This is a genomic window from Streptomyces sp. NPDC088747 (assembly GCF_044751025.1).
Taxonomy (GTDB): Bacteria; Actinomycetota; Actinomycetes; order Streptomycetales; family Streptomycetaceae; genus Streptomyces.
The window spans coordinates 112,677-154,277 of sequence record NZ_JBIVKZ010000025.1 but is presented as its reverse complement, the minus strand read 5'-3'; the positions used below and the strand labels follow the sequence as shown (position 1 = coordinate 154,277).

38 protein-coding genes and 1 pseudogene (1 of these 39 cut by a window edge) are annotated in these 41,601 nt (G+C 71.5%); 15 read left to right on the top strand and 24 right to left on the bottom strand.

Features of this window, described 5'->3' with window-relative positions:
- Positions 1-157: 157 nt before the first annotated feature.
- Positions 158-1,648: an FAD-dependent monooxygenase gene (locus ACIP79_RS39930; RefSeq protein ID WP_401232278.1), complete on the bottom strand. Its 1,491-nt coding sequence runs from the start codon at positions 1,646-1,648 to the stop codon at positions 158-160.
- 580 nt (positions 1,649-2,228) lie between these two features.
- Between ACIP79_RS39930 and ACIP79_RS39925 the strand changes: the two genes are divergently transcribed.
- The 8 genes from ACIP79_RS39925 (at position 2,229) to ACIP79_RS39890 (ending at position 8,716) form a co-directional block, all read left to right on the top strand.
- A complete protein-coding gene (locus tag ACIP79_RS39925; RefSeq protein WP_401232260.1) occupies positions 2,229-3,104 on the top strand; it encodes a class I SAM-dependent methyltransferase in 876 nt (291 codons plus the stop codon).
- A 119-nt stretch (positions 3,105-3,223) separates the two neighbouring features.
- A complete protein-coding gene (locus ACIP79_RS39920) occupies positions 3,224-3,526 on the top strand; it encodes an ArsR/SmtB family transcription factor (protein ID WP_401232258.1) in 303 nt (100 codons plus the stop codon).
- Positions 3,523-3,915: a VOC family protein gene (locus tag ACIP79_RS39915; RefSeq protein ID WP_401232256.1), complete on the top strand. Its 393-nt coding sequence runs from the start codon at positions 3,523-3,525 to the stop codon at positions 3,913-3,915. The genes ACIP79_RS39920 and ACIP79_RS39915 overlap by 4 nt, the downstream gene beginning before the upstream one ends.
- 96 nt (positions 3,916-4,011) lie before the next feature.
- Positions 4,012-4,176, top strand: coding sequence for a hypothetical protein (locus ACIP79_RS39910; protein ID WP_401232253.1), 165 nt, complete (start codon positions 4,012-4,014; stop codon positions 4,174-4,176).
- 132 nt (positions 4,177-4,308) lie between these two features.
- Positions 4,309-4,668, top strand: coding sequence for a DUF6204 family protein (locus ACIP79_RS39905; RefSeq protein WP_401232250.1), 360 nt, complete (start codon positions 4,309-4,311; stop codon positions 4,666-4,668).
- Between the two features lie 156 nt (positions 4,669-4,824).
- Positions 4,825-5,496 carry a winged helix-turn-helix domain-containing protein gene (locus tag ACIP79_RS39900; RefSeq protein WP_401232248.1) on the top strand — a complete coding sequence of 224 codons (672 nt, stop codon included), beginning with the start codon at positions 4,825-4,827 and terminating at the stop codon, positions 5,494-5,496.
- Between the two features lie 65 nt (positions 5,497-5,561).
- Positions 5,562-6,800 (top strand): sensor histidine kinase, encoded by a 1,239-nt coding sequence (locus ACIP79_RS39895; RefSeq protein WP_401232245.1) that lies wholly within the window; start codon positions 5,562-5,564, stop codon positions 6,798-6,800.
- A complete protein-coding gene (locus ACIP79_RS39890) occupies positions 6,797-8,716 on the top strand; it encodes a glycoside hydrolase family 9 protein (protein WP_401232243.1) in 1,920 nt (639 codons plus the stop codon). The genes ACIP79_RS39895 and ACIP79_RS39890 overlap by 4 nt, the downstream gene beginning before the upstream one ends.
- Positions 8,717-8,812: 96 nt before the next feature.
- Here the strand turns inward: ACIP79_RS39890 and ACIP79_RS39885 are convergent, their stop codons facing one another.
- The gene (locus tag ACIP79_RS39885) at positions 8,813-9,988 is read right to left on the bottom strand and encodes an epoxide hydrolase family protein (protein WP_401232240.1); all 1,176 of its coding nucleotides are present in this window, start codon (positions 9,986-9,988) and stop codon (positions 8,813-8,815) included.
- A gap of 696 nt (positions 9,989-10,684) precedes the next feature.
- Between ACIP79_RS39885 and ACIP79_RS39880 the strand changes: the two genes are divergently transcribed.
- On the top strand, positions 10,685-11,905 hold the full coding sequence (locus tag ACIP79_RS39880; RefSeq protein ID WP_401232237.1) for a DMT family transporter: 1,221 nt from the start codon (positions 10,685-10,687) through the stop codon (positions 11,903-11,905).
- 117 nt (positions 11,906-12,022) lie between these two features.
- Here ACIP79_RS39880 and ACIP79_RS39875 read toward each other — a convergent pair whose 3' ends face one another.
- On the bottom strand, positions 12,023-12,766 hold the full coding sequence (locus ACIP79_RS39875) for an SDR family oxidoreductase (RefSeq protein WP_401232235.1): 744 nt from the start codon (positions 12,764-12,766) through the stop codon (positions 12,023-12,025).
- A 136-nt stretch (positions 12,767-12,902) separates the two neighbouring features.
- Between ACIP79_RS39875 and ACIP79_RS39870 the strand changes: the two genes are divergently transcribed.
- Positions 12,903-13,751: a helix-turn-helix domain-containing protein gene (locus tag ACIP79_RS39870; RefSeq protein ID WP_401232232.1), complete on the top strand. Its 849-nt coding sequence runs from the start codon at positions 12,903-12,905 to the stop codon at positions 13,749-13,751.
- 48 nt (positions 13,752-13,799) lie between these two features.
- On the opposite strand, the gene ACIP79_RS39865 is transcribed toward ACIP79_RS39870, so the two are convergent.
- Positions 13,800-14,972, bottom strand: coding sequence for a 4-hydroxybenzoate 3-monooxygenase (locus tag ACIP79_RS39865; RefSeq protein ID WP_401232229.1), 1,173 nt, complete (start codon positions 14,970-14,972; stop codon positions 13,800-13,802).
- A 137-nt stretch (positions 14,973-15,109) separates the two neighbouring features.
- Positions 15,110-15,811, bottom strand: coding sequence for a helix-turn-helix domain-containing protein (locus tag ACIP79_RS39860; protein WP_401232226.1), 702 nt, complete (start codon positions 15,809-15,811; stop codon positions 15,110-15,112).
- A gap of 276 nt (positions 15,812-16,087) precedes the next feature.
- Here ACIP79_RS39860 and ACIP79_RS39855 point away from each other — a divergent pair, with 276 nt between their 5' ends.
- Positions 16,088-16,867, top strand: a complete 780-nt coding sequence (locus tag ACIP79_RS39855) for a siderophore-interacting protein (RefSeq protein ID WP_401232223.1) — start codon at positions 16,088-16,090, stop codon at positions 16,865-16,867.
- 68 nt (positions 16,868-16,935) lie between these two features.
- On the opposite strand, the gene ACIP79_RS39850 is transcribed toward ACIP79_RS39855, so the two are convergent.
- Positions 16,936-19,044 carry an MMPL family transporter gene (locus ACIP79_RS39850; RefSeq protein ID WP_401232220.1) on the bottom strand — a complete coding sequence of 703 codons (2,109 nt, stop codon included), beginning with the start codon at positions 19,042-19,044 and terminating at the stop codon, positions 16,936-16,938.
- Positions 19,045-19,130: 86 nt separating this feature from the next.
- On the opposite strand from ACIP79_RS39850, the gene ACIP79_RS39845 reads away from it, so the two are divergent.
- Entirely contained in the window at positions 19,131-19,610 is a 480-nt protein-coding gene (locus ACIP79_RS39845) for a MarR family winged helix-turn-helix transcriptional regulator (protein ID WP_401232217.1), read from the top strand.
- A gap of 90 nt (positions 19,611-19,700) precedes the next feature.
- Here ACIP79_RS39845 and ACIP79_RS39840 read toward each other — a convergent pair whose 3' ends face one another.
- The 4 genes from ACIP79_RS39840 to ACIP79_RS39825 all read right to left on the bottom strand — a co-directional run bounded on the left by ACIP79_RS39840 (position 19,701) and on the right by ACIP79_RS39825 (position 23,497).
- On the bottom strand, positions 19,701-21,749 hold the full coding sequence (locus tag ACIP79_RS39840; protein ID WP_401232214.1) for a hypothetical protein: 2,049 nt from the start codon (positions 21,747-21,749) through the stop codon (positions 19,701-19,703).
- Positions 21,750-21,850: 101 nt separating this feature from the next.
- Complete coding sequence (locus ACIP79_RS39835; RefSeq protein ID WP_401232211.1) at positions 21,851-22,027, bottom strand: alpha/beta fold hydrolase; 177 nt, start codon at positions 22,025-22,027, stop codon at positions 21,851-21,853.
- A 31-nt stretch (positions 22,028-22,058) separates the two neighbouring features.
- Positions 22,059-22,607, bottom strand: coding sequence for an anthrone oxygenase family protein (locus tag ACIP79_RS39830; RefSeq protein WP_401232210.1), 549 nt, complete (start codon positions 22,605-22,607; stop codon positions 22,059-22,061).
- 29 nt (positions 22,608-22,636) lie between these two features.
- A complete protein-coding gene (locus ACIP79_RS39825) occupies positions 22,637-23,497 on the bottom strand; it encodes an NAD(P)H-binding protein (protein WP_401232207.1) in 861 nt (286 codons plus the stop codon).
- 84 nt (positions 23,498-23,581) lie between these two features.
- Between ACIP79_RS39825 and ACIP79_RS39820 the strand changes: the two genes are divergently transcribed.
- Positions 23,582-24,067 (top strand): MarR family transcriptional regulator, encoded by a 486-nt coding sequence (locus ACIP79_RS39820; RefSeq protein WP_401232204.1) that lies wholly within the window; start codon positions 23,582-23,584, stop codon positions 24,065-24,067.
- A 327-nt stretch (positions 24,068-24,394) separates the two neighbouring features.
- Here ACIP79_RS39820 and ACIP79_RS39815 read toward each other — a convergent pair whose 3' ends face one another.
- The 13 genes and pseudogenes from ACIP79_RS39815 to ACIP79_RS39755 all read right to left on the bottom strand — a co-directional run bounded on the left by ACIP79_RS39815 (position 24,395) and on the right by ACIP79_RS39755 (position 39,742).
- Positions 24,395-25,417 carry a DNA-directed RNA polymerase subunit alpha gene (locus tag ACIP79_RS39815; protein WP_401232202.1) on the bottom strand — a complete coding sequence of 341 codons (1,023 nt, stop codon included), beginning with the start codon at positions 25,415-25,417 and terminating at the stop codon, positions 24,395-24,397.
- A 299-nt stretch (positions 25,418-25,716) separates the two neighbouring features.
- Entirely contained in the window at positions 25,717-26,712 is a 996-nt protein-coding gene (locus ACIP79_RS39810) for a sugar kinase (protein ID WP_401232199.1), read from the bottom strand.
- A gap of 370 nt (positions 26,713-27,082) precedes the next feature.
- Positions 27,083-27,961: pseudogene (locus tag ACIP79_RS39805) on the bottom strand (SMP-30/gluconolactonase/LRE family protein); the annotation flags it as partial.
- Positions 27,958-28,593 carry a bifunctional 4-hydroxy-2-oxoglutarate aldolase/2-dehydro-3-deoxy-phosphogluconate aldolase gene (locus ACIP79_RS39800; RefSeq protein WP_401232196.1) on the bottom strand — a complete coding sequence of 212 codons (636 nt, stop codon included), beginning with the start codon at positions 28,591-28,593 and terminating at the stop codon, positions 27,958-27,960. The gene ACIP79_RS39800 and the pseudogene ACIP79_RS39805, both read right to left, overlap by 4 nt.
- A 27-nt stretch (positions 28,594-28,620) precedes the next feature.
- Positions 28,621-29,418 carry a hypothetical protein gene (locus ACIP79_RS39795; protein ID WP_401232193.1) on the bottom strand — a complete coding sequence of 266 codons (798 nt, stop codon included), beginning with the start codon at positions 29,416-29,418 and terminating at the stop codon, positions 28,621-28,623.
- A complete protein-coding gene (dgoD, locus tag ACIP79_RS39790; RefSeq protein ID WP_387187655.1) occupies positions 29,412-30,557 on the bottom strand; it encodes a galactonate dehydratase in 1,146 nt (381 codons plus the stop codon). The genes ACIP79_RS39795 and dgoD overlap by 7 nt, the downstream gene beginning before the upstream one ends.
- Entirely contained in the window at positions 30,554-31,315 is a 762-nt protein-coding gene (locus ACIP79_RS39785; RefSeq protein ID WP_401232189.1) for a FadR/GntR family transcriptional regulator, read from the bottom strand. The genes dgoD and ACIP79_RS39785 overlap by 4 nt, the downstream gene beginning before the upstream one ends.
- A 49-nt stretch (positions 31,316-31,364) precedes the next feature.
- Positions 31,365-32,123 (bottom strand): SDR family NAD(P)-dependent oxidoreductase, encoded by a 759-nt coding sequence (locus tag ACIP79_RS39780; protein ID WP_401232186.1) that lies wholly within the window; start codon positions 32,121-32,123, stop codon positions 31,365-31,367.
- Positions 32,124-32,179: 56 nt separating this feature from the next.
- Positions 32,180-34,282, bottom strand: coding sequence for an alpha-galactosidase (locus ACIP79_RS39775; RefSeq protein WP_401232183.1), 2,103 nt, complete (start codon positions 34,280-34,282; stop codon positions 32,180-32,182).
- Complete coding sequence (locus ACIP79_RS39770; RefSeq protein ID WP_401232180.1) at positions 34,279-35,190, bottom strand: carbohydrate ABC transporter permease; 912 nt, start codon at positions 35,188-35,190, stop codon at positions 34,279-34,281. The genes ACIP79_RS39775 and ACIP79_RS39770 overlap by 4 nt, the downstream gene beginning before the upstream one ends.
- Positions 35,190-36,086, bottom strand: coding sequence for a carbohydrate ABC transporter permease (locus ACIP79_RS39765; RefSeq protein ID WP_401232177.1), 897 nt, complete (start codon positions 36,084-36,086; stop codon positions 35,190-35,192). Before ACIP79_RS39765 ends, ACIP79_RS39770 begins: the two co-directional genes overlap by 1 nt.
- Positions 36,087-36,088: 2 nt before the next feature.
- A complete protein-coding gene (locus ACIP79_RS39760) occupies positions 36,089-37,381 on the bottom strand; it encodes an ABC transporter substrate-binding protein (protein ID WP_401232174.1) in 1,293 nt (430 codons plus the stop codon).
- Between the two features lie 258 nt (positions 37,382-37,639).
- Complete coding sequence (locus tag ACIP79_RS39755; RefSeq protein WP_401232172.1) at positions 37,640-39,742, bottom strand: glycoside hydrolase family 27 protein; 2,103 nt, start codon at positions 39,740-39,742, stop codon at positions 37,640-37,642.
- A 245-nt stretch (positions 39,743-39,987) separates the two neighbouring features.
- On the opposite strand from ACIP79_RS39755, the gene ACIP79_RS39750 reads away from it, so the two are divergent.
- Together ACIP79_RS39750 and ACIP79_RS39745 are read left to right on the top strand one after the other, a co-directional pair.
- Entirely contained in the window at positions 39,988-40,503 is a 516-nt protein-coding gene (locus tag ACIP79_RS39750) for a GNAT family N-acetyltransferase (protein ID WP_401232169.1), read from the top strand.
- Positions 40,504-40,517: 14 nt separating this feature from the next.
- Positions 40,518-41,060, top strand: a complete 543-nt coding sequence (locus ACIP79_RS39745; protein ID WP_401232167.1) for a putative immunity protein — start codon at positions 40,518-40,520, stop codon at positions 41,058-41,060.
- Here ACIP79_RS39745 and ACIP79_RS39740 read toward each other — a convergent pair.
- Positions 41,054-41,601: the final stretch of a hypothetical protein gene (locus tag ACIP79_RS39740; protein ID WP_401232164.1), read on the bottom strand. The gene runs 961 nt beyond the window's last position; 548 of the gene's 1,509 nt are visible here — the last part of the coding sequence; the start codon falls outside the window, past its right edge; its stop codon occupies positions 41,054-41,056. The two genes, ACIP79_RS39745 and ACIP79_RS39740, sit on opposite strands and share 7 nt — an antisense overlap.

The following is a 41,601-nucleotide window of genomic DNA, read 5'->3' as shown; positions in this document are numbered from 1 at the left end:
CCCAGCATCACCACACCCCCCGTCCTCGCCACCCTCAGCAACACCCCCCAACGCGGAGCCCAACTCCACCACCAACTCGCCGCCGCACAGATCGCGGGTACGTACGCCGACACGGACGCGGCCGCGGCCGCGGACTCGACGCGGCAGGCAGCCGCTTTCAGTTGACCGCGCCCGGGAGAACACACGCGGCGTCCAGCGCCGCCACTCCCGTGCACGCTCCCTCGCCTTCGCCGAAGTACGCCCGTAGCGCGGGGGCCAGGCCGCCGCCCCCTGCCGCCCAGCCGACATAACCGTCGGGGCGCACCAACAGCGCCTCGCACAGCAGCCCTTGCACCGGCTCGGCACGCACCACCCGCAACAGCCCGGCCCACGCCCGCGCCTGCTCCTCGAAGTCATCCGCTCCCTCGCCGAACAGCAGAAGCAGCGGAAGTCCCTTGCCCAGCAGGCCGATCACATCCGTACGGCCTTCGGAGGTGTCCAACGCGAGGTTCTCCAGAAAGCGCCCCTCCCACGGCGAGGCGTCCGGGCCCCACGGAGGCACCACGGTGTCCTGTGCGCTGACCATCGACGCCAGCACGCCGCTCTCCGCGGACGCCCCCGCCATCAGCTCACGAAACAGAGCGCGCAGGGGATCGAGCCCGGCATCCGGCCGCATCAGGGCGAGTTGGGCCCTCGTGTGGTCGATGACTCGCTGAGCGGCCGGGCGTCGCTCCCGGTCGTACGAGTCCAGCAGCCCTTCGCCGGCCGCGCCGCACACCGTCAACGCCAGCTTCCAGCCCAGGTTCATGGCGTCGAGCAGGCCTGTGCTCAGCCCCTGGCCGCCGATCGGGAAGTGCACGTGCGCCGCGTCGCCCGCGAGCAGGATCCGCCCTTTGCGGTACGACTCCACGAGTCGGCAGAAGTCGCTGAACCTGCTCAGCCAGCGCGGCTCGTCCATCCCGATGTCGCGCCCGGCGATCCAGGACACCTCGTCGCGCAACTCCGCCAAGGTAGGCGGCTGATGGCGTCCCTCGTAGGCGCCCGCGCAGTTCAACGTCCGCAGTCGCACCCGGCGTTCAGCCAGCTCCTTCACCACGATCCAGCCTCGCGGCGTCCGGTGCCATCCGGCCACCAAGGCCCCCGTTTCCCGCAGTCGCACGTCACCCGCCAACGCGGAAACCGTCGCCGGATACGTCCTCGATCCAAAGGCCGCCGCCTCACGGACCAGGCTCCGCGCGCCGTCCGCGCCCACCACGAACTCCGCCAGGAGATCGACCCGCCCACCGGGCCCGTCCACCTCCACCCGCACCTTCTCCTCCGCCTCACGCACACCCACGGCCCGATGGTCACGCAAAATCGTCACGCCCAATGCGCGCGCCCTCTTTTCGAAGCCGCTCACCAGCTCCGCCTGATCACACTTCAATACAGGGCCGGGCTCCCCCGCCGGACCCGAAATGGCCAGTCCTGGAATTCCCGCGAAATGAAAACCGACCGAGACGGAACCCCTGTCCGCCCCTGTCCTGGGCGAATTCCCGCCCTCCGAATCACCCAAGTAGCCACGTCTCACCAGGCTCTGCGCGGTCCGCGCATGCACCGTGGTCGCCTTCGGCCACTCGGACACACCTCCCTCTGCCTCCACAACCACCACATCAACACCAAAACCCGCCACCTCGCACGCCACCACCAGCCCCACCGGTCCCCCACCCACCACCACTACCTGCGGACCACCCACCACGCCCACCACCCCGAATAGAAAAATCCACACCGGCTGAATTGATAGCCACACGTCCGCCCGAACGGCAAAACTATGTACCGGACGGCCGGTTCTTTACAACCCCTTCACGAAACTGCATAAGAGGCTTCCGGAACGGCGGCATTGCGAGTGCGCTCAGCCGGGCGACATCTTGATCAATTCCGGAATGCGCTAAAGATCGATACGCCGGAGAAGCCAAGGAAATCCCCTGGTCGGGGCGCTCTTCGACGCGACTGAACGCGGCAGGCCAACCTGCGGCCGGCGCCGGGAGCCCGGCTCGGCGATGAGATCGGCCGCGGTACGCGGGGCGTCTACCCGCCGGGCCGCGAAACGCGTCACCCGCATCCGCAGGGAGCCCTGCCGCCCGTCTGGCCGGAAGGGCGTGCCGTCGGCCGGATGTACGCGAATGGCTCCGAATGTACGTAAATGGCTGCTGAGCCCGAAAGCTGTCACGCTGGCCGGAAGCGGTCTTCGACGCTCAGGGAGCTGTCATGGCGTGGACGGACTGGGGCTCCACGGGATCCACGGGGGCCAGAAGGGCTACGGGGGATCCGGGGCCGGACGGCCGGTCATGACGGGCCGTCCCGGTCCCGGCGGTCACTACGGGGAGAGCCTGTTCGAGCCGGAACACCCCCAGGAAGCCGAGCGCATCGACGCGGCGGCGCTGGTCTACGACCCCTTCACCACACGACTCCTGCACGCGCTGGATCCAGGGCCGGGCAGCCGCTGTCTGGAGGTGGGGGCCGGGACCGGGACGGTGGTTCGCTGGCTGGTGGAGGAGGCGGGCGCCGGGGAGGTGGTCGCGCTGGACAGGGGCACCGGTGCGCTGGAGGCTCTCGCGGGCCCGCGGGTACGGGTGATCAGCGCCGATCTCAGGGACGAGAGCCTGGATCTCGGCAGCTTCGACCTCATCCATGCCAGGTTCGTTCTCATGCATCTGCCCGAGCGCCGGCAACTCGTCTCACGGCTCGCACGATGGCTCGGTCCCGGCGGCTGGCTGGTGCTCGGGGACGCCGTGGAGGTGCGGAATCTCCTGGACACGTCGTCGGCCTACCGGCGGACCATGGACGCCATGTGGCAGGCGCTGAAGTCGTCGATCGGCACGGACACGTCCGACGTCCCGGCCTATCCGCACCTCCTCGGAGAGGAGGGCCTCCGGAACGTCGCCGGTGAGCTGTTCTGTCCGCCGCTGGTCGCGGGCGGCCCCCTCGCCCGATTCTGGTCCGAGACCTGGAACCGGATGCGGCCCGCGCTGGAGGAAACCGGACAGGTGGACTCCGCCGTCATCGACGCCGCGGTCGCCTACCTGGCCTCGCCCCGACTCGCCGAACTCGGACCCGGCATGGTGATGGCGTGGGGGCAACGCCCCTGAGCCGTTGAATGCCGGCCGGACGGCGACCGGCGACACTCGCTGTTCGACGGCGGGCCGAGAGCCGCGACACCGCGCGCCATCACTTGATAGGCAAGTGAATAGTTGCCTATGGTGGGGGCGTGGCCGACGACCTTTACAGAGCCTTGGCCGATCCCACCCGCCGCATAATCCTCGACGAGCTCACGGAGAGGTCCGGACAGACACTCTTCGAGATCTGCTCGCGACTGAGCATGAAGCATCAGCTCGCCATCTCGCGTCAGGGCGTGTCCCAGCACCTCGCCGTACTGGAGGCCGCCGGGCTCGTCGAGACCAGGCGGGAGGGTCGCTACAAGTTCCACGACCTCAACACCGCCCCGCTTCGGCGGATAGCCGAGCGATGGCTCGCGCCCGACACATCCGGACCAGAGGAGAGCACCCCGTGAAGATCCAACTCACCAGCGTCTTCGTGGACGACCAGGCCAAGGCCCTGCACTTCTACACCGAGATCCTCGGCTTCGTGATGAAGCACGACGTCCCGCTCGGCGAGAAGGACCGCTGGCTGACCGTCGTCTCGGCCGAGGAGCCGCACGGCGTCGAACTCCTCCTGGAGCCCGCCGGCCACCCGGCCGTCAAGCCGTACCGGGACACGCTCGTCCAGGACGGCATCCCGCTCGCCCAGTTCGCCGTCGACGACGTGCGGGCGGAGTACGAGCGCCTGAGCGGCCTCGGTGTCCGCTTCACCCAGGAGCCCCTGGAGATGGGCCCCGTCACCACCGCCGTATTCGACGACACGTGCGGCAACCTGATTCAGATCGCGACAACTCCCCAGTAGGCGGTTGGCCGCGTGCGGGACCCGGCAGCCGATGTGACCGGTCCCGCGCTCCGGCAGACGCCGGTGTCAGCGGTGAACCGGAGGGTGCGCCGCCCCGTGGAATCGTTGATCGCTGCCGTGCGCGAACAGGACGGGGCCGCCCGTTTCCTGGCCCGGCCCGGTGGCTTCGACCCGCCGACCATGTCGAGGACGTCCGCCGCGACCGGTAACGACGAGGAGATCTTCCTGCCCCTCAGCGGGGCGTTCTGCCGACGGGCGTAGCGGGGTCGGAGTCATGGAGGTCGTCCCGCGGCTGCCGACGTGGTGACGAACGTCCACTCAGGACGGTCACCCCGACCCCCTCGCCTGGAAACCCGGTGGAACGGCGCCGATGCTGCTGGTTATGGTCGGCGGATGAGCACTCGTACCTTCCGTATCACCGTCCGCGGCGTCTTCGACGGACTCGACGCCGGCCAGCGGGCGGAGCTCCTGGCCGAGGCCGCGGAACACGACGTGCTCCGCGCCGCGTTCACCCTCAAGGGACACCTGAGTTACGACCTTGCCGCCAGGTCCGCCTTCACCTTCCGCTTCGCCGACTCGGGAGACGCCGAGGAGGACATCCTGGAGGCGACGGAGCGCGCCGAAGAGGCGGCCGCGTCCTGGTTGACGGGGCGCGGCTACGCCTACAAGAACCTCCGGTCCAGCGCCGAGGACCTCTCCCAGGCTCCCTTGGGCAAACGGCAGCGCCGCGCCGCCGCCCAGAAGCCCGCCTGATCCCGTTTCGGCGATCTGCCCGTGCCGGTCACCGGGCGGCGCGGAAGCTGCCGTGACTACTTCACCACGCCCGCCGCGTGGGCGACGACGACCGCGTTCGGGGGGCACACCACTGGGTGTGCCCCCTTGTCACGGCCACCGTCTAAGCTCTGGATCATGCGCGTTCTGGTCCTGGAGGACGACCCCGAGCTGGGGCCCGTCGTGGCTGTTCGGCTGCGAGGCGCGGGGTTCGCGGTGGACCTCGTGTCGACCATCGCCGAAGCGGATCTCAAGCTCGCGGTCAACGGCTACGACTGCGTCGTGGCCGACCGCTCCGTTCCGGACGGCGACTCGCTCACGCTGCTCGCCGCACACCGGCACAACGGGTCGACGCTGCCCTTCCTGCTGCTGACGGCCCTGGACGCGGTGAGCGACCGGGTGGCCGGCTTCGAGCACGGAGCGGACGACTACCTGGTGAAGCCCTTCGCCTTCGCCGAACTGGTCGTGCGGGTGCGCGCGTTGTGCCGCAGGGAGCGGCCGGCCCGGCTGCCGGTCCTGCGGGCGGGTGACCTGGAGGTCGACCTGCCGCGGCGCCGGGTGTCCAGGGCCGGGGTGCTGCTCAGCGTGTCGGCCAAGGAGTTCGCCGTGCTGGAGGTGCTCATGCTGCGGGCGGGCGAGGTGGTGACCCGCACGGAGCTCATCGAGAGCTGCTGGGACGAGGCGAGTGAGCCGATGTCCAACGTGGTGGACGTCCTGATCGGGCAACTGCGCAGGCGGCTCGGGTCGCCCGACCCGATCGGGACGGTGCGCGGTGTCGGCTACCGGCTGGGCGTCGGGGCACCGGCGTGATACGGCGGGCCGCACCGTCCTCCCCTTCCCCCGCCGTGGCCCGGCTGAGGCGCACCCGTCGGCTGATGACCCTCCTGTTCGCCTCGACGACCGCCGCCTGCCTCGTCGTACTCGCCGCCGTCGCTGTCCGAATCGACGCCGAATCCCGCAGGTCGGGCCTCGACCACGAGGTCGGCAGCCGCGCCACCGGCCTCTCACGAGCGGTCTGGTTCGACGCGGGGGTACTGCACCTGGAGCCGCTGAGCGAGGACGAACTCGCGCGCGGAGCACAGGTGTTGGCCGTCCTCCAGGCGGCGCCGGGAAAGCCGCCGTCGCTGCGGAACGTCGAACCCGCACGCTCGGCGTTGCCCGGTCAGGACCGGCTCGGCCTGCTCTGGCAAAGCGTCCTTGAGGAGCAGGAGACCGTCCAGGTCAGTGCTCCTTCCGAAACGGGCGGGCGGCTGAGGTGGGCGGCGGCTCCGGTGTGGGACGACGACCGGATCGGTGCGGCCGTGCTGGTGGGAACGGAGGTCGCGCGCGGCGAACGCGATCACGACGTCCTCGTTCGCTGGCTGGCGGTCGGCTGCACGGCTCTGGTCTGCTGCGCGGCCGCGGTCGGCCACCTGCTGTCCGGCCGCGCGATGCGGCCCGCCCTGGTGGGTCTGGAACAGCAGGAACAGTTCCTGGCCGAAGCCGCGCACGAACTGCGTACCCCGCTGGCGACGTTGCGGCTCGTGGTGGAGCGGGCTGACACCTCCGACGAGGCCCTGCGGCTGGTGGACCGGCTGAGCCGACTGGTGACCGGGCTGCTCGCCAGGGCCAGGACGGAAACCGGCGCGCAACGGGCGGAGTTGGTTCCCCTGCGCCTGGACCAGCTGGTGGAGACGACGGTCGAGGAGCTGCCGGACCAGGACAACGTCACGGTGAACTCCGAACCCGTGGTGGTGCTCGGGGATCCGGATCTGCTGGCGCAGGCGGTACGGAACCTGGTGGAGAACGCCCAGCGCCACGGCGGCCCGCCCGGGTCACCGGTGGAGGTCACCGTCGCGCCGGGGCTCGTCGCGGTCCGCGACCACGGGGCGGGGGTGCCGCTCGCGGACCGGGAACGGGTCTTCGCCCGGGGAGTCACCGGGGCTTCCGGTGCCGGGTCGGGAACGGGGGCCGGGCTCGCCATCGTCCGCTGGGTCGCCGAACTGCATCACGGCAGCGCCCGCCTCACCGACGCTCCCGGCGGGGGTTCGCTCGCCGAGCTCCGGCTGCCGAAGGACCGGGCTCGGACGTCCTCATCGTCATCTCATGAAGACCTCGGCACTGTGGGCTCATGAACTCTGCGTACAGAACGCGGCTGTTGGTGGCCGTCGCCGCGGTACTCGGCATCCTGCTCGTCGCGGTGGGCCTGCACGGGTCGCCCTTCGACAGTGGCTCGGGGCCTTCGCCGTCCGAGGTGGCCGTCCGGGTCGACCAGGTCGGCTATGTGCGCGGCGAGGCCAAACAGGCCTACGTCATGGGTACTTCGGCGGCACTCGCGGGCGCCCGCTTCAAGGTCGTCGACGCCGGGAACGACGTGGTCGAGGCGGGGAGGCTCGGAGCCGCCACCGGCCGTTGGAACGCCAAGTACCCCTCGGTGCGCACCATCGACCTCTCCGCGCTGAACACGCCGGGCGTCTACCGCATCGTCCTGACGGGGACCGCGGCCGGCCGTTCCCCGTCCTTCCGGGTCGCCGACGCACGCGAGCTGATGACCCCGCTCGTCCGGGACAACGTCCGCTTCCTCCAGGCCCAGCGGGACGGGGACGACGTACTTCCCGGTGCCCTGCGCGACGGTCCTTCCCATCTGGCCGACCAGGACGCGACCGTCTACGCCGACCCGGAGTACGACGAGGCGGGCGAGGAACTGCTCGACGAGCGGCTGACCCCGACCGGTGACCGGGTCGACGTCTCGGGCGGCTGGTTCGACGCGGGGGACTTCCTCAAGTTCACCGGAACCACCTCGTATTCGGTCGCCGAACTCCTGCTCGCACAGCGTGAGCTGCCCGACATGGCGGAACTGTCGGCCGAGGCCACGCACGGGCTGACCTGGCTGGACGGGATGTGGGACGAGGACACCGGCACTCTCTACACACAGGTCGGCATCGGCGTGGGCAACGAGGCCGTACGGACGGATCACGACGTGTGGCGGCTGCCGGAGGCCGACGACAGGCTCGACGTGTCACCCGGCGACCCGGACTACACGATCAAGCACCGGCCGGTGTTCCGCGCCGCCGACCCCGGCGAGCCGATCGGTCCCCACCTGGCGGGCCGGGTGGCGGCGGCCTTCGCCCTCGCCGCACAGCGCGCGGCCACGACGGACCCGGATGAGGCCATGGACTGGCTGGACAAGGCAGCGGCCGTCTATGGCCTGGCCGACACCGCGCCCGACCCCGACGAACCGCTCGTCACCGCGTTCCCGGCCGCCTTCTATCCCGAGGACTCCTGGCAGGACGACATGGAGTTCGGCGGCGCCGAACTCGCGCTGGCCGCGCGGCTGCTCGGGGACGACCGGGAGAGCCAGTGGGCCGACGACGCCGCCCGATGGGCTCGCGCCTATCTCCGGTCCGACGTCAAGGGCACCCTCAACGTGGCCGACGTCAGCGCGCCGGCCCACGTCGACCTGGCCACGGTCCTGGACGGCTCCCGGAGCAACGGAATCGGGGCCGCGGACCTGTACCGGGACCTGCGCCGCCAGCTGGAGGACGGGGTCGCCCGCGCCGGGCACGACCCGTTCGGAGCGGGCGCCGTCTACGACGATTTCGACGCAGTTCCGCACACTTTCGGGCTGGTGGCCACCGCCCGTCTCTACGCCAGGACCACCGGGGACGACCGCTACGCGGCCTTCGCCGGACGGCAACGGGGCTGGGCCCTCGGCGCCAACCCGTGGGGAACCAGCTTCATGATCGGTGCGGGTGAGGTCTTCCCGCACTGCCCGGAACACCAGTCGGCCAACCTCAAAGGCAGCCTCGACGGGAAGGGTGCGATCCTGCGGGGCGCCGTGGTGAACGGCCCCAACGCCGCCGCGAAGCTTGAGGAGTTGAACGGTTTCCCCACCATGAGGAAATGCACGGCCGCCCCGCCGTCGGGAGCCTGGACCGACTTCGACGGCAAGGGCGCGCGGTACGTGGACGACGTGGGCGCCTGGCAGACCGTGGAACCCGCACTGGACTTCACCACGACGGCACTGCTGGCCTTCGCCCTGACGGACTGAGCAGTCGAACGTGGGGAGCGGTCGACGCCGGGCAACGGCTGAAGCTCCTCAAGTCCCGCGACAAGAAAGGGCACATGACCATCCGGTGACGTGTCCTCAGTCCGTGGCCGCGGCCCGGTAGGGGCGGAAGAACGCGCGCAGCTCCTCCGCGTAGAGCTCGGGCTCCTCGAAGGCCGCGAAGTGGCCGCCGCGGGCGGGCTCGGTCACGCGTACCACGTTCGTCGTGCGCTCCAGCCAGGCCTTCGGCGGGCGGAGGATGTCGCCGGGGAAGAGGGAGAATCCGGAGGGCACCTCGACGCGGCGGGCGAGTTGCCCGGGCGGGATCGCCGAGTTCGCGCTGTACATGCGCATCGACGAACCGATCGTGTCCGTGAGCCAGTAGAGCGTGAGGTTCGTCAGGATCTCGTCCCTCGTGAAGCTCCGTTCGACGTCTCCGTCGCAGTCGCTCCACGCCCGGAGCTTCTCGACGATCCACGCGGCGAGTCCGGCCGGCGAGTCGGTGAGGCCGACGGCGGCCGTCTGGGGCTTCGTACGGTGGATGGCGCCGTAGGCACCCTCGCTCGCGCCCCAGGTCCCGACGTCCGAGAACCAGGCGCGTTCCTCGGGTGTGAGATCGGCCGGGTCGCCGGTGAGGACGGGCAGGCCCCCGTCCGTGCGGTGGACGGCGACGACCCGGTCGGGGTGATCGAGCGCGAGGTAACGGCTCACGTGGCTGCCGATGTCCCCGCCCGCCGCACCGAAGCGCGGGTAGCCGAGCTCGCTCATGAGCTCGGCCCAGAGTCCGGCGACGGCGATGGAGTTGAGCGGCGGGCCGGTGGGGCGGTCGGAGTATCCGAAGCCCGGCATGTCGGGCACGACCACGTCGAACGCGTCGGCGGGGTCGGCGCCGTGCGCGCCGGGGTCGGTGAGGAGCGGGACGACCTTTGAGTAGCGCCAGAACGAGTCCGGCCACCCGTGGCTGAGGACCAGGGGCAGGACGGGCCTGGTCGGCGCCACCGCCGGGGCGTGCACGAAGTGGATTCCGAGACCGCCCAGCCTGGTGCGGAAGCGGGGAAGCCGGGCCAGCGCCTTCTCCTGCGCCATCCAGTCGAACCCGTCCGCCCAGTAGGCGACGAGTTCCCGGAGGTAGGTGATGTCGGTGCCGAGCGACCACCCGGCGTCCTCGGGCGCATCCGGCCAGCGAGTGGCGCGCAACCGGGCGCGGAGGTCTTCGAGCGCCGCGGGCTCGGTCTGCGGAATGAACGGCTCCAGGCGAGGCGATGCGTCCGACATGGTCCGCATGCTAACTCGACGCGCCCGGCCACCGACGGCACCGGCGGTCCCCGCCACGCGCTCCGCGGACACGTGCCCGTCGTTCGCCGGTGTGCACGAAGGCCATCAGGTGTGCGGGCCGAGCGCCTGGCGCCGACCGCGGACGCCGGGGTCCGTGACGCGCTCGACGCCGGTGTCCGCGGCGCGCTGGAAGCCCGCCGACCGGCGGCACCAGGCCCTCCGTCGGCGATCAGAACCGCGCACCCACCGGCGTCCCCGCTCCCGCCGTTCCCGCGGTCGGCGGCGCGCGCCCGCAACCCCCGGGAACCGTCGTCAAATGCCGCGGATTCTTTCGAACCGCGGAGCCGTAACTCCCGTAGTGGGGGTGCCGCGTGGGACTCCTACCCCGTCCCGGCGCGGTGACCGTTCTCCGCTGTCCCGACCGCTCCGGCCACCCACAGGCGGCCCGGGTGACGGGTGCGCACCGGCGCCGGCCAGGTCTCACCTCCGCCTTACAAGCCCCAGCCGCTCCTCTTCCCACGGCACAGAAACTGCGTACTCAATGATCAATGCTGGACAGACCGTTGACGACTTACCCCCCACGCTCGACAGACGCGGTCTCACCTCGCTCAGGGTCACCCTCCGGAGCGAGGCATCGAGATCCGCCGCGCGGCCGTCAGCCGTGGTTCGGTCGGCCGCGGACGGCGGTGCGAACGCGTGAAGTCCAAGTTCGACCCGTTGTCCGTGACGGCGATGACCATCACCGTCGTCGCCATCTCGGCCACCGCGCCGCTCACCGCAGCCGCCACCGCCTCGCCCCTCGCCATGGCCTTCTGGCGCAACGCCCTCGGCTTCGCCGTACTCGGCCCCCTCCTTCTCCTCCTGCGCCGCCGCGAAGTCGTACGCGTCGTACGCGGTGAACGCCGCCTGCTGCGGCGGGAGCAGTGGCGGCCCCTGATCTTCGGCTTCCTGGCGGCCACCGCGCTCGCCCTGCACTTCGCGGCCTTCATGACCAGTACGCGGCTCACCTCGGTCGCCATGTCCACGGCGCTCGTCGCCACCCAGCCGGTCTGGCAGGCCCTCATCGCCGCCGGCCAGGGGGTACGGACCTCGCGCAGGACGTGGGCCGGGCTCACCCTCTCCGTGGTGGGAGCGACCGCTGCCGCCGGCCTCGACATCAGGTCGGGCGGCACCGCGCTGCTGGGTGACCTCCTCGCCCTCGCCGGTGCCGTCGCCCAGGCCGGGTACACCGCGCTGAGCGAGAAGTCGCGGGCCGACGTGAGTACGCCCCTCTACTCGACCTTCACGTCACTGGTCTGCGGCCTGGAACTCCTCGCCGTCTGCTGGCTGGCCGACATCCCGCTGACCGGCTTCGACAGATCCACCCAGCTCTCGCTGCTCGGGCTGCTCATCCTTCCCCAGATCCTGGGGCTCGGCGCTCTCAACTTCGTCCTCGGCAGAGTGTCGGCGACAACCATCAGCGTTCTTCTGCTGCTTGAGACACCGGTGGCCGCACTCGGGGCATGGTGGCTGATGAACCAGGGCATCGATCCCGCCACCGTGCCGGGGCTCCTGCTGATCATCGTCGGCGTCACCGTCGTGGTGACCAGCGGCGCCCAGGAACAACCCGCGGTCGCACCGGGCAGACACCGCATCGGCGCGCCGCCGTACCCGGCGTACGCCCCGCACAACCCTCAACCGCCGATCACGGCAACTCACCTGACGAACCATCAAGACGTTGTCCAGGATCCCCGGGTGGACTGGGCGGACCCCCCTTACGTCGAAAGCCCGACCATCAGGTTCAGTTACCACGGCGCGGGCGCCTTCGACACCGTGCACCTTCGCAGACCGCACCTGTCGGAGTTCGACACCGTACGTCTGCGCAGACCACAGCCGGAGGAGTTGGACGAACTGGCCGATCACAGTTCACCGCGCTGACTGCCCGGGAGTGCGGACCGCCGGTGAGCGGTCCGCACCCTGTCGCGGCCCCCGGTGCCGCCGCCGACGAGGACCGGCCGAGGGAAGTCCCGGCCCCGTCCAGTCCCGGCGCTCGGCTCATCCTTGGGCGGTGGGGCGGACGACGAGTTCGTTGACGTCGATGTCGGCGGGCTGGGCGACGGCGTAATGGACCGCCTCGGCGATCGCGGCGGCGGGGATCGCGATGTCCATCTGGCCCGTGACCGCGTCCCTGGTGTCCTGGTCGCCGATGGTCTCGGTGAGCTCGCTCCGGGTGAGGCCGGGGCTGATCACGGTGACCCGTAGCTCCCGGCTCTCCTGGCGCAGGCCCTCCGACAGGGCACGGACGGCGTGCTTGGTGGCGCTGTAGACGGCGGCGGTCGGGTCGACCCGCAGTCCGGACACGGAGGCGATGTTCACGATGTGTCCCGCGCCCTGGGCCCGCATGATCGGCAGGACCGCGGCGATGCCGTGCAGTACGCCGCGCAGGTTGACGTCGATCATGCGGTCCCACTCGTCGGTGCGCAGCGCGTCCAGGCGTGACAGGGGCATCACGCCGGCGTTGTTGACCAGCACGTCGACACGGCCGTACCGCTCGTGGGCGGCAGTGACGAAGGACCGGACGCCGATCGGGTCGGTCACGTCCAGGACGTGCGGCAGGGCGCTGCCGCCGTCGGCCTCGATCTCCTTGGCGAGGGCCGCCAGACGCTCGGTGCGGCGGGCTCCGAGGACCACCGGATGGCCCGCGGCGGCCAGCCGCCGGGCGGTGGCCTCGCCGATGCCGCTGCTGGCCCCGGTGATCAGCACGACCTTCGGGACGGCGGTGGTGGGCGGGTACGTCATGCTGTTTCCTTCGTGAGTCGACGGCCTCGGGTGCGGGCCGTCCGGTCCCGTCAGCTTGGGCCCGGAGGCGCGGGAGCGGCAGGAAGGGACTTCCTGGGTGCCGCACACCCAGGAAGCGGCGGCGTACGATCCACATATGAGCGGCAACGAACTGGGTGAGTTCCTACTGGCGCGTCGCTCCCGTCTCAGCCCGCAGGAAGTGGGGTTTCCCCGTTCGGCCGACCGTCGTGTCAGCGGGCTGCGGCGCGAGGAGGTCGCCGTCCTCGCCGGGGTCAGCGCCGACTACTACGCCCGCCTGGAACAGGGCCGCGAACGGCACCCGTCCTGCCAGGTCGTCGACGCCCTCGCGCGGGCGCTGCGCCTGGACTCCGACGCCTGCTGGCACGCCTACCGGCTCGCCGGACTCGTACCGAAGCCCGAGGGACCGGATCCTGACGGGGAGCGGGTGGCGCCCGAGCTGCGACGGCTGATGGACGGTTTCCCGGCGGCCGTCGCCTACGTGGTCGACCGCCGGCTGGACGTTCTCGCGTCGAACGCGCCCGCCGCCGCGCTCCTCTCCCCGCTGGCGGACCCGCGCCGCATGGTCCGCTCCCTCTTCCTCGACCCCGCGGCGCGCACGCTGTTCGTGGACTGGGACACCGTGGCGCGTGACACCGTCGCCGCCCTGCGCCTCGCGTACGGCCATGGGCGCGACGATCTCCGGATCTCCGCCCTGGTTGACGAACTCCGCGCCGGGAGCGAGGAGTTCGCGGAGCTGTGGGCTCGCCAGGACGTCAACCGGTTGGGCAGCAGGCTCAAGACCTTCGACCACCCCGCGGTGGGCCGGCTGACCCTCTCGTACCAGGCGTTCGAGGTGCAGGACGCGTCAGGGCAGTGCCTGCTCGTCGGCACCGCGGAGCCCGGCAGCACGGACGCCGACCGCCTGGCCATCCTGTGCGCCGCCCGGCCGGTCGACAACCGCCAGGGCTCCACCGCCGTTCAGTAACGGGGACCCCGTTTACCTCACAGCGCGGGTGTCCGATGCGGACTCGTCCTAGTTCACCCCGGCCGTGAACTCACCGAACAGGCGGTTCGCCGTGGGTGAGCTGAACTGGCGCTGGAGTTCCGCTCGGGCGATCTGCTTGCGGAACTCTCCTTCGTAGGAAGGATCACCGGCGTTGTGCATGAGTTCGGTTATCCATGTCGCGAACGCCTGGTAGTTCCAGATATGACTCAGGCAGGTCGTGGAGTAGTCGTCGAGCAGGCGCGAATCGTTCTTCCGGGTCTGGTGGATCACCGCACGCGCGAACACCTCGGCGTCGTGGAGGGCGAGGTGAATTCCTTTCGCGCTCATCGGCGGAATGATGTGCGCCGCGTCGCCGAGCAGATAGAGCCTGCCGTGGCTCATCGGGCTGTGGACCACGTTCCGAAGCGGTACGAGTTGCTTGTCGATGATGGGGCCGGTCGCCACGGGCGTGCCGAAGCGGGCTTCCAGCTCGCTCCAGACCCGCTCGTCCGGCCAGCGCGAAAGCGTGTCGTCGGGCGGGCACTGAAGGTAGAGACGGCTGGCGGTCGCGCCACGGGGGATCACTCCGGCGAGACCGCGGGAGTGGATCGCCATGCCCGAGGGGCTTGCCGGCACCTGAGCCAGGACGCTCAGCCAGGCGTACCCGTACTCATAGGAGTAGCGGGTGAGCGCGCCGGCGGGGATGGTCGCCCTGCTGACACCGCGGTCGCCGTCGCAGCCGGCGATGTAGTCGCAGCTGAGAGACCTTGCCGAGCCGGCGGTGTCCCGATAGCGCACAAGGGGGCGATCACCGTCGATGTCCTGGATGGAGACGTCCGCCGCCTCGAAACGGAGGTCTCCGCCGCCGCGCAGGAACACGTCCGTGAGGTTCCGGACGAGGACCTGCTGAGGGCAGAAGAGACTTTCGGCGTTGTCGTCGTCCAACTCGATCGGCAGCTCTTCCCCGTCGATGAAGAAGCCGCCCTCCGCCTCCGGAATGGGATCACCTTCCAGCACCTCTTCGAGTCCCCACTCGCGGAACATGCGGACCCCGAAGCTGTCGATGGTTCCGGCCCGCTGCCGCTGCTCGACGTATTCACGGCTGTGCTTTTCCAGAATGGTGCACCCGATGCCGTTCCGGAGCAGGAAATTGCCGAGCGTGAGTCCCGCCACCCCCGCGCCTACGACGACGACGCCCGTGGTCTCCCGATTTTCACCCATGTCTTTTCCGAGTCTCCTTGCAGAAAGCGGGGGCCGACCCACGCCAGAGCGCGAGCGACCGTTCCACCCGGTTGGTAGTGCTCGCCGACGACAACTGTGGACCGCACCGTTGGCGCCACCAACTGGAGAATGGACGTCTAATGCCGGAAAGCCGCCAAGTCTGCCTGGTAGCGGCCCGGGGTCTGACCGACGACGGTGGTGAAGGCGTCGATGAAGCTCGACGGGTTGGACCACCCGCACTCGGTCGCGGTATCGGTGACGGACATGCCGTTGGTGAGATGGGCCAGGGCGTGATGGATGCGCAGCGTGGTCCGCCAACGGTGGAAGCTCATGCCCAGCTCGGTGTGGAACAGCCGGCTCAGGGTGCGCTCGCTCGCCCCCGCGGTCCGTCCCAGCTCGGTCAGCGTCGCGGTCCTGCCGGGGTCGGCGTGCAGCAGATCGGTGACGGCACGCAGCCGGTCGTCGCGCGGTTCGGGCAGGTGCAGGGACTGCTCGGGAGTATCGGTGAGCTCGTCGATCACCACGGCGAGCAGCCTTTCGTAGGCGCCGGGGCGGACCTCCCGCCTGTCGGTCAGCACCAGGAGCGCCTCTCGCAGCAGGGGAGTCACCGCGAACACGCTGGGGTACGCGACGAGGTCGCCGCCCAGTTCGGCCGGGATGACGAAGAGGCGGACATCGGTACTGCCGTAGATGCGATGGGAGTGGTCGAATCCCGGCGGCGTCCACGTCACCCGGTTGAACGGCGCGACCCAGGTCCCGCGCTCGGTCGTGGTGGCCAGGGCGCCGGCAGCCGCGTACACCAACTGGCCCTCGGAGTGGGCGTGGGGCTCAAGTTTCAAGCCGTGCGGAAGCCAGCCCGCACCACGGGGCGTCGTCGCCTCCGGGTCTGACGGGGACGGCGACGGGGAGGAGGCCACGCAAGGGAGCGGGGAAGGGGGAGGCGAGGGATGGCGGGTTTCCGGCATAGCTCGTCAGAATACCGGTGGTGCGGCCTCCGTGGAACGCCAAGGATTGCCGCACGAACGCCGACGTACGGGCGTACACCGCGAGAACCGTTGAGAAGCCGAGGACCGACAGCGATGGCAGCAAGAATCCAACGCCCCCACCACCGGCGCATGTTGGCACTGACCGTCCGGGGCAGCGAACGGATCAGCCCTCACTTCATCTCCGTCACGCTGGGCGGCGAGGATTTCCGGCATCTGGAGCAGTCCGGGTACGACCAGTCGGGCCGCCTCTTCTTCGCCGCTCCTGGTCAGGACGAGGTCGCTCTGCCGAGCGGTGAGAAGTGGATGCTCCAGTACACCCTGCGGTCGGCGAAGAGGCGTCCACAGGTCAGGACGTACTCGATCCGGCGCTTCAGGCCGGAGGTGTCCGCGTTCGACATCGAGGTCTGCGTCCACGAGGAGCGAGCCTCGGACGGGCCCGCCTCTCCCGGCGCCGCCTGGGCGCTGGCGGCCGAGCCCGGTGACAAGGTCGGTTTCCTCGACGAGGGGTACGGCTACGCGCCCACCCCCGGCGCCGGCTGGCAGCTGCTCGTCGGCGACGAGAGCGCGTTGCCGGCGATCCTCGCGATCCTGGAGCGCTCAGCCGACCGGTTGCCCGCCGAGGTCTTCCTCGAAGTCCCTGCCGGTGCGGACGTCCGCCACGACGTCGTCACGCCCGCGGCCACAAGGATCCACTGGCTGCCCCGGAACGATCCCTCGATGAAGCCGGGCACCCTCGCTCTTCGGACCGTACGGGAGGCGCGACTGCGTCCGGGGCCCTTCTACACCTGGACCGCGGGCGAGTCCTCGCTGTCCACCGGCATCCGCAGGCACCTCGTCGGCGAACGCGAGGTCCCCAGGACCGACATCGCCTTCCGCGGCTACTGGAAGCACGGCCGGGCCAGTCTCTGACCCGGCCGCGCGGAGCCATCGGCAGGGGCCCGACCGTCCCCCGGCGAGGAAGTCCCCCGATAAGCGGTCTACTTCGTCGCCGCGTCCACGGACTCGCTCTCCGACTCCGAGTGCCTACGGCCGAGTTCACCGGGCCACCAGACCGCTGGGCCGATGTCCCGCACCAGGGCCGGGACCAGGAGCGAGCGCACCAAGATGGTGTCGAGCAGGACGCCGAAGGCGACGATGAAGGCGATCTGCGCGAGGAAGGCGAGGGGGATGACGATCAGGGCCGCGAAGGTGGCGGCCAGGACCACCCCGGCGGAGGTGATCACCCCTCCGGTGGCGATCAGCCCGCGCAGCACGCCCTGGCGCGTACCGAGTCGCGAAGTCTCCTCGCGCACCCGTGACATGAGGAAGATGTTGTAGTCGACGCCGAGAGCGACGAGGAACACGAACCCGTACAGCGGCACCGAGGCGTCCGTCCCGGAGAAGCCGAACCCGTGCTGGAACACCAGGCCCGCGATCCCCAGCGTCGCAAGGTAGTTCAGGGCCACGGTGGCGACCAGGAGCACGGGCAGCAGGAGGCAGCGCAGCAGAACGACGAGGATGGCCAGGATGATCGCGAGCACGACGGGAATGATCAGCTTCCGGTCGTGTTCCGCGGTGCGTTGGGTGTCGTACTGCTGGGCGGAGTAGCCGCCGACCAGCGCGGTCGGGTCGGTCGCGTGCAGCCGGTCGCGCAGTTTCCGCACGGTGTCCTTGGCCGTGTCCGGGGCTGCACTGAGGATGGCGTCGATACGCACCCGGCCGTCCACCACCAGCGGCGCTCCGCCGGGCCGGCCCGACTCGGTCACGGCCTGCGCCTGCGCCACTCCCTCCGTCGCGGACGCGGTGCCCGTGACCGCCGTACGCCGGTCCGCGTCGGCGATGATCACGACCGGCTGGCCGGATCCGCCGGGGAAGTGCTTGCCGAGGGTCTCCTGTGCCGCGACGGACGGGGCGTCGTTGACGAACAGTTCGTCCAGGGGTACGCCCTTCGACTCCAGCGCGGGGAAGAACGCCGCCCCTGCCACGAGCAGGGCGACGGTGACCATCCACAGCTGCCGGGGGCGCGTGTCCACCCAGTGGGCGACCCGCCGCCAGGTTCCGTGGCCGCCCGTCTCCGCGTCGGCCGAACGGGGCTTGGCGGGCCAGAAGGCCACCCTGCCCATGAGGGCCAGCACCGCGGGAAGGAACGTCAGCGTCGTCAGCACCGCGCACACGATGCCGATCGCTCCGACAGGGCCCAGCGCCCGGTTGTTGGTCAGGTCGCTGAGCAGCAGTGCGAGGAGTCCGAGGGCCACGGTCGCGGCACTGGCGGTGATCGCGCCGAAGGATCCGCGCAGCGCGGCCCGAGCCGCGTGGAACCGGTCGCCGCTGTGGGCGAGTTCCTCGCGGAAGCGGGCTGTCAGCAGCAGGGCGTAGTCGGTGGCGGCGCCGATCACGAGGATGGACAGGATGCCCTGCACCTGACCGTCCACGCGCACGATGTCGTGGTCGGCCAGCACGTAGACGATGGCGCAGGCGATGCCGAGTGCGAAGACGGCGCTGATGATGATCGTGAAGGGGAGCAGGACACTGCGGTAGACCAGCAGCAGGATGAGCAGCACGGCTGCCAGAGCCACCCCGAGCAGGATTCCGTCGATGCCCGCGAACGCGTCGCCGAGGTCGCCCTGGGTGGCGGCGGGACCGGCGAGTTGGACGCGCGCGCCGGGCACGTCACCCGCGGCCTGTTCCAGTTCGTCCAGCACCTCGCCGAGCCGGTCTCCCAGATCCGGGCTCAGGGGGACCACGCCTTCGAGCGCGGCTCCGTCCCGCGAACGCAGTGCCGGCGACGGTTCGCCCACCACTCCCCCGACGGCGGCGAGCTTCTCCAGAACCCCGGTGGCGGCGTCCTGTTGGGCCGTCGAGATCTCACCACCGTCGTCGGCGGTCCAGACGATGACGGCGGGCAGGGTCTCCCGCTGGTTGAAGGCCTTCTGCTCCTCGATGACCTGAGTGGACTCGGCGTTCCGTGGCAGGAAGGCGGCCTGGTCGTTGGTGGACACCTCTCCGAGCTTCCCGGCGTAGGAGCCGAACGCGCCGCCGAGGCCGAGCCAGACGATGACGAGAGCCAGGGGGACCAGCCATCGGACCGGTCGGCGCACGCTGTTCATTCGCTTCCCATCGGAGGAGGGCGGGGAAAGCAAATGTATCTCAAGGGCGAAGTATCTCAACCATTGAGAGATATTATCCTTGTCTCATGCAGCCCACCAGTTCGGAGAGCCGCGAAGGCCCCGCCAGCGACCTCCAGGCCTACGCTGTCCTGCTGCGTACGCTGAACAGCGAGTTCAACCGGATCGCTCACTCGTTTGCCCAGGCTCACGAGTTGCACGCCACGGACGTCCACGCGCTGGCCGCCATCCTGGACGCCTCGGTGAACGACGGCGAGCCGATGACGCCCTCTCGTCTCAGGGAGCGGCTGGATCTCACCTCGGGGGCCGTCACGGCATGCCTGGACAGGCTGGAGCGCGCCGGCCACATCAGCCGCACCCGCGAGAGTGCCGACCGCCGGGTCGTCCACCTCTCCTACAACTCGGGCGCCCGTGCGCTCGCCCGTGAGTACTTCAGCCCGCTGGCGCGCAGCACCGAGGCCGCGCGGCAGAAGTTCACCCCCGAGCAGCTGGAGACGATCGCGGACTTCCTCCGCACCCTCAACGGTGAGCTGACCAACGAACGCTGAGTCAGAGCCCGCCGGAGGCAAGCGAACGCCGGACCGGCGCCCGTCGGAGACCGACGGGCGCCGCTGCCTGCCAGGTGCATGCCCCTCACCTCATCGAGGGGCCTGCACCTCGGCGCCCTCGGGGAGCCGTCCGACGACCTTCGCCGCGGTGTCCGCGGGGGCTCGGACGGCGAGGAAACGCCCGGCGGCCGCCGCGCGCAGCGGGCCCGACGCCTCGACCCGGCCGACGGACCGGCTGCCTGCGGCCAGCAGGTACGAGGTCCCGGACGGGGCCCGCCAGTCGACGCCGGCCAGCACGTCCTGGCCGAAACGGCTGCACTCGGCGGTGTTCTCGCGGACCCCGGCCGGGCGGCCGGGGCCGGAGTCCGGTCCGAGGAACAGATACTCCACACGTCCCGGACCGCGCCAGGTGTCGGCCCGTGCGCACACCCAGGTGGCCTGTCCGGCCCGCTCGGGCAGGTCCTGCTGGGCGAACACCCAGTGATTCACGGCGCGTACGCCCTGGCCGCGAAGTCCCTCCAGACGGCAGGCGGTTCGCGCCCAGCCCCGCAGGGCGTCCGGGCCGGTGGCCTCCCTGGGCGGACGTGGACGCGTTCCTGGCTCCGGCGGAGGCATGTAGGTCAGGTGCACGGGTGACATGCCGCCCAGGTCGGTGAGCAGGAACGCGTGGTCCTCGACGATGCGCGACGACGACCTCAACTGCACGACGGGCCAGGCGCGGCAGTCACCGTCCGCCGGCGGCACCGGGAGGGGTTCGGTGAGGCCGCTGTCCGAGCGGGCCACTTCGCCGGCCGGGGTGTCGGGTGCCAGCAGGTCCCGGGTCGCCGCCTCGGCGATCCACGGCGCCAGCAGCAGTCGTACGGACTCCGGAGTGCGGGAGACGACGACCGCGGCGGCGGTCGTCACGTCGGCGCCGTCGGTGAGGTCGGACAGCAACTCGGGTACGCCGTCGCCGTGCAGCGGCTCGCTGTAGCGCACGGTGGTCAGGTCGTCGTGGAGGACGACGACCGCGCGTCCGTCGATGTCGTCGGCGAACAGCAGCCGCGGCGCCCGGCCGGTACCGGTGGACGCCGCGCCCGGTTCCGCCAGCCGGCGCCCCTGCCAGTCCGGGTCGGCCCAGGCGCGCAGAGCGCGCTCAAGCAGCGCGCGGTCCCCGGTCCGGCCGCCTCGGGCGGGCCAGGCCGTGAAGTCGACGCGCGCCGTGTCCGCCCAGGCGTCGGCGGGGGTACGGCGCAACAGCGCGGCGTTCGTCGCCTCCGGCTGCTCACGGTGCCGAACGCTCTCGGCGGGGTGGCCGGCGCCGTCCGGGAGGGAGACGGCGGTGATCCCGACGAAGGCGGCGAGCAGCACGACGATCACGGTGGAGCGCGTCCGGTGCCGGCGGCGGAGCAGGTCGGTCGGCCGGGCGTGCAACAGGCAGGGGTCGAACTCCGGGGCGAGCAGGGCACCGGCGTCCGCGCCCCCGGCCGCCGCCGGGGAGCGGGATGCTGTCGCCGCGGTCTCCCCCTCCGCCGCGCCTTCGCCTTCGCCGGTCGCCGGGTTGCGGGGAAGGGGGACACCGCGGGCGGCGAGCCGTTTCCCGTCCCGGAGTGCCTCGCCGGGCTCGGGCACTCCGGCGTCCCGCAGGACCCGGGTCGCCTCGTCGATGGACAGTTCGTCGAGCACGAGCAGCGCGACGGCCGCCCGCACCGGCCAGTCGGCCTCCGCGAGGGCTCGGTCGAGGACCAGTTCCTCGGTGCCTCCGGACTGTGGGAAGACCCGCAGTCCCCAGACCGTGGGCAGCGTCGGACGCCGCGCCCACGGCCCCCACGGTCGTGGCACCCGCAGGGGCCGCGCGTCCTGGGCGAGGGCCGCCCTCAGTACGCGCGCCCGCAGAGCCTCGTACTCGTCCGAGGCCTCCGTCCGCGCGTCGGGCGCTCGGCGCCGGCCCGGTATGACCAGCCTGCGGCGGGGCAGCGCACGCTGCACGACACCGTGGGCGGCGAGGACCCGCCGATGGCGCCCCAGGCTGCGGGGAAGGGTGACGTAAACCAGACGGACCAACCGCGCGTAGTGCTCCATGAGCGCGGCTTCCGCGCGCTCCACATCGAGCACGCGCGGCTCGCTGTCCTCCGGGATTGTCGGCCGACGCACGAACATGATCGCTTCGCTCTTTCGGGGGTACGAGGGAGATCTGTTAGTACGGTCAAACGAGTGATCTTCCCTGCCGTCACCCCGGTCGTGCGAACCGCGCTCCAGATTCAGTTCGGTTCAGGACCGGGTTCGCCGCCCACCGGCTCCCGCGTCGTGAACTCCCGGATGAGGCGCGCGAGTCCGGCCGGCTGGTCGAGGGGTAGGAAGGTGTAGTTGTCCGGGATCTCCACCAGCCGTCCACGGGGCAGGAGTTGGGCGAGGCGTCGGCCGTGCTCGGGCGGCATCACACGGTCCGCGCAGGGTCAGCCGTCGGCCTCAAGTCCGTTGACGCAGCGCGGACTCCTCGGGCGGCGTGGTGTTCGCGCGGTGCGGCGTCGTCCGGCGGGTGCCGTGCGGGGTTGCCGTCGCGTCGGCGATCAGGGCTCCGAACGCGAGCACGGCCGCGGCTGTCCGTACGCCGTGGGCGATCTGCCAGTGATCCCGCACGGTCACCCAGTCGGCGGGCGGCGCCTGCGCGTTCCAGTCGAGCTGGTCGGCGTTGATGGGCAGGTTGACGACGAGCGTCAGGACGAGGACCCCGACCAGCAGGACGAGTGCTGTCAGCGTCGACCAGCGGGGCCTTCTCCTCGCCCTGTAGGTGAGGGCGAGGAGCGACGCCGTGGCGATGAGCGCCGGGAGAAGGGTGACGGCCGCGAGCCTGTCCAGCGAATCGAGTTCGACGTGCCGGACCTGGGTGTACGTGTGACGGTCGAAGCTTCGCAGGGACAGTTCGAGGACGAGTACGGCGACGAGAAAGCCCGCGAAGACGCCGGAGAAGAGCAGGCCGGCCCACCGCGCGATCCTGGCAACGGGGGTGTCCAGCACGTCCGTTCCTTCCTGTGGTGGCCGAGAGGTCATGACCCGGCCGGGCTCGCGAAGGCCGCGGCGTTGTCGGCGGCCCACACGGCGAAGGTGAGTGCGGGGCGGCCCAGGAGTCGTTCAACGGTGTCGGTGGTCGGGCCGGGAGTCTTCGCGTAGTCGGCCAGGGAACCGAGGAGCCGGTCGGGGATGTCCTCGGCCAGGCCCTGGGCGAGCATGGCCCGGCGGACCTGTTCGGGCGCGAGTTCCTGGAAGGACAGGTCCCGGTCCACGACTTCACCGATCAGGCGCACCTTGTCCCGTTGACTGAGCGACTGCGGTCCGGTGAGCAGATGGGCCCGTTCCGCGTGCCCGGCGTCCTCGGAACGCAGCAGGGACTGTACGGCCACCTCCGCGATGTCGCGCTGATGGATCGGGGAGGTCGCCGCGTCCCCGTAGGCGCCGCGCACCACGCCGGCAGCACGGATCTGCGGGGCCCAGGCCAGCGCGTTGGCGGCGAAGTCGGCGCACCGCAGGAACGTCCGGTCCAGGCCGGAACGGCTGACGGCCTCCTCGACCGCTCTGAACTCGTCGGCGAACCGCCGGTGCCCCGCGGGGTGTTCGACGGTCGCGGCCGACAGCACCACCACCCGCCGGGCGCCCCGAGCCGCGGCCAGCGACAACAACGGGGCGGCGGCCCCACCGACGGCTCGCGGGCTGAGCAGCACCGCCTCGGCACCGTCCGGCCATGCCGTCAGGGTGTCCGGACGGGACGGATCTCCCCTGACGATCCGCGCGCCGTCCGGCAGGTCCGCGGCCGGGTCACGGGTGACCGCCGCCACCTCCTCGCCGGCGTCCAGCAACAGGCTCACCGCTTCGCGCCCGACACTTCCGGTCGCTCCGATCACCACGAACATGCCGATGCCCTCCCTCCGGCACCCGATTATTCAGGTGCCGTAATATACGAGAACCGTAGCATATTAGTTTGAGAGGCGTACATTATGGTTTCCGAAGCATCTGGGGACGAGACTCGCCGCCGACGGCGTGCCACCACCGAGGTCAAGCAGGGGCTGCGCGAGCTGGGTGCCGAGCTGACGCTGCTCAACCGGCAGGTCGGCAGCCGCCTCGGCCTCAAGGACATCGACCTGGACTGCCTCGACCTCATCAACACCCACGGTCCGCTGAGCCCGACGGCGCTGGCACGACGAGCCGGGCTGCACGCCGCCACGACGACCGGGGTTCTGGACCGGCTCGAACGCGCGGGCTGGGTGGCCCGCGACCGCGACCCGGCGGACCGCCGGGCTTCCCTGGTCCGGGCGCTGCGCGACCGCAACGCCGAACTGCTCGAACTCTTCGCCGGAATGAACTCCTCGGTGGAGCAGATCTGCGCCGACTACGACGACGCCGAACTCGAACGGCTCGCCGGCTTCCTCCGCCGCACCGCGGACGCCGGGCGTAACGCGGCGGAGGGCCTGGCCGGCAAGTGACGGCCGCCGCACGGCAGCCGCGGCCCCGGCGCGTCCGAACGGTGCCCGGCCGCCGCTGTCACGAGGGGGTCACGGCACACACCGTCGAGGGTCGGACATGCGCGCGCCCGCCGAACGCCCCACGGTCAGCGGGGCGTTCGGCGGGCGGAAGGTAACCGCACCGGGTGTCCGACGGAGCGCGCGGTACGCGGGGTCCTGGGCCGTGACCGGCCGTGGACCATCGCCGCACCGCGCACTGTGGTCACCCGGTTGTCAGGAACGCCGGTCGAGCGCGGCCGGGGCTCCTGGCCTGAACGGACGCCCCCTCGGGGAGAGGGGGCGCGACGCTCAGTACTGCTCGGTCTCCACGAAACCCGCGTCCACGTCGTCGTCGGCGCCGAAGGCGTCGGCGGCGGCGGTCGGGTCGAATCCGGGCGGGCTGTCCTTGAGGCCCAGACCCATGCCGGCCAGCTTCGCCTTGACCTCGTCGATGGACTTCGCACCGAAGTTGCGAATGTCGAGGAGGTCGGCCTCGGAACGGGCGACGAGCTCGCCCACGGAGTGGACGCCCTCACGCTTGAGGCAGTTGTAGGAGCGGACGGTGAGCTCCAGCTCCTCGATCGGCATCACCAGGTCGGCGGCGAGGGCGGCGTCCGTCGGGGACGGGCCCATGTCGATGCCCTCGGCGTCGATGTTGAGCTCACGCGCCAGACCGAACAGCTCGACCAGGGTCTTGCCGGCCGACGCCATGGCGTCGCGGGGACGCATGGCCTGCTTGGTCTCGACGTCGACGATCAGCTTGTCGAAGTCGGTGCGCTGCTCGACACGGGTCGCCTCGACCTTGTAGGTCACCTTCAGGACCGGCGAGTAGATCGAGTCGACCGGGATGCGCCCGATCTCCTGACCCACCTGCTTGTTCTGAACGGCGGAGACGTAGCCGCGACCGCGCTCGACGGTCAGCTCCATCTCCAGCTTGCCCTTGCCGTTGAGGGTGGCGAGGACCAGGTCGGGGTTGTGCACCTCGACACCGGCCGGGGGCGCGATGTCGGCGGCGGTGACCAGACCCGGGCCCTGCTTGCGCAGGTACATCACCACGGGCTCGTCGTGCTCCGAGGAGACGACGAGCTGCTTGATGTTGAGGATGAGGTCGGTGACGTCCTCCTTGACGCCCGGCACGGTGGTGAACTCATGCAGGACACCGTCGACCCGGATGCTGGTGACAGCAGCGCCGGGGATCGAGGAGAGGAGCGTACGGCGGAGAGAGTTACCGAGGGTGTACCCGAATCCCGGCTCCAGCGGCTCGATCACGAACCGGGAACGGAACTCGTCGACGACCTCTTCGGTCAACGAGGGACGCTGAGCAATCAGCACGAGGTGTTGCCTCCAGTGGTTTGGCGCCCGCTATGTGACGCCGTAGACACCACGAAGGGTACGGGGGATACGGGCAAGCGTTGGCTCCGTCGAGGCCGAACTGCCCCTCATGTCCCGACTCCGCCCGTCTTAGTGACGCTCGACTGGCCGAGCTTTTGCCGAAATCACGCGTGCCGGCGGGCCCTGGCCATGGCGGATGCCGGACTTTTTGCGGCGGACGTCACAGCTCCCGTTCACTCTGTCCGTCACGGCACGTCACTCCACGGGAGGAATCATCGGGACGGCCGCTGACGCCGGATTCAGTCGATCACGGCGGCCCGCCAGATCTCCTCGTCGGCGTCCAGGAGCCTCGCGGCGAGGGCGGGTTCGGGCAGCGGGCCGTGGTCGGCGGCGACCCGCAGCGCCGAGGCCGCGGTCAGGTGGCCCAGCCGCAGGGCACGGTCCACGGGCAGCGCCCGCAGCAGGCCGCTCAGGAATCCGGCCGCGAAGGCGTCACCGGCGCCGACCGGTTCGGCGACGCGTACCGACAGGGCGGGCACGCTGGTGGCGACGGCCCCGGCGAAAGCGGTGGCCTCGACGAAGGCGGTGGCCTCGCGCTCCCCGTCCTTCACGACGAGGACACGCGGGCCCGGCAGCAGATCGCGGACCTGCCGTGCGTCGGTGATGCCGTCCCCCCACAGGGCCTGTGCCTCGTCGAGGCCGACGAGGACCACGTCGGCCCGGTCCGCGAGCGGTCGCAGGACCTCGGCGGCCGAGCGGCCGGTCCAGAGGGCGGGGCGGTGGTTGACGTCGAAGCTGACGGGCCACGGGCGGTCGGGGCGCAGCGCGTGTTCGACGAGGGCGTGGCAGCCGGGCGACAGGGCGGGGGTGATGCCGCTGAGGTGGACGAGCGCGGCATCCGCGAACGCCGGGTCGTCCAGGACATCGGGGGTGAGCGCCGAGGCGGCGGATCCCGCACGGTGGTAGCGGACCCGGGTGCCGTGCGCGCCGGGGTCCTTGAGCAGCAGTCCGGTGGGGCGTTCGGGGTCGGTACGCACCCCGCTGACATCGACGCCGCCCGCGACGATCCGGGAGCGGACCCGGCGCCCGAAGGGATCGTCGCCGACCGCGGAGACCCAGCGGGCCGGGATGCCGTGGTCGGCGAGATAGAGGGCGACGTTCGACTCGGCGCCCGCGATGTCAACGCGCAGCAGGTCGGCGTCGTCCAGCGGTCCGAGGGGGTCGGGAGCGAGGGCGGCCATGCTCTCGCCGACGCAGACGACGGGGCCAGGGCGCAGTGGCCGGTGGGTGCTCATGGTGGGCTTCCTAGCGATTGCCGGCGTGGTCCGCCGAGTCCGGGGCGGCGGAGTCCGCGGGGCGGGTCGGGGCGGCGGACTCCGCAGAGCGGGTCGAGGCGGCGGAGCCCGCCGGTTGGCACAGGGCGGTGGACTCCGCAGAGCGGTTCGGAGCCGCGGACTCCGCAGGGCGATACAGGGTGGCGGAGCCCGCCGGTTGGCACAGGGCGGTGGACTCCGCAGAGCGGTTCGGAGCCGCGGACTCCGCAGGGCGATACAGGGTGGCGGAGTCCGCCGGTTGGCACAGGGCGGCGGAGTCCGCAGGGCGGTTCGGAGCCGCGGAGTCGGCCGGGCGGTACGGGGCGGTGGAGTCCGCAGGGCGGTTCGGAGCGGCGGAGTCCGCCGGTCGGTACGGGGCGGCCGGGGCGCCGGGGACGGCCACTCGGACCGCGAAGACGGCACCGTCGAGAGGTCCCGGGGCGGCCAGGCCGAGGTGTGCGCTGGTGACGAGGAGCGTGCGGCCGTCGGAGCCGCCGAGGCAGAGTCCCGCGGGCTGTTCGGCGGGCAGTTCGACGATCCGGTCGAGGCTGCCGTCGGGACGGTAGCGGTGGACCTGCCCGGCGCCCCAGACGGCGGTCCACACGCAGCCTTCGAGGTCGGTGGTCAGTTCGTCCGGGCTGCCGGAGCCGAAGGTGACGAAGGGTTCGGGGGTGCCCGGATCGCCGCTCGCGGGGTCGACGGGGTAGCGGAGGATGACACCCCGGGCGCTGTCGGCGAGGTACATGATCGTGCCGTCGGCGCTGAAGGCCGGGCCGTTGGGGATCGTGACGTCGCGCAGAACCCGGGTGAGGCGGCCGTCGCCGTCCAGGCGGTACAGAGAACCCGCGTCCTCGGTGGCCTCGTACGCCATGCTGCCCGCCCAGAAGCGGCCCTGCGGGTCGGCGGCGCCGTCGTTCATCCGCGTCGGCACGGGTGCGTCGTCCTCGGGGCGCGCGATCCAGTCGACGTGCCCGGCGGGGTCGATGCGGCAGATGCCGGTGCCCGCCGCCGCGATCCAGTGGCCGGGCCGGCCCCGCACCGGCGCCACGGCGCCCAGCGGGCAGGGCAGGCCGGTGATCGCGGCGAGCGGCTTGTCGGGGGCGTCGGGGGCGTCGGGTACGGCGAGCAGCCGGCCGGTGAGGATGTCGGTCAGCACGGCGCGGCCGTCGGTCCAGCGGATTCCCTCGCCCAGTTCGAGTCGGTCGGTCGCCAGTACCGCGGGGGCGGTCACGGGCGGGCCTGTGCGCGTACGACGTGCAGGAAGGCGCGGGCGCGCTCGCGCAGGGCGGTGAGGTCGCCGCCCGCGGCGGCGTCGCCGATCAGGGGCGAGCCGACACCGACGGCGACGGCTCCTTCCCGCAGGTGGTCGGCGGCGGCCGTGGCGTCCACTCCCCCGACGGGCACGAAGGGCAGGTCGGGGAAGGGTCCGCGCAGGTCCCGCAGATAGCGGGGTCCCCCGGCGCTGCCCGCCGGGAAGAGCTTGAGGGCGTCGGCGCCGAGCCGGTGTGCCTGAAGCACGTCGGTGGGCGTCATCACTCCGGCGAGCACGGGGAGTCCGAGCTCGCGTCCGGTGGTGATGCCGTCGCTGACCGCCGGGGTGACGAGGAATGACGCTCCGGCCCGCTGGGCGGCGCGGGCGTCGTCGGGGCCGAGCACGGTTCCGGCGCCGAGGGGGGCGTCGGGGCCGAGCGCGGCGCGGGCCCGCGCGATGACGTCGAGCGCGTCGCGCCCGGAGAGCGAGACCTCGATGAGGGTGACGCCTTCTTCGGCGAGGGTGAGCACGGTGGTGAGCGCGGCGGCCGGGTCGCTGCCGCGGACGATCGCCAGCAGTCGGTGTGCGCGCAGCGCGGCGAGCAGGTCCATGGGATGTCCCTTCCGGCGGTGGGGAGTTCAGGGGTTGCGGGTCGCGGTGACGGTGAGCCGCCAGGCGACCTCGCCGGTGCGCGGTACGACGGCCGTGTCGCCCTCGTGCGCGGCGGCTCGGTCGAAGACGCGGCCGAGCATCGGCTCGACTCCGACCGAGCGGTACGGCGTGCCCTCGGGGAAGCCGCCGAGGTTGCGCCAGAGGGCGACCGCGACCGGCTGCCCTTCGGCCTCGACGGAGAGGTGCAGCGAGTCGGCGCCGTCGTGCACGGACACCCGGGGGGTGAGGACGACCGCTCCGACGGCGCTTCCGTCGTCCGGGCCGAGCCGGTCCAGCGGCACACCGTCCACGCGGGGCCAGTCGCCGGCGGCCCAGCGGTCGCTCCCGTCCGGGTAGAGCCGGGTCACCGCCGGTTCGGTGACGCCGATCCGGGCGGCCGGGGTGAGGTCCAGGAGGGCGTGGGCGGCCCACACGAACCGGTAGCCGGGCTCGGCGGCGAGCAGGTAGTCGACGACGAGCGCGTCCCCTCGCTCGCCGGTACGCCGGGTCAGCCGGAAGTCGGGGCATTCGACGAGGTCCGTCGCCCCCGCCCGGCGCCAGGGCCGCGACCAGGCGTCCCCGTGGTCGGGCAGCCCGCGGACGGTGGGCACGCACTCCTCCAGGCCGCCCGCGTCGGCGAACGGGTCGCCGGGCCGGACCGTACGGCGGCGGGGCTCGTCGCGGTGCCACAGCCATTCCCGGCCGCCCGCGGTCAGCGAGGTCCAGCGTCCGCCGTGGTCCAGGTCGGTGGTGGCGCGGACGGGCAGCCGCGTGGTGCTCACCATTCGGCGAAGGAGCCGTCGGGGTGCCGCCAGAGAGGGTTGCGCCAGACGTGCCCGGACCGGTCGGCGGCGCGCACCGCGTCCTCGTCGACGTCGACGCCGAGTCCGGGCGCCGAGGTGCGGTGGGCCTGCCCGTCGGTGAAACGGAAGGGCTCGGTGTCGACCAGGTAGGACAGCAGGTCGGCGTCCCTGTTGTAGTGGATGCCCCGGCTCTGTTCCTGGATCAGGAAGTTGGGCGTGGCGAAGGCGACCTGGAGGCTGGCCGCCAGCGCGATGGGGCCGAGCGGGCAGTGCGGCGCCAGATGGGCCCCGAAGGTCTCGGCCAGGGAGGCGATCCGGGTGACCTCCGATATCCCGCCGGCGTGCGACAGGTCCGGCTGCGCCACGGCGACGCCCGCGGTCAGCACGGGGAGGAAGTCGGCCCGCCCGTAGAGCCGTTCGCCGGTGGCCAGTGGCACGGAGGAGGCGGCGACCAGGCCGGGCAGCAGGTGTGCCTGCTCGGGCAGGACGGGTTCCTCGACGAACAGCGGGTGCAGCGGGGCTATCTCGTGGAGCACGCGCCGTGCGTTGGCGGCGCTGAAGCGGCCGTGGAAGTCGACGGCGACATCACGGTGCGGGCCCAGGGCCTCGCGGGCGATCGCCACCCGCTCGACGACGGCGGCCGTGTCGGCGGGGCTGCCGATCGGCGGGGTGCGCCCGGCGCCGTTCATCTTGACGGCGGTGAAGCCGGCCTCGACCTGGGCGGTGATCTCCTCCTTGAGCCGCCCGGGTTCGTCGCCGCCGACCCAGGCGTACACCCGGACGGTGTCGCGGACCGGGCCGCCGAGCAGGGTGTGCACCGGTACGCCGAGGGCGCGGCCCGCGATGTCCCACAGGGCCTGGTCGATGCCGGCGACGGCGCTGGAGAGGACCGGGCCGCCGCGGTAGAAGCCGCCCTTGGTGAGCACCTGCCAGTGGTCCTGGATGCGCAGCGGGTCCCGGCCCACCAGGTACTCCGCCAGCACCTCGACGGCCGACCTGACCACCTCGGCCCGGCCCTCCACCACCGGTTCGCCCCAGCCGACGACACCGTCGTCGGTCTCGACGCGACAGAACAGCCAGCGGGGCGGGACGAGGAAGGTCTCGACGCGCGCGATCTTCACTGTGCCTGGCCGTCCTTGTCCTCGGCGGAGCCGTTCGCGCCCTCGGGAACGGCCGGGCCGCCGAGCTTGTCGAGGTCGCGCGTCGCCTGGTCGAGCAGGGCGCGCATGGCGGATTCCGCGGCGTCCGGGTCCCGGTCGCGCACGGCGTCCAGGACGGCGCGGTGGCTGGGGACCGGGTCCTCGCTGTGCGGGGCGCTGTGCACGAGCTGGTCGCGCTGGGCCAGGCCCGACTCGATGACCATCTCCATGCGTTCCAGCAGTTCGTTGTGGGTGGCCGCGAGCAGCGCCCGGTGGAAGTCGAGGTCGGCCTCGACGGCGTGGCTCGCGCCGCCTTCCTCGCCCATGGCCGTCAGGGCCGCCTCCAGTGCCTCGATGTCGGCGTCGGTGCGGCGCGCGGCTGCCAGCCGTACGGCGGCGGGTTCGATGATGCCGCGGACCTCGCCGAGGTTGCGGAGCAGTGCGGGGTCGGCGCCGGTGCCGTTGCTCTCGGAGAACTGCCAGCGCAGGACGTCGGCGTCGAGCAGGTTCCAGTCGGAGCGGGGCCGTACGAAGGTGCCGCGCTTCTGCCGGGCGTCCACCATGCCCTTGGCCGCCAGCACCTTGAGGGATTCGCGCAGGGCGGTGAGGCTGACGTCCAGCTCGCTCTGCAGGGCCGCCATGTCGAGCGTCGCTCCCTCGGGGATCTCGCCGCTGAGCACCCGGCGGGCGAGGGTCTCCACGGTCTGGCCGTGTACTCCCCGGCGCGCGTATGGCGTCATCTGTTTGCCTTTCTTGCTGGTCGGTCGGTGGCTGGAGCGGTCGGTGCGGTCAGGCGGAGGCCTTGGTGACGCTCCAGCCGCCGTCCACGAGGAGGCTCGATCCGGTGATGTAGGAGGCTTCGTCGGCGGCGAGGAAGGCGACGGCGGCGGCGACCTCCTCGGGGGTCCCGAAGCGGCGGGCCGCGGTCTCGGCGACGCTGCTCTCGCGGTCGGCCTGCGGGACCCGGTCCCAGGCGGGGGTCCGGATGGGCCCCGGCAGCACGGCGTTGACGCGGACGTCGGGGCCGTACTCCACGGCGAGCTGGCCGCACAGCGACAGCAGCGCGCCCTTGCTCGCGGCGTACGCCGGGTGGCCGGGGATCCCCCGGTGGGCGTGGACCGAGGAGACGAGCACCACGGCTCCCCGCTGTTCGCGCAGGTCGGGCAGGGTCGCCCTGACGCCCAGGAAGGCGCCGGTGAGGTTGACGGAGAGCTGTCGTTCCCAGGAGGCGAGGCTGGTCTCGTGGGCCGGGGCGACCGCCACCGTGTAGGCGTTGCTGACGAGTACGCCCACGGGCCCGAAGCCGTGGGCGGCGGTGATCACCCGCCGCCAGTCGTCCTCGCTCGCGACGTCCGCGGCGACGAAGAGGGCGCGGGCCCCGTCCTTGCGCAGCCGTTCGGCGGTCTCCTCGCCGCGTTCGGCGGCGATGTCGACCAGGACGACGGCCGCGCCCTCCGCGGCGAGGCGTGCCGCGGTGGCCGCGCCGATGCCCGACGCGGCGCCGGTGACGACGGCGACGCGGTTGGTGAAGCGGGCGGCTGGGTTCATGGGGTGGATCGTCTCCTGTCCGGGAGGGAGTGGGGTGCCAGATTCTTTCGCTGCCGTCACTGCCGGGCCAGTACGGTCAGCTCGGCGTCGTGTCCGGCGGTCCAGGCGAACGGCAGTCCGGAGTGGAGCAGGTACGCGCCGCTGTAGCGGGTGCCGGTGACGGTGTCCGTGTAGTGGCTGCCCGGTGCCAGGCCTCGCAGCCGCAGCCGGGCGGCCCCGCCGGGCAGCAGGGGCGCGCCGTCGAGCGGGCCGGTGTTCCAGGCCGTCACCACCAGGCGGGCGCCGCCGTGTTCCTCGTACTGGATCCCGCAGGTCGGGTCGGCGGGGCTGCCGAGCAGGCTCACCTCGCCGTGGTGGACGACGTCGCGGATCTCCTTGTAGCGGGCGATCCAGTCGGCGGCCTCGGTGCGCTGCCGTGGTGTCCAGTGGCGGATGTCGGCGCCGATGCCGAGGACTCCGGCGATGGAGTTGACGAAGCGGAAGGCGAGGGAGCGGGGGCGCGGGTCGAAGACGCCGGGGGCGTCGGTGACCCAGGAGCTCATGGTGTGCGGGGCGTGCGCGTGGAGGTAGCCGTACTGGATACGCAGCCGGTCCATGGGCGCGGTGTTGTCGCTGGGCCACATCACGTCGGTGCGGGCGAGGGTGGCGTGCTCGACGCGGGCGCCGCCGCCCGCGCAGCCCTCGACGGTGACGTGTGGGTGGGCGGCGCGCAGGTGGTCCAGGACGCGGAGGTAGCCGGCGACGTGGGCGGCGTCGAGGTCCTGCCGCTCGGGGTCCTCGTCCGAGGGGCGGCCTCGCTCGGTCGGAGGGCGGTTCATGTCCCACTTGAGGTAGCTGACGGCGTGGTCGCCGAGCAGCCGGTCGAGGGTGCCGATCACGAAGTCCTGTACGTCCTCGCGGCCCAGGTCGAGCAGGAGTTGGTTGCGTACGAGGGTCGCGGGCCGGCCGTCGATCCGGTACACCCACTCGGGGTGCTCGGCGTAGAGCCTGGAACGGGGGCTGACGCCCTCGGGCTCCACCCACAGGCCGAAGTCCATGCCCAGCGCGCGGACGCTGTCGACGAACTCGTCGAATCCGTCCGGGAATTCGGCCGGGTCGGGCTCCCAGTCGCCGAGGCCGCCGGTGTCGTCGTGACGGCCGGTGAACCAGCCGTCGTCGACGACGAAGAGTTCGGCGCCGAGCTCCGCGGCGGTCCTGGCGAGCTCCAGCTGCGCGGCCGCGTCGACGTCGAAGCCGGTGGCTTCCCAGGAGTTGTAGAGCACCTTGCGGGGGCGGTCCGTCCGCCCGGCGGTGAGCCGCCGTTCGTAGCGGTGCCAGACGCGGGCCAGGCCGTCGAGTCCATCGGGGCTGAACGCGCAGGCCAGCCGCGGGGTGACGAGGGTGGCGCCGGGGGCGAGGCGGACCGCGCCCTCGTGGGGCACGCGGCCCGCGCGCACCCGTACGGATCCCCCGGGTTCGGCGTCGGCGGTGATGCGCCAGTTGCCGGACCACTCCAGGGCGACGCCGTACGTGGGGGTGGCGCCCTCGGCGGGGGCCGCGGCGTCCTGGATCGCGAGCCAGGGGTGGTACGCGTGCCCGGCCGAGCCCTGGGTGCTCTCCATCTCGAAGCGCCCGCGGTCCAGTTCGAGTTCCTTGAGCTGGAACTCCTGGGACCACTGGCCGGCCAGGTACGTCAGCCGGGCGCCGCCCTGGACGGGCACGTTGACGGTGGCGGAGTCGAAACGCTCCAGGCGTACCTCGGCCTGACCGGTGCAGGTGAGCTCCGTCCAGCGCAGGACGACGTCCGTGCCGGGCACCGTCTCGTAGTGGAGCGCCGTACGCAGCCCGAGGACGTCGTCGGCGAACTCCAGGCGCAGCGCCCGGTCGCCGTCCGGCGTGGCGCCGGTGAAGTGCCACCAGGTGCCGCGGTCGCCACCGGGGCGGGAGGCGATCAGGTCGGCACCCGTGAACGGCCGTAGTCCGTAAGGGATGTACTCGGCCGGGGCGGCGTCGGCGGGGGTGATGAAGTGGGTGCGCCGCGACCGGTCCATGGGCGAGGGGCCGTCCTCGACGCCGTGCGGCCCCCATGCGGCGAGTTCGGCCCAACGGCCGTCGCCGCCGAGGGTGACGGCGTAGGTCGTGGTGTCGGTGCACAGCAACCACCGTTCGTCCGTGGTCACTTGACGGCTCCGAGGTTGAGTCCGGCCACGAAGTGGCGCTGGAAGCGGAGGAACACGGCCACCGTCGGGGCGGCGGCGATCACCGAGCCGGCCGCGATGACGTTCCACATGGACACGTACTGGCCCTGGAGTCCGATGAGGGAGGCGGTGATGGGCATCTGGGTGTCGGTGCGCAGCACCGTGATGGCCCACAGCAGGTCGTTGAAGATCCAGGTGAACGACAGGGCGGTGAGCGCGGCCAGGGCCGGGCGGGCCAGTGGCAGGATGATCCGCCAGTAGATCTGCCACGGGCTCGCGCCGTCGATGACGGCGGCCTGTTGGATCTCGCCGGGGATCGAGCGCATGAAGCCGTGCAGGACGAAGACGTAGAAGCCGACGCCGAAGCCGACCTGCACGCCGATCAGGGCGTACAACTGGTCGTAGATGCCGAGCACTTCGCTGAGTTTGGAGACCGGGATCAGCAGGATCTGCGGGGGCAGCAGGTTGCCGCCGAGCATGAGGAGCAGCAGGACGCGCCGGAACGGCAGGTCGTAGCGGCTGAGCGCGAAGGCGGCCATGGAGGCGAGGCCGAGCGAGAGCAGCACGGTGGGGACGGTGACCAGCATGCTGTTGATGAGGGCGCGCTGCTGGCCGCCGTCCACCCAGGCCTGGCGGAAGCCGTCGAAGGTGAAGGAGTGCGGCCAACTGCCGACGCCGTGCGCGGCGATGTCGTCGAACGTCCGGGTGCTGGTGACAAGGACCAGGACGATCGGCAGCAGCCACAGCGCGGACAGCAGGCTCGCGGAGAGGTGGAAGCCCGCGGTGCGCAGGGCGCGGCCCCGGACGAGGCGGCGTCGGGGAGTCTGCGACTGGGCGGCGCCGGCTCCCAGGTCCTTGGCGACGCGCTCGGCGGCGTGAGTGGCGGTCATCAGTCGGCCTCCCGGAAGGCGCGCACGAGGTAGCTCGCGATGACGCCGAAGGCCAGCACGAAGATGACGACGGCGAGCGCGGAGCCGTATCCCAGGCGCAGGGACTGGAACGCGGTGGAGTACATGTAGGTGCTCAGCAGTTCGGAGGAGTGGTACGGGCCGCCGCGGGTGAGCGCCCACACGACGTCGAAGGAGCGCAGCGAGTCGATGACGATCACCGACAGGACGACCGCGTTGACGCTGCGCAGCTGCGGCAGGGTGATGTGCCGGAACTGCTGGAGGTGGGTGGCGCCGTCGACCTTCGCCGCCTCGTAAAGCGCGGGGTCGACGCCCTTGAGGCCCGCCAGGTACAGCACCATGACGTAGCCGACCTGGCGCCACAGCGCGGGCACGATGACCGCGTAGAAGGCGGTGTCCTGGTCGGCGAGCCAGGCGTGCTTCCAGCCGCCGAGGCCGATGCCCTCCAGCACGTTGTTGATCAGGCCGTCCGGCTGGTACATGGCCTGCCACACGAGTGCGGTGGCGACCAGGGAGAAGACCACGGGGAGGAAGAGCGCGGCCCGGTAGAACGCGATGCCGCGCCGCTCCTGCTGGAGCAGCAGCGCGGCGCCGAGCCCGAGGAGGGCGGAGAGCCCGCCGAAGAGCAGCAGCCACAGCACCGTGTTGAGCGCGGCGGTGCGGAAGACCTCGTCGTGCACCATCTCGCTGAAGTTGCCGAGGCCGACGAACTTCGGGGCTGTCAGGCCGTCCCAGGAGGTCAGGGAGAGGTAGAAGCCCTGGAGGGCCGGCCAGAAGACCCAGAACGCCTCGACGAGCAGCGGGACGAGGACGAAGGCCAGGACCACCGGGGGCACCCGGGTGGCCCTGGACCTTCGTGTGGAGACGGGCAGAGCCATGGTCACTGGCTCCAGATCTTCTGCGCGCCGCGCTGCCAGGTGGTGAGGATGGAGCCGATCTCCTTGGGTTTGGCCAGGTAGTGCACGAGCGCCGTGTCCGCGGTGGGCTGGAGCGCGTCGCTGGAGTCCCGGTTGAAGAACTGTGTGACGTCGGTGGCGCTCTCGATGAGCTTGCGGCCCTTGAGGACCAGCGGGGTGCCGGCGTCCTTGGCGTCCGGGTGCGTGGGCAGCGCGGTGCCGGAGGAGTTCTTGAGGTACAGCTCCTGAGCCTCGGCGGAGGCCAGGTAGCGCAGCAACTCCTTCACCCCGTCGACGCGCTTGGTGCGGGCGCTGGCGAAGTAGCCGTCGGTGGGCGCCTCTTCGGCCACCGGGACCTTCGGGTCGATGATCGGGAACTGGAAGAAGTCGAGGTCGTCCAGGGCGTCCTTGGGGGCGGCGTCGGCGAAGAAGGTACCGATGAGCATCATGCCGGTGCGGCCCTGGAGGAGGGCTGTGGTGGCGTCCTGGAAGGGGATCGCCGTGCCGTCGGGGTCGAAGTACGGCCGGGCCTGGTCCCAGGTGTCGAACACCTTGCGGACCTCGGGGTCGTCGAAGCGGTGCTTGCCCGCGAGGAGTTCGCGGTGGTAACCGGCGCCGTTGACACGGATGTTGAGATAGTCGAACCAGGCCGAGGCCACCCAGGGCGTGTCGCCGCCGGCGCCGAGACCGATCGGGTCGATGCCCTTGCTCTTGAGCTTGTCGCACAGGTCGAGGAACTCGTCCCAGGTCCTGGGCTCCCGCACGCCCCACTTGGCGAAGTTGGACTTGCGGTAGAACATGCCCCACCAGTAATAACTGGTCGGCACGAAGATCTTCCTGCCGCTGGAGGCCGAGGTGCACAGCTTCTTCAGCGCGTCGGAGTAGCCGGCCAGTTCGGGCTTGCCCCAGATGTCGTCGAGGTCGAGCAGCAGGTCCTTCCTGGCGTACGACTCGGCCACCGAGCCGGGGTACCAGGTGTAGGCGTCCGGCGGGTTGGCCGACGTCAGGTAGGTCGGCAGCTGGGTGCGGAAGGTCTCGGACGCGACGGTGTTGAGCCGCGCGTCGACTCCCCCGCGCTTGCCGAACGCCGCGACGATCTCCCGCATCCCGGCCTTGGCCTGGGGCGAGGAGAGGTTGGACTGCAGGGTCACCGGGCCGCCGGACTCGCCCCCGGAGGCGGAGGGGGTCTGGGTGACGCAGCCGCTGAGCAGCGCGCCGGCGCCGGCCGCGCCTGCCCCTACGAGGAATCTGCGGCGGGTGGGGTTGAAGGCGGTCATCTGTGCACTCCCTATGTGCCCACGGAACGGAGCTGAGGTCCCCTGACGGCCCGGCTCCGGATGCGGCAGACGCAGCCTGTCGCGGAGGTCCGGGCGTCGTCAAGATTAATTACTAATTTATTTCTCGATGGGTGTGCTTCCAGGTCGAACAGGGCCCGGAAGCACACCCCTTGATGCCGTGCGGTATTTGGCGATACGAGTCAGAGCCCCGTTTGTCGGAGCCCCGCCCGTCGGAGTCTCCCGTCGGAGTCCCGCCCGTCAGAGCGCCGTCTGATGGACCCGCCCGTCCACGCCACGGAAGGCGGCCAGCACGCCGCCGTCCGGCCCGGCGACGGCACCGAGCGCGCCGTCGAAGGCCCCGCTGACGAAGTCGCTCTCCTTGCTCCAGCCGGCCCAGCCGCCGGACGCGGTCCAACTCCGTGTCCAGAGCGTGTAATCCCCGGCCCGCGCGTACAGGTGCACGGTGTCACCGGAGGCCACCAGCGTGGGGCTGCCGCTGACCGTGCCACCCAGGGCGGCCCAGTCCGACCAGATGCCGGAGGTGTCGCGGGAGCGCCACCAGACAGCGTCATCGGCGGTGCGCACGGCCACGTGCAGCCGCCCGGCGTCGTCCACGACGGCCGACGGGCGCCCGTAGAACGCCCGGTCCTGCGGCGCGCCGAGCGAGGTCCAGCCGGTCGACGGGCCACGGGAGGTGACGGTGCCGTCCGCACCACGGGCGAACAGCGTCCAGTCGTCCGGACCCGAGAACGCCACGGTCGGCGCGTCCGTCAGGGTGCCGCCGAGGCTCTGCCAGCGCCCCCAGTGGCCGTTCGCGTACACCCGCCGGTAGGCGGTGTCGTCGGTGCCCCGGACGAAGACGTCGATCCTGCCGCCGGCGGACGCGTGGGCGGCGGGCTGGCCGAGGACGCGGCCGTGCGTCGGGCCGCCCAGATCCGTGGTCCGGGAGTCGGACCAGTCGCCGTCGCGCGCGGTCCGCGCACGCAGCGCGCCGTCCGTCCCGCGGGTGAAGGCGATGAGGCTGTCACCGTCGCGAACCAGCGCCGGGCTCGCGGAGGAACGGCCCGGAAGCAGTGTGCCCGGGGCCTCGTCGGTGCCGGTCAGCTTGAGGAAGGCCGTGCCGTGCGCGGGAACGCGCACCGTGTACGAGCCGGTGAAGGTGCCGCGCCAGGTGCGGGCACGCAGGTCGCGGACAGCGACCCGGCCGCTCAGACCCGCGTCCGCGAAGGTCACTTCACGGTCCTGCGCCTGGTCGGAACGGTTGAGCAGGACCACCGCCCGCCTGCCCGCGCCCGCCAGCACCTTGCTGTAGACGTCACCCACCTGGTCGGACGCGACGCGGGCGCCCTGGATGCCCAGCGGATCCTGGTCGACGGCGATGATCTCGGGGTTGCGCAGGGTGTCGATCATCGACTGCGGCAGTTTCCGCGGGTCGCTGCCGATCACCAGCGGCGAGGCCATCTCGGCCCACATCACGAACTGCGTGGTGGACTCCTCCTCCGTCAACTCGTAGCCGCCCTCGGCGAGTTCGCGCATCGGGATGAGGTAGTCGGGGTCGTTCCAGTGTCCGGGGCCCTGAGCCTCGGGGTGCCAGGCGTTGGCATCCATGTTGCGCAGGATGTTCGGCCACTCCCCCGCGGTCGGGGTGCCCCAGGCGATGTCCGTGCCGGTGCGCCAGGAGTCGGCCGTGGTGGGCCCGTAGACGAAGGAGTTGTGCGCGTCCTGCTCCGGGGTGTGCGGCACACCCCAGTCGTCGGTGAGCGGGTTGCACAGGTTGAGCAGCATCTTCCGCCCGGACTTGGCGACGGCGTCGCTGAACTCCTTGAAGGCCGGGCCGGGTTCGAGCCCGGCGCCGATGCCGCAGAGGAAGTCGACCTTGATCGCGTCGATCTTCCACCCGGCGAACTGCCGGGCGTCGTCCTCGTAGTGGCCCCGACTGCCGAGGCCGCACGACTTGCCGCCGTCGTACTCCCCCGCGTCGGTGTAGATACCGGCCTTGAGACCGCGCTTGTGCAGGTAGGTCACCAACGCGGGGATTCCGGAGGGGAAACGCGTGGGGTTGGCGACGAGCCGGCCCGTTGCCGCGTCGCGCGGCTGGTCGGCCTGCCAGCCGCCGTCCAGCCAGACGATGTCGTAGCCGCTGTCGCGCAGCCCGCTGCTGACGAGGTGGTCGGCGACCTTCCTGACCTCGCCCTCCGTCGGGGCACCGAGCCCGTAGTAGGTGTTCCATCCCATGTACGGCGTGGCGGCGAGGCCGCTGTCGTAGTACCGCGGCGCGCCCTGGTCGTCCCCGGCGTGCGCCGCCGGAACAGCCGACCCGACCAGCACCACGGCACCGAACGCCGTCGCGGTCCGCCGCATTCGCGCCGTCCCAGCACGATGTGAAGCCACAGAAGTCTCCCGAGAGTTGGGGTGCTCTGGGCACCTCGCTCCGGTCGTACCGGGCGCCGGTGCCACGGCGGAAACTGTGGTCGGGGCCCTTGAGGCTGTCAATATTAATTGCTAATTAACTTAAAAACGGGATCGCGCAATGACATCCGGGCGCTCCCTCCCGGCGCGCCGTAATCCCTTTGCGCCCCCGCCGCTCCGACGTCCAGACTGTGCCGGTGCTCATCCGACGCGAAGCCCCTGACGACATTCCCGCCGTACGCGCCGTCACCGCGGCCGCGTTCGCCAAGCAGGGGGTCGCGGTCCCCATCGAGGTACCGCTGCTGGACGAACTACGCGACTGCGAGGGCTGGTTGCCGCCGTTGTCCCTCGTGGCGACACGGGAGGGGCACGGGATCGTCGGGCACGTCGTCTGCACCCGTGGGCACATCGACGGCGCCCCGGTCGTGGGGCTCGGTCCGCTGAGCGTGCACCCCGACCACCAGCGGCGCGGCGTCGGGCTGGCGCTCGTCCACACCGTGCTGGGCGCGGCGGACGCGCTCGGCGAGCCGCTGGTCGCACTGCTCGGCAGCCCCGCGTACTACGGCCGTTACGGCTTCCGCCCCAGCACGGAGTACGGCATCACCCCTCCGGACCCCGCCTACGGCGACTACTTCCAGGTACGGACCCTTTCGGCGTACGAGCCCACGCTGCGCGGCACCTTCGCGTACGCCACGCCCTTCGACGACCTCTAGGCCCGCGGAGAACCGTGCCGACCGAGTCCGGCGACATCGAGCTGAGCGAAGCCGAGCTTCGTGGGATCACGGGCTACGCGGCCGACTGCGCGCGCAGGTCGCTGTCGGTCTTCGAACGGAGCCGTCCCGCCGACACCCGGCCTCGCGACGCCATCGAATCGGCGGACACGTTCGCCGGAGGTGGCAGGCGCACGGGCGCGCTGCGGCAGAGCGCGTGGGCGGCGTACAAGGCGGCGGGTGAAGCCGGTTCACCCGCGGCGGCCGACGCCGCTCGGGCGGCGAGCCACGCGGCCGCCGCCGCGTACCTCCACCCCAGGGCGAGCGCTCATCAGGTCAAGCACATCCTCGGCGCGGCAGCACACGCGGCACGAGCGGAGGAGCTGGCATCCGGAGAAGCCGGCCGCGCCGCCGCGGACACCCTCGCATGGGCGCGCCTGAACGCGCCGACGGCGGTCACCGCCGTACTCGGCCGCCTGCCCGCCGCACCTGCCGACGGCGGCCGGGTCGGGGAGTTCATCCGCGAACTCGACGCCGCCCTCCGCGTCCGGCCTCAGTAGCCGAAACTCGTGGTGTAGGCGCACTCGGTGTAGATGTAGCCGGACGACAGCTTGGCCGTGTCGGACGCCGGGGTCTTTCCGTCCGAGTCCTTGGACTTGTGCACGAAGTAGGTGGTGCCGGCGGGCAGCCGGATGGTCCGCTGCGGGTAGTTCTTGCTGGTGTCGCTGCACGGCTCGAAGCCGATCAGGGTGCTGGTGAGGGACGAGTACGTGGTGCAGCTCCCGCACGCCGTGAGGGTGAAACTCCCGGTCACCGGGCCCGTGTAGAGGACCGTGATGTTGTCGGGGCTGTCGTTCTTGACGGTGACGGAGATACTGCCGCCCGATGCCGTGGTCGGCAGTCGCTTGCCGGCCGCAGGCACCGTCTCGGCGACCTCCGCGGCGATGGCTATCTTCTGGGCGCGCGCCCGGTTCCGGTGGTTCGGGTTGTCCTCCGCGAAGGTCTTCATCGTGGTGACGGCCTCGCTGAAACTCCCGTCCTGGTACTGGTCCACCCCGCAGTTGTACGTCCCCGAACTCGCGCTCCGCTCCGCCCGGTCGG

What these genes read in the sequence shown, in the direction of transcription:
- ACIP79_RS39870 (WP_401232232.1), top strand. Translation starts at nt 12,903, where the DNA reads ATGAGCGGCAACGAACTGGGTGAGTTCCTACTGGCGCGTCGCTCCCGT.
- ACIP79_RS39770 (WP_401232180.1), bottom strand. Translation starts at nt 35,190, where the DNA reads ATGACCGCCACTCACGCCGCCGAGCGCGTCGCCAAGGACCTGGGAGCC.
- ACIP79_RS39875 (WP_401232235.1), bottom strand. Translation starts at nt 12,766, where the DNA reads ATGACGTACCCGCCCACCACCGCCGTCCCGAAGGTCGTGCTGATCACC.
- ACIP79_RS39865 (WP_401232229.1), bottom strand. Translation starts at nt 14,972, where the DNA reads ATGGGTGAAAATCGGGAGACCACGGGCGTCGTCGTCGTAGGCGCGGGG.
- ACIP79_RS39825 (WP_401232207.1), bottom strand. Translation starts at nt 23,497, where the DNA reads ATGTTCGTGGTGATCGGAGCGACCGGAAGTGTCGGGCGCGAAGCGGTG.
- ACIP79_RS39895 (WP_401232245.1), top strand. Translation starts at nt 5,562, where the DNA reads ATGACCCTCCTGTTCGCCTCGACGACCGCCGCCTGCCTCGTCGTACTC.
- ACIP79_RS39780 (WP_401232186.1), bottom strand. Translation starts at nt 32,123, where the DNA reads ATGAACCCAGCCGCCCGCTTCACCAACCGCGTCGCCGTCGTCACCGGC.
- ACIP79_RS39785 (WP_401232189.1), bottom strand. Translation starts at nt 31,315, where the DNA reads ATGACGCCATACGCGCGCCGGGGAGTACACGGCCAGACCGTGGAGACC.
- ACIP79_RS39885 (WP_401232240.1), bottom strand. Translation starts at nt 9,988, where the DNA reads ATGTCGGACGCATCGCCTCGCCTGGAGCCGTTCATTCCGCAGACCGAG.
- ACIP79_RS39795 (WP_401232193.1), bottom strand. Translation starts at nt 29,418, where the DNA reads ATGGTGAGCACCACGCGGCTGCCCGTCCGCGCCACCACCGACCTGGAC.
- ACIP79_RS39760 (WP_401232174.1), bottom strand. Translation starts at nt 37,381, where the DNA reads ATGACCGCCTTCAACCCCACCCGCCGCAGATTCCTCGTAGGGGCAGGC.
- ACIP79_RS39850 (WP_401232220.1), bottom strand. Translation starts at nt 19,044, where the DNA reads ATGAACAGCGTGCGCCGACCGGTCCGATGGCTGGTCCCCCTGGCTCTC.
- ACIP79_RS39835 (WP_401232211.1), bottom strand. Translation starts at nt 22,027, where the DNA reads ATGCCGCCCGAGCACGGCCGACGCCTCGCCCAACTCCTGCCCCGTGGA.
- ACIP79_RS39800 (WP_401232196.1), bottom strand. Translation starts at nt 28,593, where the DNA reads ATGGACCTGCTCGCCGCGCTGCGCGCACACCGACTGCTGGCGATCGTC.
- ACIP79_RS39890 (WP_401232243.1), top strand. Translation starts at nt 6,797, where the DNA reads ATGAACTCTGCGTACAGAACGCGGCTGTTGGTGGCCGTCGCCGCGGTA.
- ACIP79_RS39840 (WP_401232214.1), bottom strand. Translation starts at nt 21,749, where the DNA reads ATGTTCGTGCGTCGGCCGACAATCCCGGAGGACAGCGAGCCGCGCGTG.
- ACIP79_RS39900 (WP_401232248.1), top strand. Translation starts at nt 4,825, where the DNA reads ATGCGCGTTCTGGTCCTGGAGGACGACCCCGAGCTGGGGCCCGTCGTG.
- ACIP79_RS39820 (WP_401232204.1), top strand. Translation starts at nt 23,582, where the DNA reads ATGGTTTCCGAAGCATCTGGGGACGAGACTCGCCGCCGACGGCGTGCC.
- ACIP79_RS39905 (WP_401232250.1), top strand. Translation starts at nt 4,309, where the DNA reads ATGAGCACTCGTACCTTCCGTATCACCGTCCGCGGCGTCTTCGACGGA.
- ACIP79_RS39755 (WP_401232172.1), bottom strand. Translation starts at nt 39,742, where the DNA reads ATGCGGCGGACCGCGACGGCGTTCGGTGCCGTGGTGCTGGTCGGGTCG.
- ACIP79_RS39765 (WP_401232177.1), bottom strand. Translation starts at nt 36,086, where the DNA reads ATGGCTCTGCCCGTCTCCACACGAAGGTCCAGGGCCACCCGGGTGCCC.
- ACIP79_RS39855 (WP_401232223.1), top strand. Translation starts at nt 16,088, where the DNA reads ATGTTGGCACTGACCGTCCGGGGCAGCGAACGGATCAGCCCTCACTTC.
- ACIP79_RS39845 (WP_401232217.1), top strand. Translation starts at nt 19,131, where the DNA reads ATGCAGCCCACCAGTTCGGAGAGCCGCGAAGGCCCCGCCAGCGACCTC.
- ACIP79_RS39810 (WP_401232199.1), bottom strand. Translation starts at nt 26,712, where the DNA reads ATGAGCACCCACCGGCCACTGCGCCCTGGCCCCGTCGTCTGCGTCGGC.